The organism is Klebsiella variicola, assembly GCF_000828055.2.
In the GTDB taxonomy this organism is placed as follows: Bacteria; Pseudomonadota; Gammaproteobacteria; order Enterobacterales; family Enterobacteriaceae; genus Klebsiella; species Klebsiella variicola.
In genome coordinates, this window is sequence record NZ_CP010523.2 from 734962 (window position 1) to 791754 (window position 56793).

Annotated in this window: 56 protein-coding genes and 1 tRNA gene (1 of these 57 only partly in view); 26 read left to right on the top strand and 31 right to left on the bottom strand. The window is 54.4% G+C overall.

From position 1 onward, the window contains the following. Positions 1-128 precede the first annotated feature (128 nt). On the top strand, positions 129-1028 hold the full coding sequence (locus SP68_RS03500; RefSeq protein WP_012967218.1) for an AraC family transcriptional regulator: 900 nt from the start codon (positions 129-131) through the stop codon (positions 1026-1028). A gap of 49 nt (positions 1029-1077) precedes the next feature. On the opposite strand, the gene yghB is transcribed toward SP68_RS03500, so the two are convergent. Together yghB and metC are read right to left on the bottom strand one after the other, a co-directional pair. Continuing rightward, positions 1078-1737 carry a DedA family general envelope maintenance protein YghB gene (gene yghB / locus SP68_RS03505; RefSeq protein WP_004205217.1) on the bottom strand — a complete coding sequence of 220 codons (660 nt, stop codon included), beginning with the start codon at positions 1735-1737 and terminating at the stop codon, positions 1078-1080. 131 nt (positions 1738-1868) lie between these two features. Further along, on the bottom strand, positions 1869-3056 hold the full coding sequence (metC, locus tag SP68_RS03510; RefSeq protein WP_022064944.1) for a cystathionine beta-lyase: 1188 nt from the start codon (positions 3054-3056) through the stop codon (positions 1869-1871). Positions 3057-3306: 250 nt separating this feature from the next. Between metC and exbB the strand changes: the two genes are divergently transcribed. The 5 genes from exbB to SP68_RS03535 all read left to right on the top strand — a co-directional run bounded on the left by exbB (position 3307) and on the right by SP68_RS03535 (position 6481). Continuing rightward, entirely contained in the window at positions 3307-4038 is a 732-nt protein-coding gene (exbB, locus tag SP68_RS03515) for a tol-pal system-associated acyl-CoA thioesterase (RefSeq protein WP_004174395.1), read from the top strand. Positions 4039-4044: 6 nt separating this feature from the next. Next, positions 4045-4470 carry a TonB system transport protein ExbD gene (gene exbD / locus SP68_RS03520; RefSeq protein ID WP_012967219.1) on the top strand — a complete coding sequence of 142 codons (426 nt, stop codon included), beginning with the start codon at positions 4045-4047 and terminating at the stop codon, positions 4468-4470. Between the two features lie 140 nt (positions 4471-4610). Next, positions 4611-5105 carry a TIGR00645 family protein gene (locus SP68_RS03525; RefSeq protein WP_008806498.1) on the top strand — a complete coding sequence of 165 codons (495 nt, stop codon included), beginning with the start codon at positions 4611-4613 and terminating at the stop codon, positions 5103-5105. A gap of 122 nt (positions 5106-5227) precedes the next feature. Continuing rightward, complete coding sequence (yghX, locus tag SP68_RS03530) at positions 5228-6115, top strand: YghX family hydrolase (protein WP_022064943.1); 888 nt, start codon at positions 5228-5230, stop codon at positions 6113-6115. 78 nt (positions 6116-6193) lie between these two features. Beyond that, the gene (locus SP68_RS03535) at positions 6194-6481 is read left to right on the top strand and encodes a DUF2623 domain-containing protein (RefSeq protein ID WP_002916743.1); all 288 of its coding nucleotides are present in this window, start codon (positions 6194-6196) and stop codon (positions 6479-6481) included. 72 nt (positions 6482-6553) lie between these two features. On the opposite strand, the gene yghU is transcribed toward SP68_RS03535, so the two are convergent. Continuing rightward, positions 6554-7420 (bottom strand): glutathione-dependent disulfide-bond oxidoreductase, encoded by an 867-nt coding sequence (gene yghU, locus SP68_RS03540; RefSeq protein WP_008806496.1) that lies wholly within the window; start codon positions 7418-7420, stop codon positions 6554-6556. Positions 7421-7467: 47 nt separating this feature from the next. Next, entirely contained in the window at positions 7468-8028 is a 561-nt protein-coding gene (locus SP68_RS03545; RefSeq protein ID WP_004150918.1) for a DsbA family protein, read from the bottom strand. A gap of 20 nt (positions 8029-8048) precedes the next feature. On the opposite strand from SP68_RS03545, the gene SP68_RS28110 reads away from it, so the two are divergent. From SP68_RS28110 to SP68_RS03555, 3 genes are all read left to right on the top strand, one after another. Beyond that, entirely contained in the window at positions 8049-8171 is a 123-nt protein-coding gene (locus SP68_RS28110) for a hypothetical protein (RefSeq protein ID WP_004217169.1), read from the top strand. 76 nt (positions 8172-8247) lie between these two features. After that, positions 8248-10113, top strand: coding sequence for a bifunctional glutathionylspermidine amidase/synthase (gss, locus tag SP68_RS03550; RefSeq protein ID WP_022064941.1), 1866 nt, complete (start codon positions 8248-8250; stop codon positions 10111-10113). A gap of 145 nt (positions 10114-10258) precedes the next feature. Continuing rightward, positions 10259-11440, top strand: coding sequence for an aminotransferase-like domain-containing protein (locus SP68_RS03555; RefSeq protein ID WP_008806493.1), 1182 nt, complete (start codon positions 10259-10261; stop codon positions 11438-11440). A gap of 196 nt (positions 11441-11636) precedes the next feature. Here SP68_RS03555 and SP68_RS03560 read toward each other — a convergent pair whose 3' ends face one another. The 3 genes from SP68_RS03560 to SP68_RS03570 form a co-directional block, all read right to left on the bottom strand. Then, entirely contained in the window at positions 11637-11825 is a 189-nt protein-coding gene (locus SP68_RS03560; RefSeq protein ID WP_008806492.1) for a hypothetical protein, read from the bottom strand. Between the two features lie 199 nt (positions 11826-12024). After that, positions 12025-12369, bottom strand: coding sequence for a hypothetical protein (locus SP68_RS03565; RefSeq protein WP_012540552.1), 345 nt, complete (start codon positions 12367-12369; stop codon positions 12025-12027). A gap of 86 nt (positions 12370-12455) precedes the next feature. Then, on the bottom strand, positions 12456-13058 hold the full coding sequence (locus SP68_RS03570) for a short chain dehydrogenase (protein ID WP_022064939.1): 603 nt from the start codon (positions 13056-13058) through the stop codon (positions 12456-12458). A gap of 97 nt (positions 13059-13155) precedes the next feature. On the opposite strand from SP68_RS03570, the gene SP68_RS03575 reads away from it, so the two are divergent. Further along, positions 13156-14067 carry a LysR family transcriptional regulator gene (locus tag SP68_RS03575; RefSeq protein ID WP_022064938.1) on the top strand — a complete coding sequence of 304 codons (912 nt, stop codon included), beginning with the start codon at positions 13156-13158 and terminating at the stop codon, positions 14065-14067. On the opposite strand, the gene SP68_RS03580 is transcribed toward SP68_RS03575, so the two are convergent. Both SP68_RS03580 and SP68_RS03585 read right to left on the bottom strand, forming a co-directional pair. Beyond that, on the bottom strand, positions 14068-15216 hold the full coding sequence (locus tag SP68_RS03580) for a trans-sulfuration enzyme family protein (protein ID WP_008806488.1): 1149 nt from the start codon (positions 15214-15216) through the stop codon (positions 14068-14070). An 11-nt stretch (positions 15217-15227) separates the two neighbouring features. Next, positions 15228-16604: a pyridoxal-phosphate dependent enzyme gene (locus tag SP68_RS03585; protein ID WP_012967222.1), complete on the bottom strand. Its 1377-nt coding sequence runs from the start codon at positions 16602-16604 to the stop codon at positions 15228-15230. 809 nt (positions 16605-17413) lie between these two features. Here SP68_RS03585 and SP68_RS03590 point away from each other — a divergent pair. From SP68_RS03590 to SP68_RS03610, 5 genes are all read left to right on the top strand, one after another. Continuing rightward, complete coding sequence (locus SP68_RS03590) at positions 17414-21079, top strand: ATP-binding protein (RefSeq protein WP_022064530.1); 3666 nt, start codon at positions 17414-17416, stop codon at positions 21077-21079. Further along, positions 21079-21702 carry a condensin complex protein MksE gene (locus tag SP68_RS03595; protein WP_022064531.1) on the top strand — a complete coding sequence of 208 codons (624 nt, stop codon included), beginning with the start codon at positions 21079-21081 and terminating at the stop codon, positions 21700-21702. The genes SP68_RS03590 and SP68_RS03595 overlap by 1 nt, the downstream gene beginning before the upstream one ends. Beyond that, positions 21702-22940, top strand: a complete 1239-nt coding sequence (locus tag SP68_RS03600) for a hypothetical protein (protein WP_022064532.1) — start codon at positions 21702-21704, stop codon at positions 22938-22940. The genes SP68_RS03595 and SP68_RS03600 overlap by 1 nt, the downstream gene beginning before the upstream one ends. Then, complete coding sequence (locus tag SP68_RS03605; protein ID WP_022064533.1) at positions 22937-23821, top strand: DUF7281 domain-containing protein; 885 nt, start codon at positions 22937-22939, stop codon at positions 23819-23821. Before SP68_RS03600 ends, SP68_RS03605 begins: the two co-directional genes overlap by 4 nt. Positions 23822-23895: 74 nt before the next feature. Then, positions 23896-26886 carry a DEAD/DEAH box helicase gene (locus SP68_RS03610; protein ID WP_040968871.1) on the top strand — a complete coding sequence of 997 codons (2991 nt, stop codon included), beginning with the start codon at positions 23896-23898 and terminating at the stop codon, positions 26884-26886. 144 nt (positions 26887-27030) lie between these two features. On the opposite strand, the gene SP68_RS03615 is transcribed toward SP68_RS03610, so the two are convergent. The 4 genes from SP68_RS03615 to SP68_RS03630 form a co-directional block, all read right to left on the bottom strand. Beyond that, complete coding sequence (locus SP68_RS03615) at positions 27031-28104, bottom strand: nucleotidyl transferase AbiEii/AbiGii toxin family protein (protein ID WP_022065632.1); 1074 nt, start codon at positions 28102-28104, stop codon at positions 27031-27033. Further along, positions 28104-28721 carry a DUF6088 family protein gene (locus tag SP68_RS03620; protein WP_022065633.1) on the bottom strand — a complete coding sequence of 206 codons (618 nt, stop codon included), beginning with the start codon at positions 28719-28721 and terminating at the stop codon, positions 28104-28106. The genes SP68_RS03615 and SP68_RS03620 overlap by 1 nt, the downstream gene beginning before the upstream one ends. 811 nt (positions 28722-29532) lie before the next feature. Then, positions 29533-29608: transfer RNA gene (locus SP68_RS03625), tRNA-Phe, on the bottom strand. Between the two features lie 105 nt (positions 29609-29713). After that, positions 29714-30427, bottom strand: a complete 714-nt coding sequence (locus SP68_RS03630; protein ID WP_022064845.1) for a DUF554 domain-containing protein — start codon at positions 30425-30427, stop codon at positions 29714-29716. A 419-nt stretch (positions 30428-30846) separates the two neighbouring features. Between SP68_RS03630 and SP68_RS03635 the strand changes: the two genes are divergently transcribed. Next, a complete protein-coding gene (locus tag SP68_RS03635) occupies positions 30847-32985 on the top strand; it encodes an ornithine decarboxylase (RefSeq protein ID WP_008806477.1) in 2139 nt (712 codons plus the stop codon). A gap of 43 nt (positions 32986-33028) precedes the next feature. Here the strand turns inward: SP68_RS03635 and SP68_RS03640 are convergent, their stop codons facing one another. The 4 genes from SP68_RS03640 to mutY all read right to left on the bottom strand — a co-directional run bounded on the left by SP68_RS03640 (position 33029) and on the right by mutY (position 36967). Then, positions 33029-34282 carry a nucleoside permease gene (locus SP68_RS03640; RefSeq protein ID WP_008806476.1) on the bottom strand — a complete coding sequence of 418 codons (1254 nt, stop codon included), beginning with the start codon at positions 34280-34282 and terminating at the stop codon, positions 33029-33031. Positions 34283-34473: 191 nt separating this feature from the next. Further along, positions 34474-35556 (bottom strand): membrane-bound lytic murein transglycosylase MltC, encoded by a 1083-nt coding sequence (mltC, locus tag SP68_RS03645; RefSeq protein ID WP_012540557.1) that lies wholly within the window; start codon positions 35554-35556, stop codon positions 34474-34476. 48 nt (positions 35557-35604) lie between these two features. Continuing rightward, entirely contained in the window at positions 35605-35880 is a 276-nt protein-coding gene (locus SP68_RS03650; RefSeq protein WP_004105744.1) for an oxidative damage protection protein, read from the bottom strand. Positions 35881-35908: 28 nt separating this feature from the next. Further along, positions 35909-36967 carry an A/G-specific adenine glycosylase gene (gene mutY / locus SP68_RS03655; protein WP_008806473.1) on the bottom strand — a complete coding sequence of 353 codons (1059 nt, stop codon included), beginning with the start codon at positions 36965-36967 and terminating at the stop codon, positions 35909-35911. Between the two features lie 136 nt (positions 36968-37103). On the opposite strand from mutY, the gene trmB reads away from it, so the two are divergent. The 3 genes from trmB to SP68_RS03670 are packed head-to-tail and all read left to right on the top strand — an operon-like array spanning position 37104 to position 38919. Further along, positions 37104-37823 carry a tRNA (guanosine(46)-N7)-methyltransferase TrmB gene (gene trmB, locus SP68_RS03660; protein ID WP_002916627.1) on the top strand — a complete coding sequence of 240 codons (720 nt, stop codon included), beginning with the start codon at positions 37104-37106 and terminating at the stop codon, positions 37821-37823. Continuing rightward, complete coding sequence (locus SP68_RS03665; protein ID WP_012967224.1) at positions 37823-38149, top strand: YggL family protein; 327 nt, start codon at positions 37823-37825, stop codon at positions 38147-38149. Before trmB ends, SP68_RS03665 begins: the two co-directional genes overlap by 1 nt. Positions 38150-38199: 50 nt before the next feature. Further along, positions 38200-38919 carry a YggN family protein gene (locus tag SP68_RS03670; RefSeq protein WP_012540560.1) on the top strand — a complete coding sequence of 240 codons (720 nt, stop codon included), beginning with the start codon at positions 38200-38202 and terminating at the stop codon, positions 38917-38919. Between the two features lie 40 nt (positions 38920-38959). Here SP68_RS03670 and hemW read toward each other — a convergent pair whose 3' ends face one another. From hemW to SP68_RS03695, 5 genes are read right to left on the bottom strand one after another with little or no spacing between them, the layout of a single operon-like run. Then, a complete protein-coding gene (gene hemW / locus SP68_RS03675) occupies positions 38960-40096 on the bottom strand; it encodes a radical SAM family heme chaperone HemW (protein WP_002916617.1) in 1137 nt (378 codons plus the stop codon). Further along, positions 40089-40682 carry an XTP/dITP diphosphatase gene (locus tag SP68_RS03680; RefSeq protein WP_012540562.1) on the bottom strand — a complete coding sequence of 198 codons (594 nt, stop codon included), beginning with the start codon at positions 40680-40682 and terminating at the stop codon, positions 40089-40091. Before SP68_RS03680 ends, hemW begins: the two co-directional genes overlap by 8 nt. A 12-nt stretch (positions 40683-40694) precedes the next feature. Next, a complete protein-coding gene (yggU, locus tag SP68_RS03685; RefSeq protein WP_004205183.1) occupies positions 40695-40985 on the bottom strand; it encodes a DUF167 family protein YggU in 291 nt (96 codons plus the stop codon). Beyond that, complete coding sequence (locus tag SP68_RS03690; protein WP_004205182.1) at positions 40982-41548, bottom strand: YggT family protein; 567 nt, start codon at positions 41546-41548, stop codon at positions 40982-40984. The genes yggU and SP68_RS03690 overlap by 4 nt, the downstream gene beginning before the upstream one ends. 20 nt (positions 41549-41568) lie before the next feature. Continuing rightward, complete coding sequence (locus SP68_RS03695; protein ID WP_023298214.1) at positions 41569-42270, bottom strand: YggS family pyridoxal phosphate-dependent enzyme; 702 nt, start codon at positions 42268-42270, stop codon at positions 41569-41571. A gap of 16 nt (positions 42271-42286) precedes the next feature. Between SP68_RS03695 and SP68_RS03700 the strand changes: the two genes are divergently transcribed. Continuing rightward, positions 42287-43267: a type IV pilus twitching motility protein PilT gene (locus tag SP68_RS03700; RefSeq protein ID WP_040968869.1), complete on the top strand. Its 981-nt coding sequence runs from the start codon at positions 42287-42289 to the stop codon at positions 43265-43267. Between the two features lie 348 nt (positions 43268-43615). After that, a complete protein-coding gene (locus tag SP68_RS03705; RefSeq protein ID WP_004205179.1) occupies positions 43616-44269 on the top strand; it encodes a LuxR family transcriptional regulator in 654 nt (217 codons plus the stop codon). A gap of 52 nt (positions 44270-44321) precedes the next feature. Here SP68_RS03705 and ruvX read toward each other — a convergent pair whose 3' ends face one another. From ruvX to metK, 8 genes are all read right to left on the bottom strand, one after another. Next, positions 44322-44738: a Holliday junction resolvase RuvX gene (gene ruvX, locus SP68_RS03710; protein ID WP_012540565.1), complete on the bottom strand. Its 417-nt coding sequence runs from the start codon at positions 44736-44738 to the stop codon at positions 44322-44324. After that, positions 44738-45301, bottom strand: coding sequence for a YqgE/AlgH family protein (locus SP68_RS03715; protein WP_012540566.1), 564 nt, complete (start codon positions 45299-45301; stop codon positions 44738-44740). Before SP68_RS03715 ends, ruvX begins: the two co-directional genes overlap by 1 nt. A 173-nt stretch (positions 45302-45474) precedes the next feature. Next, the gene (gshB, locus tag SP68_RS03720; protein ID WP_008806462.1) at positions 45475-46425 is read right to left on the bottom strand and encodes a glutathione synthase; all 951 of its coding nucleotides are present in this window, start codon (positions 46423-46425) and stop codon (positions 45475-45477) included. A 20-nt stretch (positions 46426-46445) separates the two neighbouring features. Further along, positions 46446-47177, bottom strand: a complete 732-nt coding sequence (gene rsmE / locus SP68_RS03725; RefSeq protein ID WP_023323263.1) for a 16S rRNA (uracil(1498)-N(3))-methyltransferase — start codon at positions 47175-47177, stop codon at positions 46446-46448. 91 nt (positions 47178-47268) lie between these two features. Then, positions 47269-47976, bottom strand: a complete 708-nt coding sequence (gene endA, locus SP68_RS03730) for a deoxyribonuclease I (protein WP_008806460.1) — start codon at positions 47974-47976, stop codon at positions 47269-47271. A gap of 94 nt (positions 47977-48070) precedes the next feature. Then, a complete protein-coding gene (locus SP68_RS03735; protein WP_008806459.1) occupies positions 48071-48571 on the bottom strand; it encodes a SprT family zinc-dependent metalloprotease in 501 nt (166 codons plus the stop codon). A gap of 77 nt (positions 48572-48648) precedes the next feature. Further along, positions 48649-50043, bottom strand: a complete 1395-nt coding sequence (locus SP68_RS03740) for a sugar porter family MFS transporter (RefSeq protein ID WP_008806458.1) — start codon at positions 50041-50043, stop codon at positions 48649-48651. A 379-nt stretch (positions 50044-50422) separates the two neighbouring features. Continuing rightward, complete coding sequence (metK, locus tag SP68_RS03745; RefSeq protein ID WP_008806457.1) at positions 50423-51577, bottom strand: methionine adenosyltransferase; 1155 nt, start codon at positions 51575-51577, stop codon at positions 50423-50425. A gap of 138 nt (positions 51578-51715) precedes the next feature. Between metK and SP68_RS28795 the strand changes: the two genes are divergently transcribed. From SP68_RS28795 to speB, 5 genes are all read left to right on the top strand, one after another. Beyond that, a complete protein-coding gene (locus tag SP68_RS28795) occupies positions 51716-51991 on the top strand; it encodes a hypothetical protein (RefSeq protein WP_136047534.1) in 276 nt (91 codons plus the stop codon). A 53-nt stretch (positions 51992-52044) separates the two neighbouring features. Continuing rightward, positions 52045-52185, top strand: coding sequence for a hypothetical protein (locus tag SP68_RS29035; RefSeq protein WP_418268518.1), 141 nt, complete (start codon positions 52045-52047; stop codon positions 52183-52185). Between the two features lie 93 nt (positions 52186-52278). Then, a complete protein-coding gene (gene yqgB / locus SP68_RS26020; RefSeq protein WP_002916578.1) occupies positions 52279-52410 on the top strand; it encodes an acid stress response protein YqgB in 132 nt (43 codons plus the stop codon). An 8-nt stretch (positions 52411-52418) separates the two neighbouring features. After that, entirely contained in the window at positions 52419-54395 is a 1977-nt protein-coding gene (gene speA, locus SP68_RS03750) for a biosynthetic arginine decarboxylase (RefSeq protein ID WP_008806456.1), read from the top strand. A 233-nt stretch (positions 54396-54628) separates the two neighbouring features. Further along, positions 54629-55549: an agmatinase gene (speB, locus tag SP68_RS03755; protein ID WP_002916572.1), complete on the top strand. Its 921-nt coding sequence runs from the start codon at positions 54629-54631 to the stop codon at positions 55547-55549. 131 nt (positions 55550-55680) lie between these two features. On the opposite strand, the gene SP68_RS03760 is transcribed toward speB, so the two are convergent. Then, positions 55681-56793 carry the 3' portion of an OprD family outer membrane porin gene (locus tag SP68_RS03760; RefSeq protein ID WP_008806455.1) on the bottom strand. It continues 156 nt past the right edge of the window, so 1113 of the gene's 1269 nt are visible here — the last part of the coding sequence; its start codon lies beyond the right edge, outside the window — the gene reads right to left on this strand; it ends in the stop codon at positions 55681-55683.

The window sequence follows — 56793 nt, forward strand, 5'->3', positions numbered from 1 at the left end:
GTCCTGGCGCCGTTGACCCTCAATGCACATTTCTGCCGATGTCTTGCCTATTTCTCCATGTGGCTGGAGAATTCTCGCCAGCCTGCGCACAATGTATGGGTGAAGAAACATCGGGAGAGGCGGTGGCAATGCAACACGCACAGATATGCCAGATTTTGACAGAGAAGATTAACCAGCTGAAAGATAAGCACGAACTGTTAAGTTCGCTGCTGCCTGACGTCCGCCTGCTGTATGGGACGCAGCCGGGTACCCGGACGCCGGTGATGTATCAGCCGGGGATCGTTTTTCTCTTTTCCGGCCATAAAATTGGTTATATCAATGAGCGGACTTTTCGCTACGACACAAATGAATATCTGCTGCTGACCGTGCCGCTGCCCTTCGAATGCGAAACCTTTGCCACCCCGGAGGTGCCCCTCGCCGGGATGCGTCTGAACGTCGATATCCTGCAGCTGCAGGAACTACTGATGGATATTGGCGAGGATCCGCTGTTTCAGCCCGCCGTCGCCTCCAGCGGAATAAATTCGGCAGTGCTTTCCGAAGATATTTTGTGCGCTGCCGAACGGCTGCTCGACGTCATGGATCGTCCGCTGGACGCGCGCATTCTTGGCAAGCAGATTATCCGTGAAATCCTCTACTATGTGCTGACGGGCCCCTGCGGCGGCGCACTGCTGGCGTTGGTCAGCCGACAGACCCATTTCAGTTTGATAAGTCGCGTGCTGAAACACATCGAGAGCCAGTACACTGAAAACCTGAGCGTCGATCGGCTGGCGGCAGAGGCGAATATGAGCGTCTCGGCGTTTCACCATAATTTTAAATCGGTGACCAGTACTTCACCGCTGCAGTATTTGAAAACCTACCGTTTGCACAAGGCGCGCATGCTGATGATCCATGATGGCATGAAGGCCAGCGCGGCGGCGATGCGGGTGGGGTATGAAAGTCCTTCGCAGTTCAGCCGCGAGTTTAAGCGCTACTTCGGTATGACGCCCGGGGAAGATGCCGCACGAATTCGCACGATGCAGGGCATGTAATATCGGGAAGGGCAAGCCGGGCGGGCGCAGGCCCCCCGGCAGGTGGCCGTCAGGCGCTGCAGTATTTCTTTTTGATCACCACGAACAGCGTGCCGAGCAGGCCCGCCAGCAGCAGAGCAATCGGCAGGATCATCAGGCAGGTCATGACCTGATCTTCATGGCGCTTCACAAACGGGATCATGCTCAGCGCATAGCCGAGACCCGTGACCACGCCAACCCACAGCAGGGCGCTCAGCCAGTTGAAGAACTGAAAGCGGCGGTTCGGCAGGCCGGAAATCCCCGCCATGGTTGGCAGCAGGGTGCGGACAAATGCCAGAAAGCGGCCCGCGAGCAGCGCCAGCAGGCCGTGGCGATCAAACATACAGGTGGCGCGCTGATGGTACTTATGCGGCAGATGCGCCAGCCAGCCTTTCACCGTTTGCGTATTGCCCAGCCAGCGCCCTTGCACATAGCTCAACCAGCAGCCGAGGCTGGCGGCGGCGGTCAGAATGGCGATAGTGGGCACAAAGTCCATGACGCCTTTAGCAATCAGCGCGCCGGCGAGCAGCAGCAGGCTGTCCCCCGGTAAAAAGGACGCGGGCAGCAGCCCGTTTTCCAGAAACAGGGTGGCGAACATAACCAGATATACAACGCCCACAACGTGAGGGTTCGCCAATGCGGCAAAATCATGTTGCCACAACGCGGCGACAATCTCTTGAATGACAACCATGGACTTTCCTAAGTGGTACCGTATTGTTGACTAGTGTACTCCTGAAGAGACCCGAGCACCTTGATCCCGGGCGCAACAAAAGCGGCCGCTTTGCTAAAAAGCGTCCGCTATTGTTGCCACTGACTGTCACTTTACACGATACGCGCGAAGCCCGCTGCTAAATCCGCCTGCAGATCGTCAACATTTTCGAGACCAATGTGCAAACGGATCAACGTGCCGCTGAAGTCGACTTCCGCATCCGGTCGGATGTGAGCGATTTGCTCCGGCTGATTGGCCAGAATCAGCGATTCAAAGCCGCCCCACGAGTAGGCCATGCTGAACAGGCTGAAGTTGTCGAGATACGCTGCCAGCTCAGCGTCGTTGAGACGCTTGTTGAGCACAAACGAGAACAGCCCGCTGCTGCCGGTAAAATCGCGCTTCCAGAACTCATGGCCTTTACTGCCGGGCAGGGCGGGGTGGTTGACCCGCGCCACCTGCGGATGCTGCGCCAGCCACTCGGCGATGCGCAGGCTGCTTTCATGATGCTGACGCAGGCGCACGCCCAGGGTGCGCAGGCCGCGGCTGGTCATATAGGCGGTATCGGCGTCCAGCATTTGTCCCATCAGATAGGCATTCTCACGCAGCTGCGGCCAGCAGCGCGCGTTCGCCACCGCAGTGCCGACCATGGCGTCGGAATGGCCGATCAGGTATTTGGTACCTGCCTGAATAGAAATATCGATGCCAAAATCCAGCGCTTTGAACAGGATCCCCGCCGCCCAGGTGTTATCGATCATGATAATCGCTTCCGGCGCGACCTGACGCACGGCGGCGACAATCGCTGGCACATCATGCACTTCCATGGTGATGGAGCCAGGCGATTCAAGGAACACCACGCGGGTCTCCGGCCGAATAAGTTGGGCAATATCGGCGCCGATGAGGGGATCGAACCAGCTGGTGGCGACGCCGAGTTTAGCGAGAATTTTGGTACAAAAATCCTGGCTTGGCTCATAGGCGGTATTGGTCATCAGCACATGGTCGCCCTGTTCGACGAACGCCAGGATGGTGTTGGCCACCGCGGCCGCGCCACAGGGGAAGAGGGCGCAGCCGGCGCCGCCTTCCAGCTCGCACATCGCTTCCTGCAGCGAGAAGTGGGTCAGGGTGCCGCGACGCCCGTAGAACAGCTCGCCGTTGGCCCGATTGCGGGTGGCGTGCTTTTTGGCCTCTACGGTGTCGAAAACCAGCGATGACGCGCGCTGGATCACGCTGTTCACTGAGCCCTGGGTATATTTTTTGCTCCGTCCGGCGTTGACCAGCGCGGTATCAAGATGTTTATCAGCCATGTTGATGAACCTGTTTTTATACGTCTGGACGTCTAAACTAGCATGAATCTTCTTTTCTGTACCAGCGCGGCGCCGATACAGGCGAAAATTTTACCAGGCCCCCGCTAAGCCGCTTTTTTACTGCGTGAGCGCAAGGAAAATAAACGTGATTTGCTGCACAGTGTAAATACTAATGAGAACCACTATCAATTCGATGTCGTTTTGATATTATTGTGGGCAGATTTTGTGATTATCGTCGTGGAGATAGAGCGTGGGTAATAATTTGATGCAGGCGGATCTCTCCGTTTGGGGTATGTATCATCATGCCGATATTGTCGTTAAGGTGGTGATGATTGGCCTGATTCTGGCGTCGGTCGTCACCTGGGCCATCTTTTTCGGCAAAGGGGCGGAAATCCTCGCCAGCAAGCGTCGCCTCAAACGTGAACAGCAGCAGCTGGCGGAAGCCCGCTCTCTCGATCAGGCCAGCGATATCGCCAGCGCCTTTGAGGCGAAGAGCCTGACCACCCAGCTTATCAATGAAGCGCAGAACGAACTCGAACTCTCTGCCGGTGCGGAAGACAATGAAGGCATCAAGGAACGCACCGGTTTCCGCCTTGAGCGCCGCGTCGCGGCGGTCGGTCGCCATATGGGGCGCGGCAATGGTTATCTGGCCACCATCGGCGCCATTTCGCCGTTCGTGGGTCTGTTCGGGACCGTCTGGGGCATCATGAACAGCTTTATCGGTATCGCCCAGACGCAGACTACCAACCTTGCGGTGGTAGCGCCGGGCATCGCGGAAGCGCTGCTGGCGACGGCCATCGGCCTGTTCGCCGCCATCCCGGCGGTGGTCATCTATAACATCTTTGCCCGCATGATTGGCAGCTACAAGGCCTCGCTCGGCGACGTCGCCGCTCAGGTGCTGCTGCTGCAAAGTCGCGACCTGGACCTCAGCGCCAGCGGTGTGAAGCCGGTGCGTAGCGCGCAGAAATTACGGGTAGGTTGATCGGCTATGGCGATGCGTCTTAATGAAAATCTGGACGATAACGGCGAAATGCATGAGATCAACGTGACGCCGTTTATCGACGTCATGCTGGTTCTGCTGATTATCTTTATGGTGGCTGCGCCGCTGGCGACGGTTGACGTGAAGGTGAATCTGCCGGCCTCCTCCAGCCAGCCGCAACCGCGACCGGAAAAACCCATTTATCTGTCGGTGAAGGCGGATAAGAGCATGTTCCTCGGCAACGACCCGATTACCGAAGCGAATATGATTAACGCCCTGGATAGCCTGACCGCCGGCAAAAAAGATACCACTGTCTTCTTCCGCGCGGATAAAACCGTCGATTACGAGACGATGATGAAAGTGATGGATACCCTGCATCAGGCGGGCTATCTCAAGATCGGGCTGGTGGGCGAAGAGACCGTCAAAGCCAAATAATCCGATTCTGTTCCTGAAAAGGCTGGCCGCGCGCCGGCCTTTTTTATGGCCGTCTGCCGGCGATGTGTTGGCCTGGCGTTGCCATCACGTTATCTGTCTGAGATATAATGTCGCTTCTTTTTGTTAACTAACAGGATTATATGGAACGCTTTCTGGAAAACGCTATGTACACTTCGCGCTGGCTGCTGGCACCGGTTTATTTTGGCCTTTCGCTGGGACTGGTCGCGCTGACCATCAAATTTTTTCAGGAGATCGTCCACGTTCTGCCGCATATCTTCAGCGTCAGCGAGTCGGAATTGATCCTGACGCTGCTGTCGCTGGTGGACATGACCCTGGTGGGTGGCCTGCTGGTGATGGTGATGTTCTCGGGCTATGAGAATTTCGTGTCGCAGCTGGATATCAATGAAGGGAAAGAGAAGCTGAGCTGGCTCGGTAAAATGGACGCCACCTCTCTGAAGAATAAAGTCGCGGCGTCAATTGTGGCGATCTCCTCTATCCACCTGCTGCGGGTGTTTATGGATGCGAAAAACGTGCCGGACAACAAGCTGATGTGGTACGTGATTATCCACCTGACCTTCGTCCTTTCGGCCTTTGTGATGGGCTATCTCGATCGTCTGAACAAAGTGAAACACTGATCTCTTCTCTCCCGGCGGTGTTAGCCGCTGGGCTTTTTTCTCCCCCGTTTCTGCTTCTCTGCGCTGGCGTATGTCCGGGCTTCTGCTTTGCTTAAAGGGCGCTTAACAACGGAGGCAAGGTGATGACGCGATTAACGGCCAAAGATTTCCCGCAGCAGCTGCTCGAGTATTATGACTACTATGCCCACGGCAAAATCAGCAAACGCGAGTTTCTCCAGCTGGCGGGGAAATATACTGTCGGCGGGATGACCGCGCTGGCGCTGTTTAATCTGCTGAAGCCCGACTATGCCCTGGCAGAGCAGGTACCGTTCACCGACCCGGATATCCGTCCGGAGTATATTCATTATCCCTCTCCTGACGGCCACGGCAAAGTGCGGGCTTACCTGGTGACGCCGACGAAAATAGCCGACAAAGCGCCCGCCGTTGTGGTGGTACATGAGAACCGAGGCCTCAATCCCTACATTGAAGACGTAGCCCGGCGGGTCGCGAAAGCGGGATATATCGCGCTGGCGCCTGATGGCCTGAGCGCCGTCGGCGGCTATCCGGGGAATGATGATGAAGGCCGCGCGCTCCAGCAGAAAGTCGATCCCGTGAAGCTGATGAATGATTTTTTTGCGGCGGTCGCGTTTATGGCGAAGCATCCACAGGCGACGGGGAAGGTCGGTATCACCGGGTTTTGTTACGGCGGCGGCGTCAGCAACGCGGCGGCGGTGGCGATCCCGGAGCTAGCCTGCGCGGTGCCGTTTTACGGCCGCCAGCCGCCGCTGAAGGAGGTCGATAAAATTAAAGCGCCGCTGCTGCTGCACTATGCCAGCCTCGATAGCGGCATTAATGAAGGCTGGCCCGCCTATGAACAGGCGTTGAAGGAACACCATAAAGTCTACGAGGCCTATCTCTATCAGGGCGTGAATCACGGCTTTCATAATGATTCCACGCCGCGCTACGATCGGGCTGCGGCTGATCTGGCCTGGCAACGCACGCTGGCATGGTTTGAGAAGTATTTACGCTAGCGCAAACGACATAAATAGCGCTACCGCTCGCTCAAAAAAACGCTATATAATTTATTATACAGCGATTGGGAGGGCGCGATGGAAAATCATTTTGGCAAAGGCTTAATGGCGGGGCTACAGGCTTCCTATGCTGACACCGCCGCGCATGCGGCGAATTTTTGCGCCGACTATAAACGCGGGTTTGTGCTCGGCTACTCGCACCGCATGTTTGAAAAAACCGGCGACCGCCAGCTCAGCGCGTGGGAGGCGGGGATCCTGACCCGTCGCTATGGCCTTGACAGAGATATGGTGATGGATTTCTTCAAAGAAGGTGGGTCGGGTATGGCGATGCGCTATTTTCTGGCGGGCTATCGGCTGGAAAGCTAAACAGGACGGCTTCGCAGGCGGAGCCGTCCTGTGGTGGGAACCCTTTCCCGTCAGCGGGAAAGGGTGAAGACCTTACGCCTGGCGCTTATCTTCCGTTTGGGTGTCAAAGTCGCGGGCGTCGTGGCGCTCATGTAGCTGCTCATTGAGCGGGCCGTTGGTGCGGTTGACGATGCGTCCGCGCTTGACGGCCGGGCGGTTGCCGACATCCTGCGCCCAGCGCAGCACGTTTTTATAGCTCCCGGCGTCGAGGAACTCCGCCGCGTTATAGACATTGCCCAGCACTACGTTGCCATACCACGGCCAGACAGCCATATCGGCGATGGTGTACTCCTCGCCGGCCACATAGCGACCGCGGGCGAGCTGTTTGTCCAGCACGTCGAGCTGGCGTTTGGCTTCCATCGTAAAGCGGTCGATCGCGTACTCGATCTTCACCGGCGCATAGTTATAGAAGTGGCCGAAGCCGCCGCCGAGGAATGGCGCCGCGCCCTGGAGCCAGAACAGCCAGTTGAGGGTTTCGGTGCGGCCGGCAGGATCTTTTGGCAGGAAGAAGCCAAATTTTTCCGCCAGATAGAGAAGAATGTTGCCGGACTCAAATACCCGGGTCGGCGGCGTGGTGGAGTGGTCGCTGAGGGCCGGGATCTTCGAGTTCGGGTTGATATCGACAAAGCCGCTGGAAAACTGATCCCCTTCGCCAATGCGTATTAGCCAGGCGTCGTACTCCGCGCCGCTGACGCCCAGCGCCAGCAGCTCCTCCAGCATGATGGTCACCTTCTGGCCGTTGGGCGTGCCCAGTGAGTATAGCTGGAGCGGATGGGTCCCGACCGGCAGGACGCGTTCATGGGTCGCGCCGGAAACGGGACGGTTGATATTGGCGAACGCGCCGCCGCTGTTTTGCTTCCATTCCCACACTTTGGGTGGCTGGTAGTTTTGCTCTGACATGCTGGTTTGCCTTTTTCGTGGATGTACAAAAAGTGTAGCAGGTGACCTCAGGCCATAATCCGCGCGGCCCACACGCTGACATCATCGCCGCTGCCCAGATCCGGCTGCACCAGGCCATTGACCATAAAGGTCGGCGAGACGTGAATGCCGTTCTGACGGGCGTATTTACTGTGCCACTTGATCACGTCCTGCAGCTCCGGGCGGGCAAAGGCGGCCCCCAGCAGCACGTGACTGTAACGTTCAATGCGTTCAATGATTTGCTGCGGCGTGGCGTTCATATTCGGCCCGCTGCAGTGATCGGTAAACTCAAACTCTTCCCGATGGTCGGCCACGGCCTGCATCACCTTATGCGCCTGCTCTCTGCCATGCGGTAGGGTGGACGCGGCGAGGATGCAGCGGACGATAACCCCGGAGAACAGATGCCACGGTTGCGACTGCAGGCGTATCTTGATGGTGACGTTATCGGCGCCGACCTCATCGAGCAGATCGTCGAGCTTATTAAACGCGCGGACAGAGTAGGGGCAGGTGGGCTCAAGGAACACCTCAAACGTCCGCGGGCCGTGTCCCCAGACCAGCGGTTGGGCATTCAGATGCGAGGGTGTGCTCATTGTCGACTCCTGATGTTGCGTTGTTTTTTTGTTATATCACCGATAACGATATCACTTTTGTTTCCGGCTGCAGGGTTATTTTCCTTAACGGCACGATTAGCGAAACGAATGAGTGGTATCATCGTTACACCTCTGTCTGGTAAGTGCCTGCGGCAGGATAAGAAGAGGGAGTTTTGTTTCGCCAACTGCCCGGGCTGCATTAATTTGAGGTCAGGCTAAATGAGCAAAGGATCGACGAGCAGTGACGCCCCGTTTGGGACATTGTTAGGCTACGCGCCCGGCGGCGTGGCGATTTATTCATCGAATTACAGTAGCTTAAATCCGCAGGACTACCCGGATGACGCGACGTTTCGCAGCTACATCGGCAGTGAGTATATGGGGCATAAATGGCAGTGCGTCGAGTTTGCACGCCGCTTTCTGTTCCTGACCTACGGGTTTGTCTTTACCGATGTGGGGATGGCGTATGAAATCTTCTCCCTGCGTTTCCTGCGTGAAGTGGTCAATGACAATATTTTGCCGCTGCAGGCCTTCGCCAACGGTTCCCGCCGTCCGCCCATCGCCGGTTCGTTACTGATCTGGCAGAAGGGAGGCGAGTTTAAGCACACAGGCCACGTCGCGGTGATCACCCAGCTTGTCGGCAATAAAGTGCGTATCGCCGAGCAGAACGTCATTCACTCGCCGCTGCCGCAGGGCCAGCAGTGGACCCGCGAGCTGACCCTCGAGGTCAACGCCGGCCGGTACACCATCAAAGATACCTTTACCGATACCGAAATTTTAGGCTGGATGATCCAGACCGCCGATACCGAACACAGCCTGCCGCAGCCGGTGCTGCCGGGCGAGGCGATGGCGATCAAAGGCGCGCGGCTGCCGAACAACGGCCAGTTCCGCGGCAAATGGCTGAACGAGAAAGATCCGCTGCAGAAAGCCTACGTGGCGGCCAACGGCCATTTCATCAACCAGGATCCCTACCAGTATTTCACCATCAGCGAAAGCGCCGAACAGGAGCTGATCAAAGCCACTAACGAGCTGCACCTGATGTATCTGCACGCCACCGATAAGGTGATGAAGGATGATAACCTGCTGGCGCTGTTTGATATCCCGAAAATCCTCTGGCCGCGTCTGCGTCTCTCCTGGCAGCGCCGTCGTCATCATATGATCACCGGGCGCATGGATTTCTGCATGGACGAGCGCGGGCTGAAGGTGTACGAGTACAATGCCGACTCCGCCTCCTGCCATACCGAAGGCGGGCTGATCCTTGAACAGTGGCTGAAGCAGGGCTACTACGGCACCGGCCACAATCCGGCGGAAGGTCTGCTCGATGAGCTGGCGGGGGCGTGGAAACACAGCCGGGCGCGGCCCTTCGTCCACATCATGCAGGACAAGGATCTGGAAGAGAATTACCACGCGAAATTTATCCAGCGTTCGCTGACCCAGGCCGGTTTTGAGAGCAAAATTCTCTTTGGCCTTGATGAGCTGCGCTGGGACGCTGCCGGCCAGCTGATTGACGCTGACGGGCGGCTGGTCAACTGCGTCTGGAAAACCTGGGCATGGGAAACCGCCATTGAGCAGGTGCGCGAAGTCAGCGCCGATGAGTACGCGGCGGTGCCGATTCGTACCGGACATCCGCAGAATGAGGTGCGGCTGATTGACGTCCTGCTGCGTCCTGAAGTATTGGTATTCGAACCCCTGTGGACGGTGATCCCGGGTAACAAAGCGATTCTGCCGGTGCTGTGGTCGCTGTTCCCGCATCATCGCTATCTGCTGGATACCGATTTTGTGGTTAACGACGAGCTGGCGAAAACCGGCTATGCCGTGAAGCCCATTTCCGGACGCTGCGGGAACAATATCGATTTGATCGGTCCTCAGGATGAGGTTCTGGATAAGACCAGCGGCCAGTTTGTCGATCGCAAGAATATCTACCAGCAGCTGTGGTGCCTGCCGAAAGTGGACGGTAAGTACATTCAGGTGTGCACATTTACCGTCGGCGGTAACTACGGCGGTACCTGCCTGCGCGGCGATTCGTCGCTGGTGGTGAAAAAAGAGAGCGATATCGAGCCGTTAATCGTTTTGAAAGACAAAGCATGACGTGCGAAACCCGGGTAGCGGCATACCCCTGTCCGGGTGACAACGTACAGAAAAGGATAGCCCCGGCATGGTCAGCGCCGCCGGGGAACACCTGCAACGAAGCGAAGATAATTAACACAACAACAAGACAGAAAAGGAAAATAGTATGCACGATCGGCGTCTCGCCGCCCGCGCGGGTGAACTCAAGCCCTCCGCCGTCCGCGAACTTCTCAAGCACAGTAAACTGCCCGGCGTGATCTCGCTTGGCGGCGGCATTCCGGCCCCGGAATTGTTTGATACCGAAGGCCTGGAGCTGGCGGTGCAGAAGGTGATGAGCGAACGTTTTCATGACGCATTCCAGTACGGTCTGACGGAGGGCTACCCGCCGCTACGTCAGGCGGTGAGTGAAATCTGTCACTCCCGTGGCGTGACCTGTTCTCCCGCTCAGGTCTATATCACCTCCGGCTCGCAGCAATCGCTGGATATCGTTGCTCGTACGCTGCTCGATCCAGGTGACACTATCGTCGTTGAACGTCCCACCTATCTGGCGGCGCTGCAGGTGTTTCAGCTGGCGCAGGCCAATATTCTCAGTGTCGACACCGATGATGACGGGATGCTGGTGGAGCAACTGGCCGACCTGCTGGAGACCACCCGCGTCAAAGCCGTTTATCTGGTGCCGACGTTCGGCAACCCCGGCGGCAAAACGCTGAGCGAGACGCGTCGTCGTCGCCTGGTTGAACTGGCGAAAAAATATGACTTCGTCATTCTGGAAGACGATCCCTATGGCGAAATTAGCTTCACTGACGCCGTTCGACGCCCGCTCTATCAGCACGCGGTTGAGCTGGGCTGTGAAGATCAGGTGGTCTACACCTCGACCTTTTCGAAGATCCTCGCGCCGGGGATGCGCATCGGCTGGGTCGTGATGCCGGACTGGCTGGCGCAGCAGACGGTGATCGTCAAGCAGGCGGCGGATCTGCATACCAATATGCTTTCGCAGGTGATCACCGCGGAGTACCTCGGCATGAACCGGCTGGAGAACCAGATCGCGTTGATTCGCGAAGACTACCGCAAGAAGTGTGTGGCGCTGGCCGACGCGCTGGAAAGCCGCCTTGGCGAGCACCTGGAATTCAGCCGCCCGCAGGGGGGCATGTTCCTGTGGGCGCGTTTCCGCTATCCGTTCGATACCATGGAATGGATGAAGAAAACGCTGGAAAACGGCGTAGTCTACGTTCCTGGCGAAGCGTTCTATCACGATAAGCCGGATACCCGTACTCTGCGTCTCTCCTACTCCACGGTGTCTGAGGCCGGGTTGCTGACGGCCGTTGAGCGGCTGGCGGCCTCCCTGTAATGACTCTGCTGTGCGCCGCTTAACGACGGCGCACAGCCCTTCGCGGCGAGAGCGGGAGGAACTGACGTTAGCGTCCAGCGCCAGGGTCAATCTGTCTCGGCGATCCGGTCATCCAGCCAGACCAGCATCAGCGATGCGAGAAAAGCAACCGCAAAGGTGCCAATAAACAACCACATAAATGTCCCTCGCGGGTTAATTATTTTTCTGATTTTACCGGAGAGCGATCGTTTCGGTCGGAGATGGAGATTTTTGTCCCAGCAGAATGGCTGGCGAGAGAGAAAAAGTCATCGGCATCAATATCGAAGTTGAGAATAATTTCCCTGTATTTCCCACCGTTAATCAATGCGTTGGCTTCTTTAATACTACTGGCAATAATGACTGGCATCAGTTTTATCTCATTTTGAAAACTGAGAAGCAAAATAAGAGTTAGTTCGTACCAGATCAACTACTTTTTATAGTATGTCGCAGCAGAAAAAAACGTCATATCGCGGCCCCGCAAGAGCGGGGTGTTTTATGGCGGTCATCTGGCTACCAACAGCACAATCTCATTCGACGTTGAAGATATACTGCGATTTCGCCCCCCATCAGGATGATTTTCCCTGCTGTTTTTCGCGCAATATCTCGCCACAGCGCTGCCGATCTTCGCCCAGTGTTTGCTGCTCCTGCGCGCTGAGCTGGCGCCAGGTGTCCAGCATCCGCTGCCCCAGCGCCGGCAGGTAATGGGTTTTATGCAATGCATAGTCCGAATTTCCCCCTTCGACGATATTTTGCATATCGTGGAGGAACTGGCGGCTGTCGTCATGATCGATCATGCAAAAGACTGCCCGGTAGTAGGCTTCTTCATCTGCGGTGTAATGCGGGGTGAACCACCAGACCAGCAGCGCGATAAGCGCCAAAAGCGGGATAATAAAAGGTAATTTTTTCAACATCAGTTTTTCGGTCGGAGACAATCAGCCGTCAGTGTACCTGCAATGACGGCCTGATGTAAGCGCCGGCCCCGGCGGGCCGGCGCAGGCTAGTAGCCGACCGGGTAGATGCGGCCGGTCTGAACGCCTTCAATGCTGCGACGATAGGCCTGCGCCACGGCGGCGGCGGGGACGCTGGCAAAGCCCGGGAAAAAGTCGCCGTAGGCCGCCAGCGACTCGCTGAGCACGGTGGGGCTAATGAGATTGATGCGGATCCCGCGTGGCAGTTCGCAGGCGGCGGCGCGCACAAAGCCTTCCAGACCGGCGTTGACCGTCGTGGCATTGACGCCCTGAGCAATGGGCTCCTGGGCGACAATACCGCTGACCAGAGTAATCGACCCGCCGTCACGCAGGAAATGCTGCCCGATCAGCGCCAGGCGAATTTGCCCCAGCAGCTTGTCCTGCAGCCCGAGGTTGAACTGACTGTCGGTCATGGTGCTTAACGGCCCAAAGTGCAGATTGCCGGTGGTGGAGACAATCGCATCTACTTCGCCCGTTTGGGCAAATAGCGCCTCGACGCTCTCCTGCGAGGTGATATCCACCTGATAATCTCTCCGGGTGCGGCCGACGCGGATAACGTCATGTCTCTGGCTCAGCTCTTCGCTGACCGCGCGACCGATGGTGCCGCTGGCACCGATAACGATAATTTTCATGGCTGTCTCCTGATGAGGTGAGACGCTATTCTTTAATAAAACGAATATCGGATAAACTGGCTAAAAGTTAGAACATTACTAACCAGAGGTTAGCAATATGGATAAGCTGCGAGGGATGGAGACGTTTATTGCCGTGGTGGAGTGCGGCAGCTTTACCGGGGCGGCGTCGCGCCTGGGGCTGTCGGCGGTGATGGTCGGGAAATATATCGCCCAGCTGGAAAGCCAGCTGGCGACGCGTCTGCTGGAGCGTAACACCCGACGCCAGAGCCTCACCGACGCCGGGCGGGTCTATTTTGACGAAGCGAAACGGGTGATGGAGCAGGTCTCCATCGCCGAAAGCGCGGTCGAGCGGCTGCGGCTGGCGCCCGCCGGCACCCTGCGGGTGAGCGCCCCCACCTCGTTTGGCGCCAGCGTGATCGCGCCCCTGACCGCCACCTTCCTGCAGGCCTGGCCTGCGGTCCGGGTGGAACTGGATCTGACTAACCGGATGGTCGATCTGGTGGATGAGGGGGTCGATCTGGCGATCCGGATTGGCGAGATCCATCAGGAGGATCTGGTGGCCCGCTATCTGGCGCCGTATCGGATGGTGATCTGCGCCGCGCCGGCTTATCTGGCGCGTTACGGGACCCCCGGGACGCCAGAGGATCTCGCCGATCATCTCTGCCTGTCCCATACGGTCTGGACCGCCCGCAATGAGTGGCGGCTGCCGGGCATGGAGGGGGAAGTGCGCTGGAAACGCGATGCGATTTTACGCTGCAATGATGGCTACGCGCTGCGCCAGGCGGCAATCGCCGGGGCCGGGCTGCTGATGCAGCCGGAGGTGCTGCTGGCCGATGCGCTGACCAGCGGCAGCCTGGTGCGGGTGCTGGAGGCCTGGACCCCGCAGCCGAGACCCGTGCATCTGCTCTGGCGCCAGGATCGTCGGCCCCTGCCGAAGCTGACGCAGTTTATCGCCCATCTTCAGCAGGGAATGGCCGACGCGCTGACAATGACCCGCGCGTCGGAATAATCACTCCTCCCGCAGCGCCTGCTGCCAGTCGGCAATCAGATCGTTGGGATCTTCGATCCCCACCGACAGGCGGATCAGCTGGGGCGTGATGCCATTCGCCAGACGTTTCTCCAGCGGGATCGAGGCATGGGTCATGCTGAAGGGCTGGCTCACCAGACTCTCCACGCCGCCCAGGCTCTCCGCAAGCGTAAACCAGCGCAGCTTGCTGATAATGCGCTCGGCGTAACCTTCATCGCCCTTCACCACCACCGAAATCATGCCGCCGGGCAGCGCCATTTGCTGCCGCGCCAACTGATGATGCGGGTGCGAGGCCAGCCAGGGGAACCAGACTCGCTCCACTTCCGGCTGCTGTTCCAGCCATTCGGCGAGCTGCAGCGCGTTCGCGCTGTGGCGCTCCATCCGCAGCGCCAGGGTACGGATACCACGTAGCGTCAGGAAGCTGCTGAACGGGTCAAGTACCCCGCCTACCGCATTCTGCAGATAGCCAAGCTTTTCCGCGAGCTCGGAGTTATCGCCAACCACCGCCAGGCCGGCGACGACATCGGAATGGCCGTTGAGGTATTTGGTCGCGGAGTGCACCACAATATCAAATCCATGCTCCAGCGGGCGATGGATCGCCGGCGAGGCGAAGGTGTTATCGGCGACGCTGATCAGGTTATGGCGTCGCGCGATGGCGGCGATGGCGCTGAGATCCGCCAGCTTCAGCAGCGGGTTGGTGGGCGTTTCCACCCAGATCATGCGCGTATCGGGGCGGATCGCCGCTTCAATCCCCTTCAGGTCGTCGGGTTTCACCCAGCTCACCTGCAGACCAGCGCTACGGCGGCGCACGTTTTCCAGCAGGCGGTAAGTGCCGCCATACACATCATCGACCGCCACCAGGTGACTGTCCTTATCCAGCAGCTCCAGCACGGTGGAGATGGCGGCCAGCCCGGAGGCGAACGCGTAGCCGCGCGTGCCGTTTTCCAGGTCGGCGATCGCCGTCTCCAGCGCGTGGCGGGTAGGGTTCCCGCTGCGGGAATATTCATAGCCGGTATGCTGCCCCGGCGCCGGCTGAGCAAAAGTGGAGGTGGCGTAAATCGGCGGCATCACTGCGCCGTGGCTGTCGGTGAAGGTTCCGCTATGTACGCTCAGGGTGTGGATAGATGACATAAAAAAATTCCTTATTGTGCGACTCGGTTACGCCAGGCGGTTAGAACATCGCTGCGGGTGACCAGGCCAAGAAAACGCGCGTTGTCAGCGATCACCGCCACCAGACCGCGATCGAGAATAGCCTGCAGTTCGCTCTCTGGCGCACGCTTATCGAGAGTTTCAACATGGCGGCTCATCGCTTCGCTGACCGGCAGGGAGAAGCGTTGGCGATCGCCCTGTACGTGGCGGATCAAATCCCACTCATCGACAATGCCGACCACGTGGCCATCCTCCAGCACCGGCAGCTGGGAGATGTCATACAGCCGCATGCGGGTAAAGACTGCGGCCAGGGTGTCGTCCGGCGCGGCCGTGACGGTGGCGCCTTCGTCATGGCGCAGGGCGATAAAATCACTGAGATCGCCCTGTTCGGGCCGGGCGATCAGTCCTTGCTGGCGCATCCAGTCATCGTTGAACATTTTGGACAGGTATTTATTGCCGCTATCACAGGCGAAGGTCACCACCCGTTTCGGACGGCTTTGTGCCCGGCAGTAGCGCAGGGCGGCGCTGAGCAAGGTGCCGGTGGAAGAGCCGGCCAGCACGCCCTCGACCTGCAGCAGCTGGCGCGCAGTCTGGAACGCTTCGCTGTCGCTGACGCGATACGCGGTATGCACCCCCTCCAGCCTGGCCAGAGGCGGGATAAAATCTTCGCCGATCCCTTCGACCAGCCAGGATCCCGTTTCGCCGTAGCGACCGGTATCAACCTGATCGGCAAGGATCGAACCCGCCGGATCGGCGAGAATAAATTCCGTTTTCGGCGAGTGTTCAGCAAACCAGGCCTGAAGCCCGCCCAGCGTGCCGCCGGAGCCGACGCCGACAACGACGGCGTCAATGTCGCCCTCCAGCTGCTGATAAAGCTCCGGCGCGGTGGAGGTGGCATGGGCCAGCGGATTGGCGTCGTTATTAAACTGGTCGATATAAAAGGCGCCCGGCGTTTCATCGGCAAGGCGGCGGGCATAATCCTGATAATAGGCCGGGTGGCCTTTATTGACGTCGGAACGGGTGAGCAGCACCGTCGCGCCCAGCGCCCGCAGGTGAAAGATTTTCTCGCGGCTCATTTTGTCCGGCACCACCAGGATCAGCCGGTAATTTTTCTGCGCCGCGATCAGCGCCAGGCCGAGGCCGGTGTTGCCGGCGGTGGCTTCGATTATCGTTCCTCCGGGCGCCAGTTTTCCCTGGCGCTCGGCTTCATTAATCATCGACAGCGCAACGCGATCTTTAATTGACCCGCCGGGATTCTGATTTTCCAGTTTTAAAAACAGACTGCAGGGGCCGGTATCCAGTTTGTGCAACTGGAGCAGGGGAGTATGACCGATCAGGTCGCTCACGGAATGAAACAGTGACATAACCATTTACCCACTCGTTTAAGATATTTTTGCATGGTAGAGCTGTGAAAACGGTAATTTAAAGAACATTTCTCTGACTGTTAGCGTCAAATGGAATATAAGATGCTATTTGGCCATCTGGAGGGAAAGCAGGGTAGCCACCTGGGCGGATCGATTGCCAGAAAAGGGCGTTTTTAGCCGCTTTTGGCGAGAAAATGGCGATTTTAATCAGCGTGTTATCTGATATCTGAAAATGTATTTTCGAAAAGATTCTATGGGGAATAGGTCTTAATGGCACAGAGGATACGGCGTGGTAGAAACCCACAGATATAGGGCGCAGAAAAGCAAAACCCAGCCATAGGCTGGGTTCGCTGAATAAGTGGTGCCCGGACTCGGACTAACGCCGGAGGCGTTGAACAGCGCGCTTGTCGCGCTGGCCCCGAAGGGGTGAGCTGCTGTGCGGCGAATAATCGAACGCAGTTCGATGGAGAGTCCGGATGCAGAAAAGCAAAAACCCGCCTTTTGGGCGGGTTCTCTGAATAAGTGGTGCCCGGACTCGGGAACATTCAGTTACTTACCAATTTGATTTTTATCATAAATTCTTCTGCTACTTATTGTCAAGACCCAGAGGTTGACCCTCATTTCTACTTGTAAATCATAATGATGGATTAGTCATCAAGAAAGGAATTCAATTCGAACCTTTGGTACGATTCCCTTTTTAAGATCGTAAAGACTTTTACCTCGCCTGCCTCCTGATCTAATTGTGAAATAACCCAATGTTTAAAAAGGGTTTTGGGTGTACTATCCAAAGGTTATTTTATGTTCAGGGAGGTATCATGCCACAACTGCTTCGTATCATTCTTATACACACTCACCTGCCTGGCGTTGTTGAAATTCAACTGGATCAGCATACCAATATTTGTGGAACTAATGCTTCCGGGAAAACAACTCTGCAACGCCTCGTCCCGGTTTTCTACGGTGAACAGCCCAATAAAGTGGTGCCAAGAACGCGGAAGAAGTTCGACGAGTTTTATCTCCCTTGCAGCAATAGCTATATTATTTATGAATACCAGCGAGATACTGGCGACAATTGCCTGGTTGTTTTGACGGGTAAAGGTGAGGGGGGCGTAGAATATCGTTTTGTTAGCGCGCCTTATCATGCGGACTTTTTCCTTCGCTATACCGAAGATGGTGCGAAAGGGCTGAGTTATAACGAATGGTCTGCTCAGATGCGCAGCCGGGATGACGTCTCAGTTTCAGCCAAAATAGGTTCAACGACGGAGTACCGCAGCATCATTCAGAATGATGTAGCGTCATTACGCGGTAATTCGACGGAGACGATGCGGTTACGTCGTTTGGCGGCATCGTTTAGTCTGGTGAGTGGTAACTATAAGCTCAGACATATTGAGAAATTAGTGAGCGCCGTTCATGCCGGTGAAGGCAAAATGGAAACGCTCAAAACCATGCTGGCGGCGATTTTTGCCGATGATGGTGTTACGCTCCCGCAAACAAAAGTAAAAAGCAGCGTTGCGCGGGAATGGATCCAAAAAATGCGCCAGTCTCTGCGTTACGATAAATTGCAGCAGGAGTTTGAGCTCTTACAGCGCCTGGGCCTGAAACTGGATGATACCGAGGCGCAGTTAGCCGCGCTTCACCCTCTGTTAAGAAATGATGAACAAACTCAGAAGCAGAAAAGGGCGGATGCAGAACAGCAACTTATTCAGCGGCGAGGAGAGCTTGTCCAATTAGAGGATTATTTTAATCAACAGAGTCGTGAACTGAACGATCAATTAAGTAAAACACAAAGCGAATTAAAAACGGTTCAGTCATGGCTGGATTATGTCCAGGAAGAAAACGATCGTTATGAACGTAAAGATATCCGCCTTTTGCAGACGCACATGGACGAATTACCTCAGTGGCGAGAGGCGCTTTTAGCGCAAAGTGAGCAATATCAGCTTATGCAGGATCAAGTGGGGGAGCTTTCCAGAAAATTTGAACAGCACAAAGCAAAACTTCAGGAAGCCTTTTACCACCAAAATCAGTTGAACCAGCAAAAAATTCAGGATTGCCAGCGGGAAAAAGAGGGCATCAGGGATAAATTTGATAGCCAGAAAGAGATATTTCGGCAGCACTTCGAAGAGCGAAAACAACAGCAGGAAAACCACTATGGTGAACAACTGGAGATTATTTCTCGCGATCGGACGACTATTAGCATTGAGCTTAAACATTCCCCGTTAACCGCTGAAGAGCATGAAGAACGCCAGATTGCAGAGTTGCGTATTGAGCAGGCTCAGGAGTGTTCATTGCAACTGGGCGAGCGACGACAAAATGCGCAGAAAAAGCTGTCCGAGGCCCGCAAACAGCAAGATAGCGCAGAAAAGCAACTGCACGATGCCCGCGCCAACCTGCATCAGGCTGAGGAACAATTGCAGCAACTGCATCGCCAGTTGGATCCTGAACAGGGAACATTACGCTACTTCTTGCGTTCACGCTACGAGGGTTGGGAGCAGAATTTAGGCAGGGTTCTGAATGAAAACCTGCTGGAACGTAAAGACTTGCAGCCTGATCTAAGGGAGCTGTCGGAATCGCTGTACGGCCTGCAACTGGAATTAAGTGTGCTGGATATGCCGGATTTTGCGCAGGATGAAGCTTCAATTCGACACAGTCTTGATAAGGCAGAGCAAATCAGGGCGCATGCTGAAGAGGTGAAGAAAACGGCAGAAGCCAGCTTTCAGGAGCAGCATCAGAACGTCAGGTTCCTACAATCACAAGCGGACGAGTGTGAAAGACAATATCAACGCCAAAATCAGGAAGTCGGCTATGCCCGTGATGCCCGTACTCGTTTAATCGCAGAGCATGGGGCGCTGGAGCAAGAACGCCAGCAGGAAAAACGAGCTCGCTTAAGCACATTAGAAAAAGCGCATATTGAATTAACACAGCAGAAAGAACACGATCTCCGCGCGTTAACGGACGAACATAATGCGCAAACGCTGCAATGGAGTGTCGACCTTCAAAGTGAACAGCAGCAAATTGATGAGAAGGTGGAAGAACTGTCCCGGCAGATAAACAAAAAACGCGCCGATATGGAAGAACAGATAAGAATATTCCAGCAGGCTCTGGACGATGATTTAGCGAATAAGGGAATTGATCCCCGCGAAGTTAAAATATTACGGGAGCGCATTGAAACGTTAAAAAAAGATATTCAGTCGGTTGAAGAACGTCGGGATGAGCTGACCGAATGGCTGCGTTTTATCAAACTTGACTGGGAACAGCTGCGCCCTGAGAAACAGAAGCAGGAAGGTGAACTCTCTCAGCAGAAGCGTGAACTGTTGCAATCAGAACGTCAGTTAAAAGCAGAGTATCAGAATAAAAAAGACAGGCTTAATGATGAGAGAAAGCACTATGATACGTTGATGCGTCAGGCTGGTGAACTTGTTAGTCAGTTAAAGGTATTGCTGGACCGATTATTGCCTCTGCCGCTGGCCGAAATTGTTCCGGCTTATATTGATTCCGCCGCTGATATCAATGAGCGGATGTCACGTACCAGTGATATGCTGGAGCAACACGCCAGCGTGACCCGTACGCTGGAGAGCAAACTGAATGAGTTTAAGTCACGCTTTAATCAGGATGCAGACCCTACTTTCCTTGAATTATTGGACTCTGAAATTGGTAAATTACCCGATCCTTCAAGGACCCGGCAGCAGTTGCCAATACTTGAGAAACTTCTACAGCTTCTTAAAGATAAACAGCAGCAATTGCTGGAGATGGGAGAAAATATCGGTGGCGATCTGAAAAAATTCTTTGATGTTTTCAGTGATATCAATCGCCGAATTTCGCAACAAAGTCGACGCTTAAGCGATGCGGTTACCGACGATTTGCAACTGGAAGGCATCAATAAATCAGAGGTTCGCATTTTATCTACTATCGACCAATTACGATTCTGGAAACCATTAAAGCGCTTTGCTCAAAGCTATAGTGACTGGCGTTCGTCTGGTCAGCAACTCCCTCCCGAAAGCTATTTGAATGCCCTGATGGATGTGGTTGAGCTGCTGCATGCCGATGAGCGTTTCACTATGGAATCGTTATTAAACCTCGAACTTCATCTTAATGAAGGTGGGGAAGATATTGTTATCAAAAACGATCGCCAGCTACTGGAAGCGTCAAGCCATGGTATGGCCTATCTGATCTTGTGCAAGTATCTTTTGGCGTTCACGCGTTTATTAAGAGGCAAATCAGACGCCGTTATTCACTGGCCTATTGATGAAATCGGCACGCTGGCTTACCACAATGTGGAGAAATTATTTATTGCCTGTAGCCATAATAATATTGTAATTGTGGGCGCTTTTCCGAATGCGGAGTCTGATGTGTTAATGCTGTTTAAGCACCGTTATTTGCTTGATGCCGATCAGCTTGAGCCGACTCAGCGCAGGCTGAAAAGGATCCAGCCGAAAGTGAGCCGCCTTTCTGCCCGACTGGCGCAGATGGAACAGGAGGCAATATAATGCTGGAATATGGACTTTTAATCAAAAGGCTACTGACCGGGGAATTTATTTGCCGTATCAACGACCCAGATGCTTATCGTCATTTACAGGATGAGAGTGCCCGGCAAGCGATGGACAACTATTTGCGCCCTCTTAACTACAGAATTGTCAGTAATGAAACGCAAACTGTCTATTATGCGGGCTTTTGTGAGATGAATCACGATACCCGCAGCCAACTGATGAATCAGTTTAAGGACATTATCTCTTCTCTGCTGCCTCTGCTTGAGTGGTTACAACTCATACAGGAGACGCAAGGGCGGGAGAGTACGCTGACAGCCGGCGACTATATCAGGTTGTCGGAAATCATGACGCGTGTAGAGGATAATCAGAGTCTGCAACAGCGTCTGAATCAGCTTTCCAGCGATCGTTTTTTCAATTGTCGAAGTGATTCCATTGATCTCCAGCTCAAACAAATTTTTCGGCGTTTGAAAGAGCACGGCTATGTCAGACAACCCAACGCCGAGCAGCAGATATTTATTGCTACGGGGAAAATTGATTATTTGATTGATGTGATCCGCTTTATCCGTGATGAAGAGCATTTACCGGTTGAAGACACACCGCCTGTTCAGCAGGAGCTTCTGTAATGGCGCAGGAGATTTCTTCGTTATCCGGTCTGTTTAAAAACGGCGCTGAACGGCTGGCGTTGTTGGGAAAATACCATCACGCCTTAATGAAGGGTTATGTCGATGGGTTTATTGATGAAACGGCTTTTAGCGACCAGACATTAAAAAAGCTGATTGCAGCACGTATTGTATGGCGTCCTGATGAGCAACAACCGCTGATGTTACGCCCGCTGGTGAGTGAACTTATCGCCAGCATGGTTGCTGATGAGAGCCGACGGCAGATTAATGCGGATGTGGCAGAAAAACTGGAGCAGATCCGCAATAAGGTGCAGGCTTGGCGCGATGCTTATTATAAAGGTGATTACAGTATTGCTGAACGGCAAATGCAGAGGCTGACTGAGCTTGTTCACGATCTCTGCGGGCAATTTGAAGAGGCGATCGACAGCCTCTGGCACCGTCTGAATAATGATTTCGGTTTCGTCAGCAGCCTGAATGAAAAAATTAACGAGAATGCGCGGGCGCAAAACCAGGTTCGTCGGTTGCTTGATGGGCTGGATTTGATCGTTTTCCATGAATTGATAGAGTTTGCTGAAAATAATAGCTCACTACGTAAATTATTAGTGAGTCAGTTACAATTGCGTGTCAGTCTTCACCATAGTTCACTACTGGCCGTTCAGCAGCGTCTGGTGGATCTGATGGCTAAATTTCGCCAACAGCAGTCGCGCACATTATTAGTGACAAATATGGCTGCTTTTTTGCGTCAGCATCCACAGTATCAACCCGCCAGCTACCCGGAACGCCGGGAAGTGCCGGATGTATTCAATATTGCGACTTCACTTTCACTGCAAGCCTCCATTTCGCTCGACAGACCCGTGGATCGACAGGTGATGGCGGAGATGTTGCTCGTTTTGCCTCGGGCATCGGTTATGCCTCCGCCTGTGCCAAAAAGTGCGGGCTCAGTCATACCTCCCATTGATGAGGAGGTCGCTGCTCGTCAGGTTGCGCTTAAAATGGACGTTGAGGATTTTTATGTTTTCGCTGCCGGACAATCCGGGCCGGTGAGTGCGCTGCATTATCTGACGGAGAATCATCTGAACTGGGACAGCGAGATATGGCTTTATCAGGTCATTACGGAATTTCAATCATTGCCGTTAGCGGATAAACCGCGTTTCTGGCAGCGTTGTGATGAGCGTCAGGCCAGCCCGGTAAACGATCTGCGTATTATATTGGATGTGAGTATTGGCGTGAGGGTAAAATGACCGAAGCAGAACCGTTGTCGTATAACGCACTCGTCTGGCTGAAAAAACTTGATCATCGCCTGAAAGCGAAATATAGCGAGAAGAAAAAGACAGACGGTAAAATCGTGACTCAGGTTTTGCGTTGGTGTACTGCGCTGGATTTGATCCCAGCTAACAGTCTGTTGCTGCCTGAGTTCCTTTTTACAGTGGCATTGCTGAATAAGATTTCAGATACTCAACAACGTCTTAAACAGGCGAACTTTCGTGACGATCTTAGTTTAAAGAGCCGCATTGAGAGTGCACAGTTAAGCGATCAGGAGATTAAAACGGCGGGAGTTCGACCACAGCAGCATCGGGTACTGCTCCATCTTAATCAGCCCTTAGTCAATGAGTTGGGGGTGACTATTGAGGTTGTCGATACGGATTGGCGTAATATTACGCTGACACAGTTTGATGTTCTTATCGTGGTGGAGAATCAGGATTGCTTCTACCATCTGGCGCTTTTTGATTATTCCCGGTGCGATTTCCGTTCGCCTCTGATTATTTACCGTGGCGATCGGGCATATAGCAAGGGGGCTGTTGCGTTGAAGCGTTGCTGGTTGAAAACAGGGAAAACTGCGATCTATTTTGGCGATTTTGATCCGAAGGGAGTCAGTATCGCGATGAATGAAGGTTATCATTTTATGTTATTACCTTCGCCAGACGCGGTGATAAAAAAATCCTCTCCAGTGATGTTTCCTGATGCACAGTTAAAATTCTTACCTCAATTATTAAGAGGTGAGATACATTACCATTTTCGTGACTATCTGTTGGTTTTGGAAAAACATCAGGCACTGAGGCAGCAAAAAATGCAGGGAGATATTCTACGGGTGGTTTCGCTGTTAATGAGGGATTTTCTATAATGAACCGTACATTTATTTTTTCATAAAAAATTAATAGATTATGGTAGGTTATCGTAGATTATAAGGGGAATAGAATGGGTGAACTTGTTGAACGTAAAATTGGTAAAAACATAATTAGCTGGCTTCCTCTCGATGATAAGATACTTTCTAGAGATGACGTTTATACTTCATGGTGTGGTTCTAACTTTATTTTTAAGCAAGAGAATGCAAAATTTAATATTCAAGGGTTACGCCCCCCTCAGGTCGGTGGAATATATGCAGCATTAGGGGCTGAGATGTCTGATGACAATAGTGCAGCAACAATCGTTATGCCTACCGGAACAGGTAAAACTGAAACGATATTATCTATGGTAGTTGCCGGTAAGTTTGAACGTACCTTAGTTATTGTCCCTTCAGATGCTCTTCGTGAACAAATAAATACTAAATTTATTCATCTTGGTTTATTACGAAAATTAGGTTTAATTGGAGAAGATATTGCTAATCCTGTTACTGCTATGGTTAAGCAAGGAATCGACAATGAAAGTGATTTGAATGCAATTTTAGATTCAAATGTTATAATCGCATCTGCTTCTGTACTTTCTAAGTTTTCTCCTGATTATTTTTCAAAATTAACTCAGAAATGTTCCCATCTTATTGTGGATGAGGCTCATCATGTTACTGCAGCTACATGGGCAAGAGTTAAAGCTTGTTTTGATGAGAAATCTGTTTTCCAGTTCACGGCAACACCATTCAGGACTGACCGTTCCAGGGTCGAAGGGAGAATAATATTTAACTATCCATTGAAGAAAGCCCAAGACGATGGTTATTTTAAACCAATAGAATTTCATCCAGTTCGTGAATTTGTTGAAGAATGTTCAGATCAGGCCATTGCCGAGAAAACTATCATGCTTTTGAGAGCAGACCTGGCTGCAGGTTTTAATCATATAGCGATGGCAAGAGCCCAAACAATTAAAAGAGCAACAGAAATTTTCGAGTTGTATAAAGATGAAATTGATCTCAATCCTGTTCTTATAAACAGCAAGGTAAAGAAAAAGAGTGAGGTGTTGGATGCTATAAAAGCGGGAAAGCATAGAATAATTATTTGTGTCGATATGCTTGGTGAAGGGTTTGATCTGCCACAACTTAAAATATCAGCAATTCATGACCCTCATAAAAGTATTAATATAATGCTCCAGTTTACGGGGCGATTCACACGAACAACGCAAGATGTTGGAAATGCTAAATTCATTGCAAATATTGCTAATGCTGATGTTAATGAAAGTTTAGATGAGTTATATAAAGAAGACTCTGACTGGAATAATATAATTAGTGATATCAGCTCAAAACAAATACGGTATGAAAAAGAATATCAGGAATTTCGTTCAAAATTCACAACGCCTAGTAAACTTTTAGATTTAGGACTTACCCCAAACATTAGTACTACAGTTTATAATATGAAGTTAGCTGCATGGGATCCAGATAAGTTTCATAAATTCTGTAGTAAATATTTTCAGTTGATTGATTTTGTTCTCAATGATGAAAAGGATATTTTGATTTTTTCAGTGAAGTCATATAATCCAGTAGGCTGGACAAGTTCCAGAGAACTATTCGATGAATCATGGGACTTATATATTGCTTTTTATGATAAAAATTTAAATTTGTTGTTTATTCATTCATCCGCAAAAGATGGACTGGTAAGAAAGCTTGTTGAATCAATTGCACATAATGCTTCTCAAATTCAGGGGGAACGTGTCTTTAGGGCATTGTCTGGTGTAAAAAGACTCAAGTTACAAAATGTTGGTTTAAATAAAAATAAGAAAGGTTTACGTTATTCAATGCATACAGGTACTGAAATAAATGATCAGATACCAGATATTGAAGCTAAGAGATCTATAAAATCCAATATCTTTGGAAAGGGATATGAAAATGGAGTTGCGGTAAGTATTGGATGCTCATATAAAGGAAAGATCTGGGCTATGGACAGTGATTCTTTAGATAAATGGATTTTATGGTGTAAAGGGGTTGGAAATAAGATACTGGATAATACAATCGATACAAATAAGATAATGAAAACAGTTATGCAGACTGAAGAGATTGAAGAGTTTCCTGCTCTTAACCCGCTGGCTGTTGAATGGCCTGTAGAATTATTGAGGAAAAATGAATCTAAAGTCACTATTACATCATCAACGTGGACCGAAAAAATTATCAATTGTGAGTTAACATTCTCAAATATTCAATCCGGTGGAAACAAGTCATGGGACATTGAATTAACTAGCATCCATGGTAAGAGTTTAGTGACTGCAACAATCCTTCAAAAAGGAGAGGTTAAATTTACGTCCCTTGATGATTTAGATATTATTTGGGGAGAGCAAAAACATAAATTAACTGATTTTTTTAATGAATATCCTCCTGTTTTTTTTATGGCAGATACTTCAATTATTGATGGTGGGTTCAGATATTATCCATGTGAAGAATACGCATATCTATATGAAATAAATAATATTGATAATTGGGATTGGTCTGGCGTAGATATCTCTGTAGAATCACAAACTGAAAAGAAACTAGTTAACTCTATTCAATATCATACAATCCATAAAATCCTTGATAGTTATGATGTTGTTTTTGATGATGATGGTGCTGGAGAGGTTGCAGATATAGTTGCAATTAAGAATATTAATAATAATGAACTTATTATTGATTTATATCACTGTAAGTACTGTTTAAAAACGGATGGAATTGCACGCCCAGGAGCGAGAATTGATGATGTGTATCAGGTAGCAGGTCAGGCAATAAAAAGTGTAAAATGGTTTGGTGATAAAGAAAAACTTATCCTACGTTTAATTGACCGTGAACGCAGTCGCCTTGCTAAAGGGAAAGCCTCAAGAATAGAAAAGGGAAATCTTGACGATCTCTTTAATTTGGCAAAAATTTCCCGATATTCCTCTTTTCGTTTAGGTATTTCAATTGTTCAACCTGCAATATCTAAAGCTGTCATATCAAATGAACAGCTTTCTGTTTTAGGCGCCACTGAGACTTATATTAACGAAGTGAGTGGTGTAAAACTAAAAATCATAGTTAGTCAGTAGATTATGTAGGTCATTATTGAGTTATATGGAGTTATTTTATTAGTGTTAACCTGATAACACTATGTAAATAACTCTATAAAAAATAACAAACGCAATCGTATGATCTGGCTTGAGGCTTTCTATAAATTTGAATTATTAGATAAACTATATTTGTGCCCCAGAGTCACGCATAAACCGATTGATTTCATCTTGCGCATGGCGAAGACGATCGGCAATGTCAGTAAATCGGTCAGGCTGATGAAAGAACATTCCTCCTTCCACCGCCGTTTGATGATCTCCGGCGATCGCGGCGAACCGTTCATCGTCGTCTGGCAATAGTTGTAACTTTCCGACAATGACCTGAGTAAAATCCACGCCCGGCACGGGCCAGCGACGTTGCTTCATTTCGACCACATTCTGCATGGCTTCCTGCGTTTCATAGGGGTTGGCAAAATGATTACGCAGCAGGCAGTCCACATCATACCAGTGGCGTGCCAGTCGGGCCGGATTTGGCGCTTTGGTTTGCGTGCAGAACTGGTGCAGCGCCGTCAGCTTTTCCCAAAGAATATAACCGGTGTCATAAGCGTTTACGGTCGCGGTGGGTAACTGGAGTGTATCCATGCCTGCAATCCCGGACAGATAACTTACAACAGGCATCAGATCGGTTGGCTTGCCACGATTTCGTCCGCCAAATTCCAACAGAATATGATCGCGCTGATAGGCCATACTGTCTTCTTTCACCCGTGGGAAATAGATATCGACTTTTTCGCCACCGCTGTCGGGCTCCATGTTTGCTTCAAGGCCCGGAATTTCATAAACCTGAAAGCGTTGGTTTAACCGTTCTGCCAGCGCGTTTGTCCATTCTGTTAAGCGCTCTTGCTGCTGCTCTCTGAACCGACGATTCTGGCTGTTATTTAGCGTGCTTTGCTCCCATGCCTGCTGTTCTTCCTCTTCTGAGTGACCTGCCAGATCGGCCCAGTGAACAGAAAGATCGATATCTTCAGAAAAACGCTCAATCACGTTCCAGCATTTGCTTAACGCCGTTCCACCTTTAAACGCGACAGATAATTCTCCCAGCAAATCCTCATTAAAAAGCAGTCGAAGGATCTCCGTTACCCAGAGATCCTTTTCCAGAAAACTGGCTCCCAGCCCGGAGGGATGCTGCTGCGCCGCGTAAGAGAGGATTTCCTGAAGCTCGCTACGTTGTGATGCGTTCCGGTAGTAATCAAAAATGTTCATCAGAGCGCCTTTTGCAACGCTATAAGCTGCGAGCGCCAGGCGTGAAGCGCAGGCTCATTCATTAACTTTCCGGCAATCTGTCGCGCTTTAGCGGACGGGATGCGGAGCCGATGAAAAGCATTCTTCAGCGTTTCCGGTGGAGTATGTTGCTGATCCAGACTCAACAAACCACGCATCAGCTCTCCTTCAGGTCGGTTCAGCCAACGTAACCGGCTTGCTGATTTGTGCTGGATCCGGACCAGCTCATTGCCGACACGAAACTCTCGCGTAGGGCCGTTTGACCAGTAGATACGTTTAACCGGTGCCTGCGTTTGCAGCCCTAACCGGTAAGCGGCTTCCAGTCCCTGAAGGGTGATTTTGTAACCGCGTTCTTTTGCCCATGCGGCGGCAACCTCATTGGCACTAGCGACTATGTTTACGGATGGAAGATTTTTCAACGGTTTTGGCCGAGAGTAGAAGCCTCGTTCGACCCGGACCAGCAGGCCTTCTTTGACCAGACGACTCATTGCCTGTTGTACCGACGCACGGCTTCCCAGCGAATAAAATCCGCTGATGGAAAAGGGGATGCCACGCTTCATACGGTGAACCCGCTGGCGGGCCAGAGCGGCAACAGACATTAATTCTCCTGGACTGACGTTTCATTATAATGTGGATTTATTTTAGACCATACATACCATGGTATACAAGAATATTGATGTCAGTAAAAATTTGTATATATCGATAGAATTAGTTGCAGGGATTTCTAATAAGTGACCCTGTTAATTTCTGTCTTAGGCCTCAGCGTTTAGTGGTTCCTCATTGCGTCTGAATCTGGGGCGTCTTGTTTTCGGGGCTGCTCTGTCCAACCGAGAATCTGGGCCGGCAATTGGCGCATGCAGTGATTGGTATCTCTGACTGTTTCAAAAGGAGAGTGCTGTTCTGAAGACAGGAGAGCAGTCAATAAGCCCTGAACGCCAACTTCTCCTCCTTGCCGCCAAAGTGGTACTTGAGCTGCCAGAGTTTTCATCCGTTAGGTTTAATCAGCAGGTCCAGACACTGCGCGTCGCTGGGCTTGTAAGGCGTATTGCCAGACTTGGTATTCCGGATGGTGGTATCGGTATTTGAGTGCCCGAACTCGGACTAACGCCGCAGGCGTTGAACAGCGCGCGTGTCGCGCTGGCCCCGAAGGGGTGAGCCGCTGTGCGGCGAATAATCGAACTCAGTTCGATGAAGAGTCCGGATGTAGAAAAGCAAAAAACCGCCTTTTGGGCAGGTTCTTTAAATAGTGGTGCCCGGGCTCGGACTAACGCCGCAGGCGTTGAACAGCGCGCGTGCCGCGCTGGCCCCGAAGGGGTGAGCCGCTGTGCGGCGAATAATCGAACGCAGTTCGATGGAGAGTCCGGTCGTAGAAAAGCAAAAACCCGCCTTTTGGGCGGGTTCTTTAAATAGTGGTGCCCGGACTCGGAATCGAACCAAGGACACGGGGATTTTCAATCCCCTGCTCTACCGACTGAGCTATCCGGGCAACGGGGCGCATTAAACCGTAATCGCCGCGCCTCGTCAACGAAATTTATCTGTTTTGCAGCAGACTGAACAATCTATCACCACATTGCGCTAAAAGCACGCGTCTTCAGGCAAAAAACAGCGTCCAGGCCGCTGAAATTGGCATCGCCAGCACCAGCGCAGGCAGCATATTCACCACCGCAAACATTTTTATCCCGCAGATGCGCAGCCCGGTGGCCACCAGCAGCATACCGCCGACGGCGCTGAAATCCGCCAACATCGTCGGGGTAGTAAGCGGCATAATGATCGCCGCGCAGGCCGCAAGAGTCAGCTGGATGAGCAGCATCGGCACGCTGATGGCGGCGACGGCAATGCCCAGGGTGCAGGCGAAAATGGTGGCAGTGAAAAAGTCGAGAAACGCTTTAGCAATCAGAATGCTGGCGTCGCCAGTCATCCCTTCGCGCATGGCGCCGAAGACGCCGGTGCCGCTGGCGCAGAACAGGACGATAATCGCCACATAGCTCTGAATATAAGACTCATGAGCCGAAGCCTTTTTCTTGCCTTTCGCTGACATCAACTGCTGGAGCTTACTGACCAGCGTATTGATGCCTTTTTCCATATTGCATATTTCGCCGAGCAGCGTCCCCACCAGGGTCGACAGCACCATCACTGGCAGATTGGCGCACTTAATGACCAGTAAAATGCCGATGCCTAATGACGCCAGGCCAAAAATTGAGGTCATTGATGTGCGGATCCGTTCCGGCAACCGTTGACTGAGCAAGGCACCCAGCACACCGCCGACCAGCACCGCGCTGGCGTTAATAAAAGGTCCTGTAACCACGCTGACTCCTGTTAAATATCCCTGATAACCGCATTATTATGACGTTAACCCGCCGTGAAAGCTTGTGTATCCGTGATATAAGTGCATACGGTTTTCATCTTGCGCCTGTTCGGGAAAGGTGCCATGATTGCGCGAATTTTCTCCTCCCTGATATGAGGCCGCCGATGACGACACTGCCATTATCTCGCCAGCGACGTCGCGCACAGATGCGCGGGGTGCCTCATCTTGCTACGCTTACTCCTCTGTTCACCATGCGGTGAAGGACACGTATGCTCACTGTAGGGCAACAGTAAGATCGGACGCGTCTGCTTTTACTGATGTCCGGCGGTCGGAGCTGAAATCCGTCAGACCCGGACACATCGTTGGGCAAGGTTTCCTTGTCTGAGATTTTTACACTCCCGATACGGGCATTTGCGCTTATGAAATCCATGCACATTGCCGCCAGCTGCGAGCTGGTCACCCGCTTGTCCACCCACCGTCGCGTTGTGGCGCTGGACAGTACCGATTTTACCGATGTGGCGGCAGTCGTCATCACCGCGGCGGACAGTCGCAGCGGCATCCTTGCTCTCCTCAGACGCAGCGGATTTAATCTGCCGGTCTACCTGCTGAGTGAGACGGCGGTCGAGAGGCCAGAGGGGGTGCAGGCGGTGATCGCCGGTAAAGATCAGGAGTGGCTGGAGCTGGAGGCGGCGGCCTGTGATTATGAAGCGCGTCTGCTGCCGCCGTTTTTCAATACGCTGACCCAGTACGTCGAGATGGATAACAGCACTTTTGCCTGTCCGGGGCATCAGCACGGGGCGTTTTTCAAAAAGCACCCTGCAGGCCGTCAGTTCTATGACTTTTTTGGCGAAAATGTCTTTCGCGCCGACATGTGCAACGCCGACGTGAAATTAGGCGATCTGCTGATCCACGAAGGGTCGGCCAAGCACGCGCAGAAGTTCGCTGCGAAAGTGTTCAATGCGGATAAAACCTACTTCGTCCTCAACGGCACCTCGGCGGCCAACAAAGTCGTGACCAATGCGCTGTTGACCCGCGGCGATCTGGTGCTGTTCGATCGTAACAACCACAAGTCAAACCATCACGGGGCGCTGATTCAGGCGGGGGCGACGCCGGTCTATCTTGAAGCCGCGCGCAATCCGTTCGGTTTTATCGGCGGCATTGACGAGCGCTGCTTTGATGAGCATTACCTGCGGGATCTCATCCGCGAAGCGGCGCCTGAGAAAGCCAATGCCTCCCGCCCGTTTCGTCTGGCGGTGATCCAGCTGGGGACCTACGACGGCACGGTCTATAACGCCCGCCAGGTGGTGGATAAAATAGGCCACCTCTGCGATTACATCCTGTTCGACTCGGCGTGGGTGGGCTATGAGCAATTTATCCCGATGATGGCCGACTGCTCGCCGCTGCTGCTGGAGCTGACCCCGGACGATCCGGGTATTTTTGTCACCCAGTCCGTGCACAAGCAGCAGGCCGGCTTCTCACAGACGTCGCAGATCCATAAAAAGGATAACCATCTGCGCGGCCAGGCGCGTTTCTGTCCGCACAAGCGGCTGAATAACGCCTTTATGCTGCATGCCTCCACCAGCCCGTTCTATCCGCTGTTTGCCGCGCTGGACGTCAACGCCAAAATTCATGAAGGTGAGAGCGGCCGCCGCCTGTGGGCCGAGTGTGTGGCGCTGGGCATTGAGGCGCGGAAAGCGATCATCGCTAACTGCAAGATGATCCAGCCCTTTATTCCGCCAGTGGTGGCGGGGCGTCCATGGCAGGATCACCCGACCGAGGCGATCGCCCGGGAGCGCCGCTTCTTCAGCTTCGAACCCGACGCGCGCTGGCATGGTTTTGAGGGCTATGCGGACGACCAGTATTTTGTCGACCCGTGCAAGCTGCTGCTGACCACCCCGGGCATTGACGCTGAAAGCGGGGAGTACAGTGAGTTCGGCATCCCGGCGACCATTCTGGCGCATTATCTGCGTGAAAACGGCATCGTGCCGGAGAAGTGCGATCTCAACTCGATTCTGTTCCTGCTGACGCCGGCGGAGAGCGCCGAAAAAATGGCGCAGCTGGTGGCGATGCTGGGACAGTTCGAACAGCATATTGAATCGGATACGCCGCTGGCCGACGTGCTGCCGACCATCTACAACAAGTATCCGGTGCGCTATCGCGATTACACCCTCCGCGAGCTGTGCCAGGAGATGCACGATCTGTACGTCAGCTTTGATGTGAAGAGCCTGCAAAAGGAGATGTTCCGTAAACGGAGCTTCCCGCGCGTGGTGATGAATCCGCAGGATGCTAACCGCGAATTTATCCGCGGCAACGTGGAGCTGGTGCGTCTGAGCGAAGCGGAAGGCCGCGTCGCGGCTGAAGGGGCGCTGCCCTATCCGCCGGGGGTATTATGCGTGGTGCCCGGCGAGATCTGGGGCGGGGCAGTACTGCGCTATTTCCTCGCGCTGGAGGAGGGGGTCAATATGCTGCCGGGCTTCTCACCGGAGCTGCAGGGGGTTTACAGCGAGACGGATCCGGACGGCATTAAGCGGCTGTATGGCTACGTGCTGAAGGGATAAAAAAACGCCCCGCTGAACAGGCGGGGCGTTTTGCTTTTGACGATCACGCGCTCTGCTGGGCGGCGGTCGGTTGTCTGACGTGTTTGTATTTGAACAGCGCCACGAAGGCAAAGGCCAGCACCAGCGAATAACCGGCGAAAATCAGCCACACGCTTTGCCAGTCAGTGATCCCCTCGACGGTAAAGTGCTCAACCACTTTGCCGCTCACCATCCCGCCAAGAATACAGCCGAAGCCGTTGGTCATCATCAGGAACATTCCCTGGGCGCTGGCGCGGATTTCCGGACGAACCTCTTTCTCAACGAACACCGAACCGGAGATGTTGAAGAAGTCGAAGGCGCAGCCGTAGACGATCATCGACAGCACCAGTAGTACAGTGCCGAACGGTGTCGGGTCGCCAAAGGCGAACAGGCCGAAGCGCAGCATCCACGCCACGATACTAATCAGCATCACGTTCTTAATGCCGTAGCGGCTAAGGAAGAACGGGATGGTCAGGATAAACAGCGTTTCGGAGATCTGCGAAATCGACATCAGCACTGACGCGTGCTCGACGATAAAGCTGCCGGCAAACAGCGGATCTTTATCGAAGCTATGCAGGAAGGTGTTGCCGAACATATTGGTGATTTGCAGTTCGGCACCGAGCATCATCGAGAAGATAAAGAAGATAGCCATGCGCTTGTTTTTAAACAGCGCAAAGGCGTTAAGCCCCAGCATCTCCGTCCAGCTTTGATTGCGCTGGGCGTTGGCGACCGGAATATGCGGCAGCGTCAGGGTGAACAGCGCCAGCAAGACCGACAGCGTCGCGCCAATGTACAACTGCATATGGCTCAGTTCGAAGCCCGAGAAGCTGACGCCCCACATGGCGAGGATAAAGCCGATGGTGCCCCAGATACGAATTGGCGGGAAATCGGTGACGATATCCAGCCCCGCCGACTGCAGGCGATAGTAAGAGATGGTGTTAATCAGCCCCAGCGTCGGCATATAGGCCAGCGAGTTGAGGAGGATCACAAGGAACATCTCGCCCGGCGTGGTGACCTGCGCCGCCAGATACAGCGTTAACGCGCCGACCAGGTGGCAGATGGCGTATACCCATTTGGCGCTGATCCATTTATCGGCGACGATGCCGAGCAGCGTTGGCATCAGGACGGCGGCGATGCCGAGCGAGCTATACACTGCGCCGATTGCCGCGCCGTCAAACTTCAGCGTGACAAACATGTACGAGCCGAGCGTGGTCAGCCAGCTCCCCCAAAGGCAGAACTGCAGGAACGACAGTATTTTTAGCTGCAGCTTAAGATTCATGTATTTATCCTCACGAATGTGGGCTTGTTATGTTTATTAAATAACATAACTACCGTTATTTTGATGCGATTCTATCATTCAGGGGTGAGAAGCTTCTGTTAACTGCCGCAGAAAATCGAAAAGATATTACGAAGTATGTCCTATAAAAAAGAGAGGCCCAGTGCGATGTCCGGGCCTGTAAGAGAGGGGCGTTATTTGCGGCGATAGCTTTTCTGCGCAGTGTTAACTTTATACAGATACCGGCGCGATTCGGCCGACGGATGGCGGGTGGTGAGCGTCTGGTAGACGTCGCCTGGCGCCATGCTGTTAATGATGTTCGCCGCCTGGACTTTATCGCTGGAGAAGACGCGCAGTACGCTGCCGGCGCCGCCGTTATAGGCGGTGATCACCGCGTAGCGACGCGAGGTGGGGTTATCGATGCCGGCGAGATAAACATTGTTCAGCATCGCCAGATAAGCGGTGCCGGTATCGATGTTATTCGCCGGGTCAAACAGATAGCTGCGGCTCGGCAGGCCGGATTTGCCCTGCGAACGGAAGACGTCTTTCCCCGCGCTGTGCTGGACGACCTGCATCAGCCCCATGGCATCCGCGTGGCTCACCGCATAGGGGTTAAACGATGATTCTGTTTGCATAATCGCAAGGATCAGCGACTCATCAACGCCGTATTTACGCGAGGCCTGGCGCACCATGCCGAGGTATTTATGCGCACGTTTGTCGAGGTGGTTTGGTACCAGGTTAATGGTGATGCTGTAGATCACGCGCAGGCCATTGTTGCGGCTCTTGAGGCGGGTTTGCAGCAAATAATCGGCGTAGCGCGCGGCGCGCCACTCCCAGCGAATCGACGCGCCGGTGTTATCCACCACCTGACCATAGAGGAACGGCTCTTTGGAGATCTGAATATCATCGACGTCGGAATAGAGGTCAATGGAGTTGGGGTCATCGCCCATCAGCAGCGTTTTGATGATCGCCTGGCGCAGTCGTCCGCGCGGATCGGTGCCCGCGATGGTCTCTACGGTGATCGTCCCGGCATCAAAGTTGATGTGGCTGCGGGTTTGATATTGATCGGTATATTTAACGTAGTCCTTCGGCCCGGCGAGCAGGACTTCGTTATACCCCCAAATGTTCTCGATGTTATGGGCAAACTGGCCCATCAGGATATCGAATCCGTTCGTGTCCTTGACCCAGGCCTCGTTGTATTCGGTGCCTTTTTTATTGGAGCTGGAACACGAAACGAGCAACGGCGCAATCAGCGCGAGCGCTAAGTATTTTTTCATCATTCCGGGCGTGCGTGTTGTGTTTGTTTTTAAAAGGCCGCAGGGCCCTTACTGTTTTTCCGGCGGCGTGTAGCCTTCGATATGCACGTCTTTCCCTTCAAACAGGAACTGCACCATCTCCTGCTCCAGCAGCTTGCGGTGCTCCGGGTTCATCATGCTGAGTTTTTTCTCGTTGATCAGCATGGTCTGCTTGTGCTGCCACTGCGCCCAGGCTTCTTTGGAGATTTCGTTGTAAATGCGCTTCCCGAGTTCGCCCGGATAGAGCTGGAAATCCTGGCCGTCCGCTTCACGCTGCAGGAAAGTACAAAAAATGGTTCTGCTCATAATCACTCCTCTTTGATAGCCGAAAAATTTATACCGGCGTTCCGGCTTTTAACTGTTGCAACAAGCGCTCCACGGGGGCCGCCAGTCCGACCGACGGCGGCTGCGCTAAGTTATACCAGAGTGCGTTGCCTTCATCCATGCATGCGCCAGATGAGTGCACTGTAAGCCACATCGGCACAATATCCAGGTGGAAATGGCTGAAAGTGTGGCGAAAGGCGGTTAATTGCGTCAGATTATCGGCCTTTATCTGACGCTGCGCCAGCCACTCGCGCAGCTCCGCTTCGTCTGCAAACTGCGGAAAACAGAATAGTCCGCCCCACAAACCCACCGGCGGACGCTGGGAGAGAAACACCTCGTCGCCGTGCTGCATCAGCAGGAAATAGCCGGTGCGTTCCGGGATGGTCTGCTTCGGTTTTTTACCCGGATATTCCGCCCATGAATGATTCGCGTAGGCCACGCAGCCATTGCTCAACGGGCACAGCTCGCACTTCGGCTTCGAGCGGGTGCAAACCATCGCCCCGAGATCCATCATCGCCTGGTTGAAGCGTTCTACCCCTTGCGCCGGGGTCACCTCTTCGCTGATATCCCACAGCCGTTTTTCGACCTCTTTTTTTCCCGGCCAGCCGCTGACAGCATAGCAGCGGGCGAGCACGCGCTTCACGTTGCCGTCGAGAATCGGATAATGCTGACCGAGCGAAAGCGACAAAATCGCCCCTGCCGTTGAACGCCCGACGCCGGGCAGCGCGGCCACTTCCTCAAAGGATTGCGGGAAGATGCCGCCATGCTGTGTCGCCACCTGCTGGGCGGCTTTATGTAAATTGCGCGCCCGCGCGTAGTAGCCAAGGCCGGTCCACAGATGCAGCACCTCATCCAGCGGCGCGTTGGCTAAATCAACCACCGTTGGGAAACGCGCCATAAAGCGTTCAAAATACGGGATTACCGTGGTCACCTGGGTTTGTTGCAACATCACTTCGGAGAGCCATACTTTGTAGGGCGTCTTGGCGATTTGCCAGGGCAGGGTTTTACGCCCGTATTTGTCGTACCAGTCCAGGACCTGGGCTGAAAATTGCGCGGCGAGAAAAGTCAAAGCTATGGCTCCGGGATCGCGATTACAGGGTGGCAGATTGCAGCACAAGGGCGAGTGGCTGTAAACCCTTGCATCCGCCGGGTAACTTTGGATAATGCCCGTTTTCCGAACACTTTCACTAGCAGACTTAACTTTTATGAAAAACGACGTCATTTCTCCGGAATTCGATGAAAACGGTCGCCCGCTGCGCCGTATTCGTAGCTTCGTCCGTCGCCAGGGGCGCCTGACGAAAGGGCAGCAGCATGCGCTGGATAACATTTGGCCGGTGATGGGCGTTGAATTCAACGATGCGCCACTCGATTTCGCTGCCCTGTTTGGCCGCGACGCGCCGGTCACACTAGAAATTGGTTTCGGCATGGGGGCTTCGCTGGTGGCGATGGCGAAAGCCAAACCGGAACAGAATTTCCTCGGCATTGAAGTGCACTCCCCTGGCGTTGGCGCCTGTCTGGCTTCTGCTGAAGAAGAAGGTGTGCAAAATCTGCGCGTGATGTGTCACGATGCGGTGGAAGTGCTGCATACCATGATCCCGGATAACTCACTGAATATGGTGCAGCTGTTTTTCCCTGACCCGTGGCATAAAGCGCGTCATAATAAACGTCGTATCGTGCAGCCGCCTTTCGCTGAGCTGGTCAAAAGCAAACTGAAACTCGGCGGCGTCTTCCATATGGCGACCGACTGGGAAGCCTATGCCGTGCATATGCTGGAAGTGATGTCCTCGCTGGAAGGCTATCGTAACCAGTCGGCAAGCAACGATTACGTACCGCGCCCGGAATCGCGCCCGGTAACCAAATTTGAACAGCGTGGCCATCGTCTCGGCCACGGCGTATGGGACTTAATGTTCGAGAGGGTGAAATAATGGCCAAGAATCGTAGCCGTCGTCTGCGTAAAAAAATGCATATCGATGAGTTTCAGGAGTTAGGCTTCTCCGTCGCCTGGCGTTTCCCGGAAGGGACCACCGAAGAGCAGATCGACCAGACGGTCAACGATCTGATCGAAGAGGTGATTGAGCCGAACAAGCTGGCCTTCGATGGCAGCGGCTATCTCTCCTGGGAAGGGCTCATCTGCATGCAGGAGATCGGTAAGTGCACCGAAGAGCATCAGGCCATCGTACGCCAATGGCTGGAAGCGCGTAAGTTAGAGGATGTGCGCACCAGCGAACTTTTTGACGTCTGGTGGGACTAAGTTTGACAAGGGTCGGCAACTGCCGGCCCGTTTTGTCTTAAGGGAGTTTTATGATGCGTAAAACGCTGCTGGCGGTGGCGCTCTCCGTCACCGCTTTGTCTGCCCATGCGGACTACCAGTGTAGCGTCACGCCGCGTGACGATGTGATCCTCAGCCCGCAGCAGGTGCAGGTGAAAGGGGAAAACGGCAATCTGGTGATAAAGCCGGACGGCAACCTGACCTTTAACGGTAAAGCCTATACTCTCAGCGCCGCCCAGCGCGAGCAGGCGCAGGACTATCAGGCCAGTCTGCGCAGCAGCCTGCCGTGGATTGACGAAGGCGCGCGCTCGCGAGTCGAAAAAGGCCGCAAGGCGCTGGATAAAATCATTACCGAACAGGTTGGCGCCAACAGCAGCATGCATGGTCGCCTGACCAAGCTGGATGCGCAGCTGAAAGAACAGATGAACCGCATCATTGAGCGCCGCAGCGATGGCCTGACCTTCCACTATAAAGCTATCGACCAGGTACGTGCCGATGGTCAGCAGCTGGTGAATCAGGCGATGGGCGGCATTCTGCAGGACAGTATTAACGAGATGGGAGCGAAAGCAGTGCTCAAAGGCGGCGGCAACCCGCTGCAGGGCATTCTCGGCAGCCTCGGCGGCCTGCAAACGGCGATTCAGGATGAATGGAAAAACCAGGAGGCCGATTTCCAGCAGTTTGGTAAGGACGTCTGCAGCCGGGTGGTCTCGCTGGAGGATAGCAGGAAATCGCTGGTTGGCTCGCTGAAATAATGACATGGCGGTCCGCTTTCCGGCAGGACCGCCTCTGCGTTTACTCGTTCAGAAATAACTCAAGCAGGGAATTCAAAAACAGCTTACCGTGCTCGGTAATCTGCCAGTTCTGCTCGTCTTCCTGCAGATAGCCCTGGGCTATCGCCGCGTCCAGCTGCGGGCGGATCGCTGCTTCCTCAAGACCGGTATAGCGGCTAAATTCTGCGCGCGGCGCGGCCTCCAGCAGGCGGAAACGGTTCATAAAGAACTCGAACGGTTTATCCGCCTCTTCCACATCATGCTGACGCTCGAGGTAACGGCCTTCCATATACCCGCGCGGGTGGCGGGTTTTGGCGGTCCGCAGAATGCGTCCGTCAGGGAAGGTTATCTTACCGTGCGCGCCGCAGCCGATGCCGAGGTAGTCGCCAAAGCGCCAGTAGTTGAGATTATGCTGACACTGGAAGCCCGGTTTAGCGTAGGCGGACGTCTCGTACTGCTGATAGCCAGCGGCGCTTAGCAATTGATGTCCCTGCTCGAAAATATCCCATAGCGCGTCGTCATCCGGCAGCACCGGCGGCCGGGAGCCGAACAAGGTGTTCGGCTCAATGGTCAGCTGGTACCACGACAGGTGCGGCGGGTTGAGGGCAATCGCCTGACGCAGATCGTCCAGCGCCTCCTCCAGCGACTGGTCCGGCAGACCGTGCATCAGGTCGAGATTGAAGCTGCGCAGGCCGAGGCCGCTGGCGAGACGTGCTGCGCGCTTGGCCTCCTCTGGACCGTGGATCCGCCCCAGGCGCTGCAGCTTCGGTTCGCTAAAGCTTTGTACGCCGATGGAGATACGGTTCACCCCGGCGCGCTGGTAATCAACGAAGCGATCGGCCTCCACGGTGCCCGGGTTGGCTTCCATGGTGATTTCCGCCCCGGCGGCCAGCGGCAGGCAGGCGCGGACGCCATCCAGCAGAGTTTGCATGGCCGGGCCGGACAGCAGGCTCGGCGTACCGCCGCCGATAAAAATAGTGCCTATTTCCCGTCCCTGGGCATATTGCGCATCGGCCTGCAGGTCGTTTAGCAGATGCTGGACGTAATCGTCATGCGGCACCTCGCCTTTCAGCGCATGCGAATTAAAGTCGCAGTACGGGCATTTCTGCACGCACCAGGGAATATGAATATAGAGACTCAGCGGCGGCAAATTAGCCATTACGTAATGCTTCCAGTAACAGTTTTAGCGCTTGCCCACGATGGGAAATCGCACTCTTTTCTTCACGGCTCAGTTCGGCCGCGGTTTTCCCTTCGGACGGGACGAAGAAGATCGGGTCGTAGCCGAAGCCACCTGTACCAGCGGCTTGTCGGGTGATTACCCCAGGCCAGCTGCCGTGGCACACCAGCGGCGTGGGATCTTCGGCATGGCGCAGATAGACCAGCACACAGTGGAACTGCGCCTGACGCTGGTCGTCCGGCACGTCCTTTAACGCGTCGAGCAGCTTTTCAAGATTCTGCTGGTCGGTGGCGTCGACGCCGGAATAGCGGGCGGAGTAAATACCCGGTGCGCCGCCAAGCGCATCGACGGCCAGACCGGAATCGTCAGCGATGGCCGGCAGGCCGGTGATCTGCGCCGCATGACGCGCTTTCAGAATCGCGTTTTCAATAAAGGTCAGGCCGGTCTCTTCCGCAGAGTCCACGCCCAGCTCGGTCTGAGCGACGATATCGAGACCAAAATCTTCCAGCAGCGAGGCCAGTTCGCGCACTTTACCGGCGTTGCCGGTCGCGAGGACGACTTTTTGCATGATGAATCCTGTTTATTCAGTTAGCGCCGCGACCGCAGTCGGGATCTGTTGTGGGGCGATGATTTTAACTTGCTTATGGCGACCCAGCTCGCCTTTTTCAATCAGTACCTGGCTTTTGGCGACGCGGAACTGTTTGGCGAGAAATTTCACCAGGTGGGCATTGGCCTGGCCATCAACGGGCGGGGCGGTAATGGCGACTTTGAGCTCGTCGCCATGTACGCCCACGATGCTATCGCGGCTGGCCTTCGGCTGAATGTACAGCCTCAGCACCAGCCCGTCAGCACAGCTTTCAACGGCACTCATAGCGCCATCCACAGCCCCGGCAGCAGCACGTTACCGGTGGCCTGCAGCACCTCGGCGACACCCATATTAATCACGTACAGCAGCAGCACCAGCACCATCGGTGAGAAATCGATACCGCCCATCGACGGCAGCAGGTTGCGGATAGGGCGCAGCAGCGGGTCCGCCAGCTGCATCAGCACGTACTCCACCGGACTACGGCCCTGGCTGACCCAGCTCATGATCGCCATCAACAGCAGCACCCAGAAGATCAATGAGCCGATGGTTTTCAGCAGAATAAGCAGGGCGGAGATCCAGATGATCGGCTGGAAGGTGATCACCATAAACAGCACGATCGCTTTGATGACGCAGAGAATAAATGCCACCAGCAGCGAGGCGCTGTCAATCGGCCCCATCGCCGGGATAATCCGGCGCAGCGGCCCGACAATCGGCTGCGTGGCCTTCACCACAAACTGCGAAAACGGGTTGTAAAAGTCGCAGCGCGCCCACTGCATCCAGACGCGTAACAACACGACCATCGTGTAAAGCTCAATGACCGTTGAAAGCAGGAAAGTCAACGTCTTCATGGCGTTCCTCAGATTCCTTATTATTTGCTGTAGTCGCGCGCACCAAAAATAGCTGTGCCGATGCGCACCATCGTGCTTCCCGCCGCGATTGCGGCTTCCATATCGTCCGACATTCCCAGAGACAACGTATCGACCGTGGGGTACCGCGTTTTTAATCGCGCAAATGCTACCGCCATTTGCTGGGCGACGGCAAACTGCCTTACATATTCTGACTCAGGCGCGGGGATGGCCATCAGACCGCGCAGCTCCAGATGAGGTAACTCAGCGATCTCTGCCGCTAATCCATCGAGCGCTTCCAGCGGGATGCCGGATTTGCTCTGCTCATCGCTAATGTTGATTTGAATCAGCACCTTCAGCGGCGGCAGATGCGCCGGGCGCTGTTCGTTCAGGCGGGTGGCGATTTTCAGCCGATCGACGGTGTGGCACCAGTCAAAATGCTCTGCCACCAACCGGCTTTTGTTGGACTGCAGGGGGCCAATAAAGTGCCACTGCAGTCCACTGATGCCGGCCTGCTGGAAATGGTTAATCTTCTCCACGCCCTCCTGGACGTAGTTTTCACCAAATGCCCGCTGGCCTGCCGCGATGGCTTCTTCGATCGCGCTCGCAGGTTTCGTTTTACTCACTGCAAGCAATGTCACTTCTTCTGGCGCACGCCCGCAACGAGCGGCGGCACCGGAGATTTTGTCCCGGACCTGTGCCAGGTTATGCGCAATATCGTTCATATTCCGAGGATGAGTTATGAAGCTGGAAGAAATCGTAGCCCTTAGTGTAAAGCATAATGTCTCCGATCTACACCTGTGCAATTCCGCCGCACCGCGCTGGCGGCGGCAGGGCAAGCTGGAGCCCGCCCCGTTTCCCGCGCCGGATATCCTGGATTTACTCCACTGCAGGCTTGATGCCGCACAGTTACAGCATTGGCAGGAACAGGGCCAGATTGACTTTGCGCTGACCCTGGCCTGCGGTTCGCGGCTGCGCGCCAGCGCTTTCGCCCATACGCGTGGAATATCGCTGGTGCTACGCCTTCTGCCTGAACAGTGCCCGCGTCTGGAGACGCTGGGCGCCCCGCCTGCGCTGAGCGAGCTGCTGGCGGAAGAGAGTGGCCTGCTGCTGGTCACCGGAGCGACGGGCAGCGGCAAGTCGACCACCCTGGCGGCGATGGTGGGGCATCTCAACCAGCATCTTGATGGCCATATTCTGACCCTGGAGGACCCGGTGGAGTTTATCCATCACAGCGAGCGATGCCTGATCCAGCAGCGGGAGATTGGCCGTCATTGTCCTTCGTTCGCCGCGGCGCTCCGCGTGGCGCTGCGCCAGGATCCGGATGTGATCCTGCTCGGGGAGCTACGGGACAGCGAAACCATTCGTCTGGCGTTAACGGCTGCGGAGACCGGACATCTGGTAATGGCGACATTACATACCCGCGGCGCGGCGCCGGCGGTGGAGAGATTGATCGATGTCTTTCCGGCAGAGGAGAAAGATCAGGTTCGTAGTCAGCTGGCCGGAAGCCTGTGCGCGGTGCTGGCGCAAAAATTGTTGCCTGCACGTCAGGGCGGCAGAGTTGCGCTATACGAGCTTTTGGTCAATACCCCCGCAGTAGCTAACTTGATCCGTGAAGGAAAAGTGCACCAGTTGCCCGGCATAATGCAGACCGGGATGCAGGCCGGAATGCTGACATTTACGCAGAGTTTTCAGCAACGTGTCGCCGCAGGCGAGCTGTAAGAGCAGCGTGAAGCAGACAGGGCGGGTTAAATGATATGTTAACTGAATGTTTGATGGCTGTTTATTTATATTATTTGGTAATACAAATAACCATTCTGAATAAATTCAAATAACACATTCAGTTGCGATATGTCGACAGTGAATACGCATTTCCAGGAAAAAAGTTTGATTACCTTTTGACAGCTTTGAGGTATTCGATTTATGCTGTTTACGGGAATAGGATGATTCTCATGGAATAGCGTTTCAATTTGTAAATTGCCAAGGCTATTTATAAATTCACGACTGTTTGTATATTTTTTTATTCATTTAACCACCATGGCGGTGGGTAGCAGCTAAGGAGAGTTTTAAGTGATTAATTTAAATGGAAATTCATCATCTTCTCGTCAGGTCACATTTATTACCCATCCGTCAATTCAGAGCAAAGCTTTTGCCAGCTATCTGAGCGAAACCCTGATGGCACCAGTGGTTTTACAAAATATTAATAAACCACTGGCACAGCGCCTGGCGAAAGATTCTGTAATATTATTTGATATCGCAGTGTCAAATAAGAAATTAAATGGGGTATGGCGAGATATTATTCGACTGCAGGCAGATAATCCTCGTTTGTTGATTATTAATAGCGCACAAAAGTATGAGTTATACGAAATGGCGCAGTGGCCGGCTTTATATGGCGTGTTCCGCCATGACGATGATGAATCGCGCTTAATTGAGGGCGTTAAGGCCGTACTGAACGGCGAACAGACGGCTGAATTGAGCGTGATGCACCCGGCGATGTACGCTGCGGACCATGCATCGGCGCCCGTTGAGAACTCGCCACTCACCGAGCGGGAATGTGAGATCCTCAACGAGCTGCGCTGTGGGGCGACGAATCTGGATATTGCCCGTGCCCTGTTTATCAGCGAGAACACGGTGCGCACGCACCTGTACAATGTGTTTCGTAAACTGAGCGTGAAGAATCGCACTCAGGCGGTGAGCTGGGCGAACGAACATCTGCGGCACTAAGCGGTCGGAAGCGCGCCGTCAGCAATTTGCCGGCGGCGCAGGAGAGCAGAGCCTAAAAGCTCTGCTCGAAGTAGCTTTCCAGAATGACCACGGCTGAGGCCGAATCAACGCTGCCTTTATTCAGCGCGCGGTAGCCGCCGTGTTCAAATAAGCCTGCCCGAGCCTCCACCGTACTCAGACGTTCATCGTGAAGGACGATCGCGACGCCAAAGCGGCCATGAATTTTATTGGCGAAATTCCGCGCGCGCGCCGTCAGCGGTTGCTCGGTGCCGTCCATATTCAGCGGCAGGCCAACGATCACCGCCTCAGGCTGCCACTCTTTGAGCAGTTTTTCGATGACATTCCAGTCCGGTTTACCGTCCTGCGCCTTCAGCGCCGGTAACGGTCGCGCGGTTGCGGTGATGCGTTGCCCCACCGCCACGCCGATGCTTTTGGTGCCGAAATCAAAGCCGAGAAAGGTTCCGCTCATCATGCATGCCCCGCGACGCCTGGCATCGTCACAATGTCGATACCAATCAGTTTCGCCGCCTCGCGCCAGCGATCGGCGATGGGCGTGCGGAAGAGAATATTCTGGTCGGCAGGGGCGGTAAGCCAGGCATTATCTAAAATCTCCTGCTCCAGTTGCCCTTTCTCCCATGAGGAGTAGCCCAGCGCCACCAGTACGTTGCCCGGCTGCCTGTCGGTACCTAAGGTTTCAAGAACATCCCGCGAGGTGGTGACCACTGTGTTATCCGAAATGCGGATACTCGAGGAGAAGTCAGAGGGCGGGGTATGCAGAATAAAACCGCGGTCTTCCGCCAGCGGGCCGCCCAGCATCACCGGTTTATCCAGACGGATCTCCGGATTGCGCGGCTCCGGAACAATCTTGAGCTTCTCAAGGATCCCTTCCACCTGCAGATTTTCCAGCGGCTTATTGATAATAATGCCCATGGCTCCCTCGTCGTTATACTCGCAGATATAGACCACGGAGCGGCGGAAAATCGGGTCCTGAAGCGCAGGCATGGCAATCAGAAAGTGATGCTGTAAATTCATTGTCAGAGGTTCTGTTCCTGGTTCAAAAAGCAACACCCAGTATGCGGGCAAAGTAGAATAGTGTCGATGCACTTTATCTGGCTGGCGCCCGAGTGGCGCTGGCTGGCGGCGTTTCACGAGCGCGGTCAACCGCGCTCGCTGCGCCATGAGCGGACGTTTATCCGCCCTGGTGTTTATTTGGTGATACGTCTTTCGATAGCGTCCATCAGCATGCCGGTGATCGAAATATCCGGGAAGGCGGCTTCAATCTCACGCACGCAGGTGGGGCTGGTGACGTTAATTTCCGTCAGACGGTCGCCGATGATATCCAGGCCGACGAAGATAAGACCTTTGGCTTTCAGCGTCGGGCCGACGCGGCGGGCTATTTCCCAGTCGCTTTCGGTCAACGGGCGAGCTTCGCCACGGCCGCCGGCAGCCAGGTTGCCGCGGGTCTCGCCGCCCTGCGGAATACGCGCCAGGCAGTAAGGCACCGGCTCGCCGTCCACCACCAGCACGCGCTTGTCGCCGTCTTTAATGGCGGGCAGATAGTTCTGCGCCATGCAGTAGCGGCTGCCGAGCTCGGTCAGGGTCTCCGTGATCACGCCAAGGTTCGGATCGCCGGCTTTGACGCGGAAAATCGAGGCACCGCCCATGCCGTCGAGCGGTTTCATGATGATATCGCCGTGTTTTTCCCAGAAGGCCTTCAGCTGGGCTTTATTGCGGGTGACCAGCGTTTCCGGCGTCAGTTCAGAGAACCAGGCGGTGAACAGTTTCTCGTTACAGTCGCGCAGGCTCTGCGGCTTGTTGACGATAAGCGTGCCTTTCTCTTCCGCCCGTTCCAGGATGTAGGTGGCATAAATAAATTCGGTATCGAACGGAGGATCTTTACGCATCAAAATAACGTCAAGATCGGCCAGCGGCAGATCCTGCTCACCGGTGAAGTCATACCATTTATCGTAGTTCTGTTCGACGCTCAGCGTGCGCGTACGGGCGCGGGCTTCGCCGTTGATCAAATAGAGGTCGTTCATCTCCATATAATGGAGTTCATAGCCGCGACGTTGCGCTTCCAGCAACATAGCGAAGCTGGTGTCTTTCTTGATGTTGATGGTTGCGATGGGATCCATCACGATGCCGAGCTTGATCATGGTTCTTCTCCGTTAACGCCTCAACCTAAGTCGCCAAAACGCACCTGCAGGGCGGTGATGGCGGTGAGCGCAGTAGTCTCTGTACGCAGAACGCGCGGTCCCAACAGGATATCAGTAAACTGGTATTGCGCGGTCATCGCTATCTCTTCTGCCGATAGCCCACCTTCCGGACCAATCAGCAAACGGACGCGTTCAACCGGTAGCGGCAGCGTATTAATGCTGGCGCTGGCGCGCGGGTGCAGGTTGAGCTTCAGCCCGCTGTCCTGCTCGGCGCACCACTCTTCCAGCTGCATGGCCGGACGTATTTCCGGTACCACATTACGACCGCTCTGTTCGCAGGCGGCAATAGCGATTTTCTGCCACTGCTGGATCTTCTTCTGCAAACGTTCGGCGTCCAGTTTAACGCCGCAGCGCTCGGAAAACAGTGGCGTTATGAGGCTTACCCCGAGTTCGATCGATTTCTGGATAGTAAATTCCATTTTTTCACCGCGCGACATCACCTGGCCTAAGTGAATATGCAGCGGCGATTCACGATCGTCGGGTTCGCCGCTGAGCACTTCAACCGTGACATTTTTCTTGCCGGCCTCGGTGATGACGGCGTCAAATACCTGGTTACTGCCGTCAAAAAGCTGTAGGTGCTGACCTGCGGTCATGCGCAGGACGCGACCGACGTGGTTGGCCGCGTCATCGCTCAGCGCAATCTGGCTGCCGACAGTGAGGCGTTCTGGATGATGGATGCGAGGAATGCGCATGCTTGATATTCCGTTCGTTGCGCAGATGCCAGCTTCCCGCCACCGGGCGGGAAGCACAGGGCTGCAAATTAACAATTGCCGCTAGTGTAGGTTAGCTCTTTTGCGCCTGGCAAGCCTGCTGGACATACGGATTATGGTTGCCCTGCACTTTCGCGATGCGCTCATCGCGCTCACATTCCCAGGCGGTGACCGGGTACTGTTTATCCCAGGCGGTAAACAATTGAGTTTGCTGGCGGGAAAGATTCAGCTGGTAGCGGTCGCGCATATAGAAGTAGGTGCGGGCGATAGCGCCGCGGGCGCGGGCAGGGGGCTCGGCGACTTTATCTTTAAAATCGACCTTCATGGTGCACTGGCCGTACTGGCCTTCACCGCCGTTCCACTGGCTGTACATAAAGTTGCCGCGATCGCCATTGACTTCCCCTACCGCCGGCTGCAGGTTGTGCATATCGCTTTCCATCTTGCGGTACTCCGGATCTTTGGCGCAGTTTTGCCGCCCGCCTTCCTGCCAGCACTGGCGCTGATGGCCGAACTGCCACGCCGGCACCACGTGTTCCCATTCAACCCGGCTGGCGCGGTTCTCATTTTTACGCACTTTATAGCCGCAAGATTCCAGATCGATAACGCCTTTTTTACCCTGCCAGTCGATTTTACAGCCACAATAAAAGTCGCCCGGAACGTCGGCGTTCACTTTGACGCCAGCGGCCTTGGCCTGGGAAAAACTATTAATACCGGCGGCCGCGAGCGGGCCACTGACTGCCGTGCTCAATACCGCAACGGCTAAAATATGCATACGGGACATCGTTAACTCCGTGTCAAAACGAGCCCGCAACGTAGCGAATGAGGTTGCTGGATGCAATCAGTCAGATCAGAAAGTTTCTAATAAATTCTGATGGTTATTTTTCAGCCACCAGCAGATCGCCGCAGTGAACGCAGCGGTAGGTGGCCTCGCCGCGCACCACCCGGTTATGGCGACGGACGGTGAGCTGATGCTGCTGACAGCGACAGCGGTAGGGGAAGGTGTTCTGGCGGACCGAATCGAGTTCAAAACGGTGGGTGCGACGCGCGGGAACGCCAAGGACGTTCTCCATCATCCATTTCCACTCTTTACCGTGCGGCGCGACGCGGCCAAAGTGCTGCCAGACCAGCAGGTGCGCCAGCTCGTGCGGCACCACTTCATCGATAAACTCCTGCTGATTTTCCAGCAGCAGCACCGGATTTAAACGAATTTCGTTTTTCTCCAGCCAGGCGGTGCCGGCGGAGGTACCGCGCTGCTGGTAGACCAGCGTCGGCTCAGCGTAGCGGCGTTCCAGTTTGAGGTTCGCTTTGGCGAGATGCTCCCGCAGGCTGCGCATCACGGCCTGCTGAATAGCGATGGGAATACGGGGTGTTTTCATAGCGCCAGAGGATAGTGCGACGAGCGGGGGAGAGCAAGAGGAAGCTTCCTCCCGGGAGGGGAGGAAGCTCAGGCGGGTTAGTCGCGGGCGCCGATTTCACGCAGCGGACGACCCTGCATCAGGTTACGTTCAATATGTTCCAGCGAGACGTTTTTGGTTTCCGGAATCAGCCAGATAGTCAGCAGGATAAACAGCACGTTCAGACCGCCGTACACCCAGAAGGTATTGGCGCTGCCCAGCGAGTTGAGCATGGTCAGGAAGGTGGCGCCGACAATCATATTGGCAATCCAGTTGGTCGCTGTGGAGCAGGTGATGCCGAAGTCGCGGCCTTTCAGCGGTTGGATTTCGGAACACAGTACCCAAATCAGCGGACCGGCGCTCATGGCGAAACCGACGATGAACATCAGCAGCATCAGGACGGCGATGTACTGCGCGGTAGAGGAGTGAATGCCGATGTGCATCATGCTACCCAGCACGCCCATGCCCGCGGCCATCACGATAAAGCCGAGGATCAGCGTTGGTTTACGGCCCCAGCGGTCGACCAGACCGATAGCGATAAAGGTGGCCAGCACGTTGGTCAGACCGACGATCACCGTCCCCCACATCTGCTCGGTGGTGTTGGCATAGCCCGCCAGTTCAAAAATCTTCGGTGCGTAGTACATGATGACGTTCATGCCGGTGAACTGCTGCATCACCTGCAGCAGAATACCGAGGAACACCGCGCGGCGGAAGTTACTGTTGTCTTTGAACAGCGACCAGCCGGACTGTTTCACCTTCAGGCTTTCGCGGATTTCGTCGAGCTCACGTTTCGCTTCGGCGCTGGTATCGCGCAGGCGCAGCAGCACGCGTTCGGCATCGACGAAACGACGTTTGGCGGCGAACCAGCGCGGGCTGTCCGGCAGGAAGATAACGCCGATCAGCAGCAATACCGCCGGAATAATGATCACGCCGAGCATCCAGCGCCACGCGCCGCTGTAGCTGAAAGCGGTGTCAGAGAGATAGGCGCCGAGGATCCCGATGGTGATCATCAGCTGGTACATCGAAATCATACTGCCGCGGATTTTCTCTGGCGCGATTTCCGACAGATACAGCGGAGCCGTGTATGAAGCGACGCCCACCGCCAGGCCCAGCAGCACGCGGGAAACCAGCAGGATCTCGACGTTTGGCGCGGCAGCGGAGAACAGAGAGCCGGCGACAAAGAGGATGGCGCCGATCATCAGGCTTTTTTTACGGCCCAGTTTGAAGGAGAGCCAGCCGCTGCCGACCGCACCGACGGCAGCCCCGAACATCATGGAGCTGACCACCCACTCCTGGGTGTGGGCTGAAATCTGGAACTCATTGGCAATAAAGGGTAAGGCACCCGCAATAACACCGATATCAAGGCCGAACAGCAGGCCAGCCAGCGCGGCGAGGAAACAGACGAAGAACGTCATAGTCTTGTTCGAACGCCCTTGTTTTTTGTTGTCAGGCATAACGCCCTCCAGTTGAGTTATTGATTCTGTCGATGGTTAGGGTAGGACACTCGACGGTAAAAAAACGTGATTATAGTCACGGCTGTGTAATCGTTTACACAAAGGTAAAGAAACGTAATCCATTAAATGCTTTTTAAATCAGCAGTATATACAAGGATAGTCGACATTTTGAAAAACGGTAATCAGAGTTGACCGAAACAATATGTAACATTGTGAAAAATACCCGCACGCTATGCCTGTTATGGAAACAAAGGGGCAGTCATCATAATGTAATCGCTTTCATCGCGTTACCGCGTTTCGCTGAAGCGAAGCGCAGGGGGGAGGGAGACGGAAACAAAAAGGCCAGCGCGAGGCTGGCCTTGAAGAGAGGAAGCAGGGGTTATTTCAGACCGGCCGCTTCGCGCAGCAGAGCCGCTTTGTCGGTTTTTTCCCATGGGAAATGCTCGCGACCAAAGTGACCGTAAGCCGCGGTTTCTTTGTAGATCGGGTGCAGCAGGTCCAGCATCTGAATCAGGCCGTACGGACGCAGGTCGAAGAACTCGCGCACCAGCAGGGTCAGCTGTTCAGAAGGCACTTTCTCGGTGCCGAAGGTTTCCACCATGATCGACGTCGGTTCAGCGACGCCGATAGCGTAGGAGACCTGAATTTCACAACGATCGGCCAGGCCCGCGGCAACGATGTTTTTCGCCACATAGCGCGCCGCGTAGGCTGCGGAACGGTCAACTTTAGATGGATCTTTACCGGAGAACGCGCCGCCGCCGTGACGAGCCATGCCGCCGTAGGTATCAACGATGATCTTACGACCGGTCAGACCGCAGTCGCCCATCGGGCCGCCGATAACGAAACGTCCGGTCGGGTTGATGAAGAATTTGGTCGAAGCGTTCAGCCATTCGGTCGGCAGGGTCGGCTTGATGATCTCTTCCATCACCGCTTCCTGCAGGGATTTCTGGTCGATGTCTTCCGCGTGCTGCGTGGACAGAACCACCGCATCGATGCCGACGATTTTGCCGTCGTCATACTGGAAGGTCACCTGGCTTTTCGCATCCGGACGCAGCCACGGCAGGGTGCCGTTTTTACGCACTTCAGCCTGGCGCTGCACCAGACGGTGAGCATAGGTCACCGGCGCCGGCATCAGCACGTCGGTTTCGTTGGTCGCATAGCCAAACATCAAACCCTGGTCGCCTGCGCCCTGTTCCAGCGGGTCGGCACGGTCGACGCCCTGGTTGATGTCCGGAGACTGTTTACCAATGGCGCTCAGAACGGCACACGAGTTGGCGTCAAAGCCCATATCGGAATGCACGTAGCCAATTTCGCGGACGGTGTTGCGGGTGATCTCTTCGATATCAACCCATGCGCTGGTGGTGATTTCGCCGCCTACCAGCACCATGCCGGTTTTGACATAGGTTTCACATGCGACACGCGCTTTCGGATCCTGCTCGAGGATCGCATCCAGCACGGCATCAGAGATTTGGTCAGCAATTTTGTCAGGATGCCCTTCTGATACGGACTCAGACGTAAAAAGGTGTTTTGCCATATTTTATTTCACCTGTGGACGATTCGGATAGCTCATACTGTTGTGTAATGTGGCTTTGGTGGATAATCAGCGCAAAGCCGCGCAGGTAGCGACACGAGCAGTCTGAGTGTTAATCAGTATAGACGGATTAACTTCTGGATGGCTATTTTAGGTCAATTCTTGAGCCCATTTCCAGCCTTTTTTGATGGCGGTCGCATTTATGGGAAAACCCGCCTGGCAAATTTTCCTGACAACCGCGCAAACGCACACATTTTTATTTTGCTTTTTACCCTGCTTCTCGGTATAAAACGCCGCGCGCGGCTCATTAAAAAAGCGCACGGGGCATCGCCCTGTGGTGCCACTTCCAGCCGGGTTAAGCAGTCTGTATTTACAGAATCTCGCAGCGGCGTAGCGCCTGTTGCCCGGTATGTATAGCTTTGGCTTGTCGCCGACCCTGTCGCAGGGCGGTGTGGAGGTGATACCAGATAATGAACCAATGTTTTTCGCTTGATTCGTCGCGTCGTTCTGTCGCGCGTCAGCACTCCGCAACCTGCATCTCTCTCATGCAAACCAGCCGATGTTCACCCCATCTCGGCGCTTCTCAGGATTCCAGGGCCGGTCGGTCGTAAGAAAACTGAACAAGGGCGCTCTTGCCAGGCAAGAGTTTTCTCGTGGTTTCTCCGGACTGTCATACTCTGTTCGGCTACGTGTTATACGATGATATGAATAAGAAACCGGTCGCGCAGTCGCAAAACCAGCAGATAGTGCTGGGCTTTAGGACTGTTCATGGGTTGTTATCGCATCTTTGGACTGCGATAGTAGTTAACTGTCTTACACTTATTATTAAAAATTGAGGTTCGCTATGTCTGACGACATGTCTATGGTTTCGCCTTCGTCAGCAGGCGAACACGGTGTACTACGTTCCATGCAGGAGGTAGCGATGAGCTCCCAGGAAGCCAGCAAGATGCTGCGTACTTATAATATTGCCTGGTGGGGCAATAACTATTATGACGTCAACGAACTGGGCCACATCAGCGTTTGCCCGGATCCGGACGTCCCGGAAGCGCGCGTGGACCTCGCGGAATTAGTCAAAGCCCGCGAGGCGCAAGGGCAACGTTTGCCGGCGCTGTTCTGCTTCCCGCAGATCCTGCAGCACCGCTTGCGCTCGATCAACGCCGCCTTCAAACGCGCGCGTGAATCGTACGGTTATAATGGCGATTACTTCCTTGTCTACCCGATTAAGGTTAACCAGCACCGTCGCGTGATTGAATCGCTGATCCATTCCGGCGAGCCGCTGGGACTGGAAGCCGGTTCGAAAGCCGAACTGATGGCTGTGCTGGCGCACGCCGGGATGACCCGCAGCGTCATCGTCTGTAACGGCTATAAAGACCGCGAATACATCCGTCTGGCCCTGGTGGGCGAGAAGATGGGCCACAAGGTCTATCTGGTCATCGAGAAGATGTCGGAAATCGCCATCGTGCTGGAAGAGGCCGAGCGCCTGAACGTGGTGCCGCGCCTTGGCGTGCGTGCGCGTCTGGCCTCGCAGGGCTCCGGCAAATGGCAATCCTCCGGCGGAGAGAAGTCCAAGTTTGGCCTCGCGGCGACCCAGGTACTACAGCTGGTCGAGATCCTGCGTGCCGCAGGGCACCTTGAGAGCCTGCAACTGCTGCACTTCCACCTCGGTTCGCAGATGGCCAATATTCGCGATATCGCCACCGGCGTGCGTGAATCCGCGCGTTTCTACGTCGAACTGCATAAGCTGGGCGTCAACATTCAGTGCTTTGACGTCGGCGGCGGTCTGGGCGTGGACTATGAAGGGACCCGCTCGCAGTCTGACTGCTCGGTGAACTACGGTCTGAACGAATACGCCAACAACATCATCTGGGCGATCGGCGATGCCTGCGAAGAGAACGGCCTGCCGCACCCGACGGTGATCACCGAATCCGGCCGCGCGGTGACCGCGCACCATACCGTGCTGGTTTCCAACATCATCGGCGTGGAGCGTAACGAATACACTGAGGCGACCCCGCCGGCGGAAGACGCCGCGCGTCCGCTACAGAGCATGTGGGAAACCTGGCTGGAGATGCACGAGACCGGCAACCGCCGCTCGCTGCGCGAATGGCTGCACGACAGCCAGATGGACCTGCACGATATCCATATCGGCTACTCCTCTGGCACCTTCAACCTGCAGGAGCGCGCCTGGGCCGAGCAGCTGTATCTGAACATGTGTCATGAAGTGCAGAAGCAGCTCGACCCGAGCAACCGCGCGCATCGTCCCATCATCGATGAGCTGCAGGAGCGGATGGCGGATAAAATCTACGTCAACTTCTCGCTGTTCCAGTCGATGCCGGATGCCTGGGGGATCGATCAGCTGTTCCCGGTGATGCCGCTGGAAGGGCTGAACAAGTCGCCGGAGCGCCGTGCGGTGCTGCTGGACATCACCTGCGACTCCGATGGCGCCATCGATCACTACGTGGACGGCGACGGGATCGCCACCACCATGCCGATGCCGGAGTACGACCCGGAGAACCCGCCGATGCTGGGCTTCTTTATGGTCGGCGCCTATCAGGAGATCCTTGGCAACATGCATAACCTGTTTGGCGATACCGAGGCGGTGGACGTGTTCGTCTTCCCTGACGGCAGCGTTGAGGTTGAGCTGTCCGACGAGGGCGATACCGTGGCGGATATGCTGCAGTATGTGCAGCTGGATCCGAACACGCTGCTGACCCAGTTCCGCGATCAGGTGAAAAATACCGGCCTGGACGACGCGCTGCAGCAGCAGTTCCTCGAAGAGTTTGAGGCGGGACTGTACGGCTATACTTATCTGGAAGACGAGTAACCATTGATGCCCGGTGGCGTAGCGCTTACCGGGCCTGCGAAGGTAGGCCGGATAAGGCGAAGCCGTCATCCGGCGGAATGCGATACTTACTTGAACCCGTATGCATTACCGGCGATAATTCACGCCAATAAGCGATTTATCTATCAAACCCTTCCTCGTCGGGCCTAACGACGCGGAGGGGTTTTTTTATACTTATTTTTTACGTTCCACGACTGCGAAAAGAGGTCATATCCATGAGCACTTTAGGTCATCAATACGATAACTCCCTGGTATCCAATGCCTTTGGCTTTCTGCGTTTGCCAATGAACTTCATGCCGTATGAAAGCGATGCGGACTGGGTCATCACCGGCGTGCCGTTCGATATGGCGACCTCCGGGCGCGCGGGTGGCCGTCATGGCCCGGCGGCTATCCGTCAGGTTTCCACTAACCTCGCCTGGGAGCACAACCGTTTCCCGTGGAACTTTGACATGCGCGAACGCCTGAACGTGGTGGACTGCGGCGATCTGGTGTACGCCTTCGGCGACGCGCGCGAAATGAGCGAGAAGCTGCAGGCTCACGCCGAGAAGCTGCTGGCGGCGGGCAAGCGCATGCTCTCCTTCGGCGGTGACCACTTTGTTACCCTGCCGCTGCTGCGCGCCCATGCTAAGCACTTCGGTAAAATGGCGCTGGTGCACTTCGATGCCCACACCGACACTTACGCCAACGGCTGCGAGTTCGACCACGGCACCATGTTCTACACCGCGCCGAACGAAGGGCTTATCGATCCGAACCACTCCGTGCAGATTGGTATCCGTACCGAGTTCGACAAAGATAATGGCTTTACGGTGCTGGACGCCGGCCAGGTTAACGACCGCAGCGTTGATGACGTCATTGCCCAGGTGAAGCAGATCGTCGGCGACATGCCGGTGTACCTGACCTTTGATATCGACTGTCTGGATCCGGCGTTTGCGCCAGGCACCGGGACCCCGGTTATCGGCGGATTGACCTCAGACCGGGCGATCAAACTGGTGCGTGGCCTGAAGGATCTGAACATCGTGGGGATGGACGTAGTGGAAGTCGCTCCGGCCTACGATCAGTCCGAAATTACCGCTCTGGCGGCGGCGACTCTCGCTCTGGAAATGCTCTACATCCAGGCGGCGAAGAAGGGCGAATAAGCCGGGTAACCCCGACCCTCTCCCTTCCCGGGAGAGGGTTGCGCGCGGCACAGAGGGGTTATCAAGGCGCCGGGCGAGTGCTCCTGTGCGCCGGGAGAGGGCCGGCGCGCAGGAGAGGGGTCATTATCGCGTCAAAACACGTTAAACGGATATTCGACGTAGAACCGGACTTCATTCCCGCTGACGTTATAGTCGCTGGCGTTGCTGGACACGCGCAGCACCGAATAGCGTAGTCTGAATTTCAAATCTTTCGCCACGCCGTTTTGTACCTGGTATTGAACCTGGTTGAACCATTCGTGTTCTTTGCCGTTGCTGGTCTCTGAAGTTTTAATGTTATCACCGCGCACATAGGCGGTGGTCCAGGTCAGCCCCGGTAATCCCAGCCCGGCAAAATCCAGTCCGTACGATGCCTGCCAGGAGCGTTCATCTTCACCGTTAAAATCAGACCAGTAGGAGTTGGCCAGCCAGATGGTATTCCCGCCATCGCCGACGCCGCCCTGGTTCTGGTAGCCGCCGTAGTGGTAACCGGTGCTGCCGCTGCTTTGCTGATAAGCGACTTTAAAGGTATGAATATCCCAGATGTAGCTGGCGGCCAGGCTCCAGATGCTATTGCTGCGACCGGTGTCATTGGCATCGGCATATTCTTGATCCAGGCGTGAGTTATAGCCGTTGAAATCGAGAACCAGCTGTTGGTTGGCGGCGAACGGCTGCTTATAGTTCAGGCCAAGATACTGTTTGTTCAGCACATCTTCGACGTGTGACGCGTACAGCGCGCCGCTGAGCTGGTCGTTGAACCGGTAGCTGGCGCCGCCGAAGGTCAGGCTTTTCAGGCCACTGTTATGGCTGTCGTCGCTTTTGCGCTGCTGGTCGGTGAGATAACCGGCGTTAATTTCCAGGCCGTCGATTTCGCGCGAGGTGAGCATGGTGCCGGTATAGCTCTCGTACAGCAGGCGTGAATCGTCAGCGTAGACGATGGGCAGCATCGGCCGCTGGCTGCCGTAGCTGAGCACGGTATTCGAAAAGCGCATTTTGCCGGTAGCGCCGAATTTGGCGAGGTCGGATTTCGCGCGGCCGTCGTCATCCTGGGCGAAAAAGTCGATCCCGCCCGCGCCGCTGCGCCCGCGACCGCCGTCAAGGCGCACCGCATACTGGGCGATACCGTCCACGCCAAAGCCGACCGGTCCCTGGGTAAAGCCCGATTCGAAGGTGGCGATAATCCCCTGGCCCCATTCGGCTTTATCCGG

Coding starts and splice junctions, on each gene's coding strand:
- SP68_RS03500 (WP_012967218.1), top strand. CDS start 129: ATGCAACACGCACAGATATGCCAGATTTTGACAGAGAAGATTAACCAG.
- yghB (WP_004205217.1), bottom strand. CDS start 1,737: ATGGTTGTCATTCAAGAGATTGTCGCCGCGTTGTGGCAACATGATTTT.
- metC (WP_022064944.1), bottom strand. CDS start 3,056: ATGGCTGATAAACATCTTGATACCGCGCTGGTCAACGCCGGACGGAGC.
- exbD (WP_012967219.1), top strand. CDS start 4,045: ATGGCGATGCGTCTTAATGAAAATCTGGACGATAACGGCGAAATGCAT.
- SP68_RS03525 (WP_008806498.1), top strand. CDS start 4,611: ATGGAACGCTTTCTGGAAAACGCTATGTACACTTCGCGCTGGCTGCTG.
- yghX (WP_022064943.1), top strand. CDS start 5,228: ATGACGCGATTAACGGCCAAAGATTTCCCGCAGCAGCTGCTCGAGTAT.
- SP68_RS03535 (WP_002916743.1), top strand. CDS start 6,194: ATGGAAAATCATTTTGGCAAAGGCTTAATGGCGGGGCTACAGGCTTCC.
- yghU (WP_008806496.1), bottom strand. CDS start 7,420: ATGTCAGAGCAAAACTACCAGCCACCCAAAGTGTGGGAATGGAAGCAA.
- SP68_RS03545 (WP_004150918.1), bottom strand. CDS start 8,028: ATGAGCACACCCTCGCATCTGAATGCCCAACCGCTGGTCTGGGGACAC.
- gss (WP_022064941.1), top strand. CDS start 8,248: ATGAGCAAAGGATCGACGAGCAGTGACGCCCCGTTTGGGACATTGTTA.
- SP68_RS03555 (WP_008806493.1), top strand. CDS start 10,259: ATGCACGATCGGCGTCTCGCCGCCCGCGCGGGTGAACTCAAGCCCTCC.
- SP68_RS03560 (WP_008806492.1), bottom strand. CDS start 11,825: ATGCCAGTCATTATTGCCAGTAGTATTAAAGAAGCCAACGCATTGATT.
- SP68_RS03565 (WP_012540552.1), bottom strand. CDS start 12,369: ATGTTGAAAAAATTACCTTTTATTATCCCGCTTTTGGCGCTTATCGCG.
- SP68_RS03570 (WP_022064939.1), bottom strand. CDS start 13,058: ATGAAAATTATCGTTATCGGTGCCAGCGGCACCATCGGTCGCGCGGTC.
- SP68_RS03575 (WP_022064938.1), top strand. CDS start 13,156: ATGGATAAGCTGCGAGGGATGGAGACGTTTATTGCCGTGGTGGAGTGC.
- SP68_RS03580 (WP_008806488.1), bottom strand. CDS start 15,216: ATGTCATCTATCCACACCCTGAGCGTACATAGCGGAACCTTCACCGAC.
- SP68_RS03585 (WP_012967222.1), bottom strand. CDS start 16,604: ATGGTTATGTCACTGTTTCATTCCGTGAGCGACCTGATCGGTCATACT.
- SP68_RS03590 (WP_022064530.1), top strand. CDS start 17,414: ATGCCACAACTGCTTCGTATCATTCTTATACACACTCACCTGCCTGGC.
- SP68_RS03595 (WP_022064531.1), top strand. CDS start 21,079: ATGCTGGAATATGGACTTTTAATCAAAAGGCTACTGACCGGGGAATTT.
- SP68_RS03600 (WP_022064532.1), top strand. CDS start 21,702: ATGGCGCAGGAGATTTCTTCGTTATCCGGTCTGTTTAAAAACGGCGCT.
- SP68_RS03605 (WP_022064533.1), top strand. CDS start 22,937: ATGACCGAAGCAGAACCGTTGTCGTATAACGCACTCGTCTGGCTGAAA.
- SP68_RS03610 (WP_040968871.1), top strand. CDS start 23,896: ATGGGTGAACTTGTTGAACGTAAAATTGGTAAAAACATAATTAGCTGG.
- SP68_RS03615 (WP_022065632.1), bottom strand. CDS start 28,104: ATGAACATTTTTGATTACTACCGGAACGCATCACAACGTAGCGAGCTT.
- SP68_RS03620 (WP_022065633.1), bottom strand. CDS start 28,721: ATGTCTGTTGCCGCTCTGGCCCGCCAGCGGGTTCACCGTATGAAGCGT.
- SP68_RS03635 (WP_008806477.1), top strand. CDS start 30,847: ATGAAATCCATGCACATTGCCGCCAGCTGCGAGCTGGTCACCCGCTTG.
- SP68_RS03640 (WP_008806476.1), bottom strand. CDS start 34,282: ATGAATCTTAAGCTGCAGCTAAAAATACTGTCGTTCCTGCAGTTCTGC.
- mltC (WP_012540557.1), bottom strand. CDS start 35,556: ATGAAAAAATACTTAGCGCTCGCGCTGATTGCGCCGTTGCTCGTTTCG.
- SP68_RS03650 (WP_004105744.1), bottom strand. CDS start 35,880: ATGAGCAGAACCATTTTTTGTACTTTCCTGCAGCGTGAAGCGGACGGC.
- trmB (WP_002916627.1), top strand. CDS start 37,104: ATGAAAAACGACGTCATTTCTCCGGAATTCGATGAAAACGGTCGCCCG.
- SP68_RS03665 (WP_012967224.1), top strand. CDS start 37,823: ATGGCCAAGAATCGTAGCCGTCGTCTGCGTAAAAAAATGCATATCGAT.
- SP68_RS03670 (WP_012540560.1), top strand. CDS start 38,200: ATGATGCGTAAAACGCTGCTGGCGGTGGCGCTCTCCGTCACCGCTTTG.
- hemW (WP_002916617.1), bottom strand. CDS start 40,096: ATGGCTAATTTGCCGCCGCTGAGTCTCTATATTCATATTCCCTGGTGC.
- SP68_RS03680 (WP_012540562.1), bottom strand. CDS start 40,682: ATGCAAAAAGTCGTCCTCGCGACCGGCAACGCCGGTAAAGTGCGCGAA.
- yggU (WP_004205183.1), bottom strand. CDS start 40,985: ATGAGTGCCGTTGAAAGCTGTGCTGACGGGCTGGTGCTGAGGCTGTAC.
- SP68_RS03690 (WP_004205182.1), bottom strand. CDS start 41,548: ATGAAGACGTTGACTTTCCTGCTTTCAACGGTCATTGAGCTTTACACG.
- SP68_RS03695 (WP_023298214.1), bottom strand. CDS start 42,270: ATGAACGATATTGCGCATAACCTGGCACAGGTCCGGGACAAAATCTCC.
- SP68_RS03700 (WP_040968869.1), top strand. CDS start 42,287: ATGAAGCTGGAAGAAATCGTAGCCCTTAGTGTAAAGCATAATGTCTCC.
- ruvX (WP_012540565.1), bottom strand. CDS start 44,738: ATGAGCGGAACCTTTCTCGGCTTTGATTTCGGCACCAAAAGCATCGGC.
- SP68_RS03715 (WP_012540566.1), bottom strand. CDS start 45,301: ATGAATTTACAGCATCACTTTCTGATTGCCATGCCTGCGCTTCAGGAC.
- gshB (WP_008806462.1), bottom strand. CDS start 46,425: ATGATCAAGCTCGGCATCGTGATGGATCCCATCGCAACCATCAACATC.
- rsmE (WP_023323263.1), bottom strand. CDS start 47,177: ATGCGCATTCCTCGCATCCATCATCCAGAACGCCTCACTGTCGGCAGC.
- endA (WP_008806460.1), bottom strand. CDS start 47,976: ATGTCCCGTATGCATATTTTAGCCGTTGCGGTATTGAGCACGGCAGTC.
- SP68_RS03735 (WP_008806459.1), bottom strand. CDS start 48,571: ATGAAAACACCCCGTATTCCCATCGCTATTCAGCAGGCCGTGATGCGC.
- SP68_RS03740 (WP_008806458.1), bottom strand. CDS start 50,043: ATGCCTGACAACAAAAAACAAGGGCGTTCGAACAAGACTATGACGTTC.
- metK (WP_008806457.1), bottom strand. CDS start 51,577: ATGGCAAAACACCTTTTTACGTCTGAGTCCGTATCAGAAGGGCATCCT.
- SP68_RS28795 (WP_136047534.1), top strand. CDS start 51,716: ATGGCTATTTTAGGTCAATTCTTGAGCCCATTTCCAGCCTTTTTTGAT.
- SP68_RS29035 (WP_418268518.1), top strand. CDS start 52,045: ATGAACCAATGTTTTTCGCTTGATTCGTCGCGTCGTTCTGTCGCGCGT.
- yqgB (WP_002916578.1), top strand. CDS start 52,279: ATGAATAAGAAACCGGTCGCGCAGTCGCAAAACCAGCAGATAGTGCTG.
- speA (WP_008806456.1), top strand. CDS start 52,419: ATGTCTGACGACATGTCTATGGTTTCGCCTTCGTCAGCAGGCGAACAC.
- speB (WP_002916572.1), top strand. CDS start 54,629: ATGAGCACTTTAGGTCATCAATACGATAACTCCCTGGTATCCAATGCC.